General features: G+C 51.7%; 60 protein-coding genes and 2 tRNA genes (2 of these 62 cut by a window edge). 38 read left to right on the plus strand and 24 right to left on the minus strand.

The window, feature by feature from the left end; translation table 11 throughout:
- Positions 1-1,387, plus strand: the 3' portion of a protein-coding gene (katG, locus tag IMCC13023_RS02915; protein ID WP_249859691.1) for a catalase/peroxidase HPI. 872 nt of this gene lie to the left of the window's left edge; the window shows 1,387 of its 2,259 coding nt (coding positions 873-2,259); its start codon lies beyond the left edge, outside the window; it ends in the stop codon at positions 1,385-1,387.
- Between the two features lie 222 nt (positions 1,388-1,609).
- Here the strand turns inward: katG and IMCC13023_RS02920 are convergent, their stop codons facing one another.
- The gene (locus IMCC13023_RS02920) at positions 1,610-2,101 is read right to left on the minus strand and encodes an SRPBCC family protein (protein ID WP_007541060.1); all 492 of its coding nucleotides are present in this window, start codon (positions 2,099-2,101) and stop codon (positions 1,610-1,612) included.
- Positions 2,102-2,232: 131 nt separating this feature from the next.
- Here IMCC13023_RS02920 and IMCC13023_RS06995 point away from each other — a divergent pair, with 131 nt between their 5' ends.
- From IMCC13023_RS06995 to IMCC13023_RS02940, 4 genes are all read left to right on the plus strand, one after another.
- The gene (locus IMCC13023_RS06995) at positions 2,233-2,829 is read left to right on the plus strand and encodes a TetR/AcrR family transcriptional regulator (protein WP_007541062.1); all 597 of its coding nucleotides are present in this window, start codon (positions 2,233-2,235) and stop codon (positions 2,827-2,829) included.
- 104 nt (positions 2,830-2,933) lie between these two features.
- Positions 2,934-3,701 (plus strand): GNAT family N-acetyltransferase, encoded by a 768-nt coding sequence (locus tag IMCC13023_RS02930; protein WP_007541065.1) that lies wholly within the window; start codon positions 2,934-2,936, stop codon positions 3,699-3,701.
- A 207-nt stretch (positions 3,702-3,908) separates the two neighbouring features.
- Positions 3,909-4,415: a hypothetical protein gene (locus IMCC13023_RS02935; protein ID WP_007541069.1), complete on the plus strand. Its 507-nt coding sequence runs from the start codon at positions 3,909-3,911 to the stop codon at positions 4,413-4,415.
- A gap of 21 nt (positions 4,416-4,436) precedes the next feature.
- Positions 4,437-5,048: a LysE family translocator gene (locus IMCC13023_RS02940; protein WP_007541071.1), complete on the plus strand. Its 612-nt coding sequence runs from the start codon at positions 4,437-4,439 to the stop codon at positions 5,046-5,048.
- On the opposite strand, the gene bcp is transcribed toward IMCC13023_RS02940, so the two are convergent.
- Entirely contained in the window at positions 5,045-5,506 is a 462-nt protein-coding gene (gene bcp / locus IMCC13023_RS02945; protein ID WP_040324857.1) for a thioredoxin-dependent thiol peroxidase, read from the minus strand. The two genes, IMCC13023_RS02940 and bcp, sit on opposite strands and share 4 nt — an antisense overlap.
- Positions 5,507-5,579: 73 nt before the next feature.
- Between bcp and IMCC13023_RS02950 the strand changes: the two genes are divergently transcribed.
- Genes IMCC13023_RS02950 through IMCC13023_RS02960 form a run of 3 tightly spaced genes read left to right on the plus strand, consistent with a single transcriptional unit; the run spans position 5,580 to position 7,820 of the window.
- Positions 5,580-6,179: a LysE/ArgO family amino acid transporter gene (locus IMCC13023_RS02950; protein WP_007541076.1), complete on the plus strand. Its 600-nt coding sequence runs from the start codon at positions 5,580-5,582 to the stop codon at positions 6,177-6,179.
- Between the two features lie 14 nt (positions 6,180-6,193).
- Positions 6,194-7,336 carry a MalY/PatB family protein gene (locus tag IMCC13023_RS02955; RefSeq protein WP_007541078.1) on the plus strand — a complete coding sequence of 381 codons (1,143 nt, stop codon included), beginning with the start codon at positions 6,194-6,196 and terminating at the stop codon, positions 7,334-7,336.
- A gap of 10 nt (positions 7,337-7,346) precedes the next feature.
- Complete coding sequence (locus IMCC13023_RS02960) at positions 7,347-7,820, plus strand: SprT-like domain-containing protein (protein ID WP_007541080.1); 474 nt, start codon at positions 7,347-7,349, stop codon at positions 7,818-7,820.
- Here IMCC13023_RS02960 and IMCC13023_RS02965 read toward each other — a convergent pair.
- The 5 genes from IMCC13023_RS02965 to IMCC13023_RS02985 are packed head-to-tail and all read right to left on the minus strand — an operon-like array spanning position 7,817 to position 11,745.
- A complete protein-coding gene (locus tag IMCC13023_RS02965) occupies positions 7,817-8,674 on the minus strand; it encodes a prenyltransferase (protein WP_007541082.1) in 858 nt (285 codons plus the stop codon). The genes IMCC13023_RS02960 and IMCC13023_RS02965 overlap by 4 nt on opposite strands.
- Entirely contained in the window at positions 8,671-8,958 is a 288-nt protein-coding gene (locus IMCC13023_RS02970) for a lycopene cyclase domain-containing protein (RefSeq protein ID WP_007541084.1), read from the minus strand. Before IMCC13023_RS02970 ends, IMCC13023_RS02965 begins: the two co-directional genes overlap by 4 nt.
- Positions 8,955-9,281 (minus strand): lycopene cyclase domain-containing protein, encoded by a 327-nt coding sequence (locus IMCC13023_RS02975; protein ID WP_007541086.1) that lies wholly within the window; start codon positions 9,279-9,281, stop codon positions 8,955-8,957. The genes IMCC13023_RS02970 and IMCC13023_RS02975 overlap by 4 nt, the downstream gene beginning before the upstream one ends.
- Positions 9,278-10,855: a phytoene desaturase family protein gene (gene crtI, locus IMCC13023_RS02980; protein WP_007541089.1), complete on the minus strand. Its 1,578-nt coding sequence runs from the start codon at positions 10,853-10,855 to the stop codon at positions 9,278-9,280. Before crtI ends, IMCC13023_RS02975 begins: the two co-directional genes overlap by 4 nt.
- Entirely contained in the window at positions 10,852-11,745 is an 894-nt protein-coding gene (locus tag IMCC13023_RS02985; RefSeq protein WP_007541091.1) for a phytoene/squalene synthase family protein, read from the minus strand. The genes crtI and IMCC13023_RS02985 overlap by 4 nt, the downstream gene beginning before the upstream one ends.
- Positions 11,746-11,784: 39 nt before the next feature.
- On the opposite strand from IMCC13023_RS02985, the gene ilvD reads away from it, so the two are divergent.
- The 6 genes from ilvD to serA all read left to right on the plus strand — a co-directional run bounded on the left by ilvD (position 11,785) and on the right by serA (position 18,725).
- Positions 11,785-13,476 (plus strand): dihydroxy-acid dehydratase, encoded by a 1,692-nt coding sequence (gene ilvD, locus IMCC13023_RS02990; protein ID WP_007541094.1) that lies wholly within the window; start codon positions 11,785-11,787, stop codon positions 13,474-13,476.
- A 22-nt stretch (positions 13,477-13,498) separates the two neighbouring features.
- The gene (locus IMCC13023_RS02995) at positions 13,499-15,253 is read left to right on the plus strand and encodes an acetolactate synthase large subunit (protein WP_007541096.1); all 1,755 of its coding nucleotides are present in this window, start codon (positions 13,499-13,501) and stop codon (positions 15,251-15,253) included.
- Complete coding sequence (gene ilvN / locus IMCC13023_RS03000; RefSeq protein WP_007541098.1) at positions 15,253-15,762, plus strand: acetolactate synthase small subunit; 510 nt, start codon at positions 15,253-15,255, stop codon at positions 15,760-15,762. Before IMCC13023_RS02995 ends, ilvN begins: the two co-directional genes overlap by 1 nt.
- 35 nt (positions 15,763-15,797) lie before the next feature.
- Positions 15,798-16,823 (plus strand): ketol-acid reductoisomerase, encoded by a 1,026-nt coding sequence (ilvC, locus tag IMCC13023_RS03005; RefSeq protein WP_007541101.1) that lies wholly within the window; start codon positions 15,798-15,800, stop codon positions 16,821-16,823.
- Between the two features lie 119 nt (positions 16,824-16,942).
- Positions 16,943-17,062, plus strand: coding sequence for a DUF8730 family Cys-rich protein (locus tag IMCC13023_RS07445; protein WP_502685260.1), 120 nt, complete (start codon positions 16,943-16,945; stop codon positions 17,060-17,062).
- Positions 17,063-17,129: 67 nt separating this feature from the next.
- Positions 17,130-18,725 (plus strand): phosphoglycerate dehydrogenase, encoded by a 1,596-nt coding sequence (gene serA, locus IMCC13023_RS03010; protein ID WP_007541104.1) that lies wholly within the window; start codon positions 17,130-17,132, stop codon positions 18,723-18,725.
- Here serA and IMCC13023_RS03015 read toward each other — a convergent pair.
- The 4 genes from IMCC13023_RS03015 to IMCC13023_RS03030 are packed head-to-tail and all read right to left on the minus strand — an operon-like array spanning position 18,722 to position 21,299.
- The gene (locus IMCC13023_RS03015) at positions 18,722-20,368 is read right to left on the minus strand and encodes an FAD-dependent oxidoreductase (protein ID WP_007541107.1); all 1,647 of its coding nucleotides are present in this window, start codon (positions 20,366-20,368) and stop codon (positions 18,722-18,724) included. The genes serA and IMCC13023_RS03015 overlap by 4 nt on opposite strands.
- The gene (locus IMCC13023_RS03020) at positions 20,368-20,700 is read right to left on the minus strand and encodes a rhodanese-like domain-containing protein (protein WP_007541109.1); all 333 of its coding nucleotides are present in this window, start codon (positions 20,698-20,700) and stop codon (positions 20,368-20,370) included. Before IMCC13023_RS03020 ends, IMCC13023_RS03015 begins: the two co-directional genes overlap by 1 nt.
- Positions 20,700-21,017 (minus strand): rhodanese-like domain-containing protein, encoded by a 318-nt coding sequence (locus tag IMCC13023_RS03025; RefSeq protein ID WP_007541111.1) that lies wholly within the window; start codon positions 21,015-21,017, stop codon positions 20,700-20,702. Before IMCC13023_RS03025 ends, IMCC13023_RS03020 begins: the two co-directional genes overlap by 1 nt.
- 24 nt (positions 21,018-21,041) lie before the next feature.
- The gene (locus tag IMCC13023_RS03030; RefSeq protein WP_007541113.1) at positions 21,042-21,299 is read right to left on the minus strand and encodes a metal-sensitive transcriptional regulator; all 258 of its coding nucleotides are present in this window, start codon (positions 21,297-21,299) and stop codon (positions 21,042-21,044) included.
- A gap of 89 nt (positions 21,300-21,388) precedes the next feature.
- Here IMCC13023_RS03030 and IMCC13023_RS03035 point away from each other — a divergent pair, with 89 nt between their 5' ends.
- The 7 genes from IMCC13023_RS03035 (at position 21,389) to IMCC13023_RS03065 (ending at position 26,731) form a co-directional block, all read left to right on the plus strand.
- On the plus strand, positions 21,389-21,757 hold the full coding sequence (locus tag IMCC13023_RS03035; protein ID WP_007541115.1) for a rhodanese-like domain-containing protein: 369 nt from the start codon (positions 21,389-21,391) through the stop codon (positions 21,755-21,757).
- A 60-nt stretch (positions 21,758-21,817) separates the two neighbouring features.
- The gene (locus IMCC13023_RS03040; RefSeq protein ID WP_007541117.1) at positions 21,818-22,846 is read left to right on the plus strand and encodes a 3-isopropylmalate dehydrogenase; all 1,029 of its coding nucleotides are present in this window, start codon (positions 21,818-21,820) and stop codon (positions 22,844-22,846) included.
- Between the two features lie 12 nt (positions 22,847-22,858).
- Positions 22,859-23,944, plus strand: coding sequence for a branched-chain amino acid aminotransferase (locus IMCC13023_RS03045; RefSeq protein WP_007541119.1), 1,086 nt, complete (start codon positions 22,859-22,861; stop codon positions 23,942-23,944).
- A gap of 4 nt (positions 23,945-23,948) precedes the next feature.
- On the plus strand, positions 23,949-24,701 hold the full coding sequence (locus IMCC13023_RS03050; protein ID WP_040324861.1) for a fumarylacetoacetate hydrolase family protein: 753 nt from the start codon (positions 23,949-23,951) through the stop codon (positions 24,699-24,701).
- 16 nt (positions 24,702-24,717) lie between these two features.
- On the plus strand, positions 24,718-26,223 hold the full coding sequence (gene gltX, locus IMCC13023_RS03055) for a glutamate--tRNA ligase (RefSeq protein WP_007541123.1): 1,506 nt from the start codon (positions 24,718-24,720) through the stop codon (positions 26,221-26,223).
- A gap of 30 nt (positions 26,224-26,253) precedes the next feature.
- A tRNA-Gln gene (locus IMCC13023_RS03060) sits at positions 26,254-26,328 on the plus strand.
- 19 nt (positions 26,329-26,347) lie between these two features.
- Positions 26,348-26,731 carry a hypothetical protein gene (locus tag IMCC13023_RS03065; RefSeq protein ID WP_007541125.1) on the plus strand — a complete coding sequence of 128 codons (384 nt, stop codon included), beginning with the start codon at positions 26,348-26,350 and terminating at the stop codon, positions 26,729-26,731.
- A gap of 8 nt (positions 26,732-26,739) precedes the next feature.
- Here the strand turns inward: IMCC13023_RS03065 and IMCC13023_RS03070 are convergent, their stop codons facing one another.
- A complete protein-coding gene (locus tag IMCC13023_RS03070; protein ID WP_007541127.1) occupies positions 26,740-27,381 on the minus strand; it encodes an MBL fold metallo-hydrolase in 642 nt (213 codons plus the stop codon).
- A 54-nt stretch (positions 27,382-27,435) separates the two neighbouring features.
- Between IMCC13023_RS03070 and IMCC13023_RS03075 the strand changes: the two genes are divergently transcribed.
- Together IMCC13023_RS03075 and IMCC13023_RS03080 are read left to right on the plus strand one after the other, a co-directional pair.
- On the plus strand, positions 27,436-28,329 hold the full coding sequence (locus IMCC13023_RS03075; protein WP_007541130.1) for a diacylglycerol/lipid kinase family protein: 894 nt from the start codon (positions 27,436-27,438) through the stop codon (positions 28,327-28,329).
- 45 nt (positions 28,330-28,374) lie between these two features.
- A tRNA-Glu gene (locus IMCC13023_RS03080) sits at positions 28,375-28,447 on the plus strand.
- A gap of 48 nt (positions 28,448-28,495) precedes the next feature.
- Here IMCC13023_RS03080 and IMCC13023_RS03085 read toward each other — a convergent pair.
- Positions 28,496-29,734: an MFS transporter gene (locus IMCC13023_RS03085; RefSeq protein ID WP_007541132.1), complete on the minus strand. Its 1,239-nt coding sequence runs from the start codon at positions 29,732-29,734 to the stop codon at positions 28,496-28,498.
- A 56-nt stretch (positions 29,735-29,790) separates the two neighbouring features.
- Between IMCC13023_RS03085 and leuC the strand changes: the two genes are divergently transcribed.
- From leuC to IMCC13023_RS03115, 6 genes are read left to right on the plus strand one after another with little or no spacing between them, the layout of a single operon-like run.
- Entirely contained in the window at positions 29,791-31,206 is a 1,416-nt protein-coding gene (gene leuC / locus IMCC13023_RS03090; protein WP_007541134.1) for a 3-isopropylmalate dehydratase large subunit, read from the plus strand.
- Positions 31,206-31,808, plus strand: a complete 603-nt coding sequence (gene leuD, locus IMCC13023_RS03095) for a 3-isopropylmalate dehydratase small subunit (protein ID WP_007541137.1) — start codon at positions 31,206-31,208, stop codon at positions 31,806-31,808. Before leuC ends, leuD begins: the two co-directional genes overlap by 1 nt.
- The gene (murA, locus tag IMCC13023_RS03100) at positions 31,809-33,125 is read left to right on the plus strand and encodes a UDP-N-acetylglucosamine 1-carboxyvinyltransferase (protein ID WP_007541139.1); all 1,317 of its coding nucleotides are present in this window, start codon (positions 31,809-31,811) and stop codon (positions 33,123-33,125) included. It abuts the gene before it with no gap.
- 5 nt (positions 33,126-33,130) lie between these two features.
- Complete coding sequence (locus IMCC13023_RS03105; protein WP_007541141.1) at positions 33,131-33,898, plus strand: lysophospholipid acyltransferase family protein; 768 nt, start codon at positions 33,131-33,133, stop codon at positions 33,896-33,898.
- Positions 33,895-34,893 carry an NAD(P)H-dependent glycerol-3-phosphate dehydrogenase gene (locus tag IMCC13023_RS03110; RefSeq protein ID WP_007541143.1) on the plus strand — a complete coding sequence of 333 codons (999 nt, stop codon included), beginning with the start codon at positions 33,895-33,897 and terminating at the stop codon, positions 34,891-34,893. Before IMCC13023_RS03105 ends, IMCC13023_RS03110 begins: the two co-directional genes overlap by 4 nt.
- Positions 34,893-35,969 carry a D-alanine--D-alanine ligase family protein gene (locus IMCC13023_RS03115; protein WP_050816717.1) on the plus strand — a complete coding sequence of 359 codons (1,077 nt, stop codon included), beginning with the start codon at positions 34,893-34,895 and terminating at the stop codon, positions 35,967-35,969. Before IMCC13023_RS03110 ends, IMCC13023_RS03115 begins: the two co-directional genes overlap by 1 nt.
- Here the strand turns inward: IMCC13023_RS03115 and IMCC13023_RS03120 are convergent.
- Positions 35,966-36,412: a DUF3515 family protein gene (locus IMCC13023_RS03120; protein ID WP_040324863.1), complete on the minus strand. Its 447-nt coding sequence runs from the start codon at positions 36,410-36,412 to the stop codon at positions 35,966-35,968. The genes IMCC13023_RS03115 and IMCC13023_RS03120 overlap by 4 nt on opposite strands.
- Positions 36,413-36,435: 23 nt before the next feature.
- Between IMCC13023_RS03120 and thiL the strand changes: the two genes are divergently transcribed.
- The gene (gene thiL, locus IMCC13023_RS03125) at positions 36,436-37,437 is read left to right on the plus strand and encodes a thiamine-phosphate kinase (RefSeq protein ID WP_007541149.1); all 1,002 of its coding nucleotides are present in this window, start codon (positions 36,436-36,438) and stop codon (positions 37,435-37,437) included.
- A 3-nt stretch (positions 37,438-37,440) separates the two neighbouring features.
- Here the strand turns inward: thiL and dapD are convergent, their stop codons facing one another.
- The gene (gene dapD, locus IMCC13023_RS03130; RefSeq protein ID WP_007541151.1) at positions 37,441-38,391 is read right to left on the minus strand and encodes a 2,3,4,5-tetrahydropyridine-2,6-dicarboxylate N-succinyltransferase; all 951 of its coding nucleotides are present in this window, start codon (positions 38,389-38,391) and stop codon (positions 37,441-37,443) included.
- Between the two features lie 30 nt (positions 38,392-38,421).
- Between dapD and dapE the strand changes: the two genes are divergently transcribed.
- Together dapE and IMCC13023_RS07200 are read left to right on the plus strand one after the other, a co-directional pair.
- Complete coding sequence (dapE, locus tag IMCC13023_RS03135; RefSeq protein WP_007541154.1) at positions 38,422-39,495, plus strand: succinyl-diaminopimelate desuccinylase; 1,074 nt, start codon at positions 38,422-38,424, stop codon at positions 39,493-39,495.
- 71 nt (positions 39,496-39,566) lie between these two features.
- A complete protein-coding gene (locus IMCC13023_RS07200; RefSeq protein ID WP_081478834.1) occupies positions 39,567-39,740 on the plus strand; it encodes a DUF3117 domain-containing protein in 174 nt (57 codons plus the stop codon).
- Here the strand turns inward: IMCC13023_RS07200 and IMCC13023_RS03140 are convergent.
- On the minus strand, positions 39,730-40,371 hold the full coding sequence (locus IMCC13023_RS03140) for an O-methyltransferase (protein WP_007541159.1): 642 nt from the start codon (positions 40,369-40,371) through the stop codon (positions 39,730-39,732). The genes IMCC13023_RS07200 and IMCC13023_RS03140 overlap by 11 nt on opposite strands.
- Before the next feature lie 23 nt (positions 40,372-40,394).
- Between IMCC13023_RS03140 and IMCC13023_RS03145 the strand changes: the two genes are divergently transcribed.
- Entirely contained in the window at positions 40,395-40,793 is a 399-nt protein-coding gene (locus IMCC13023_RS03145; protein ID WP_249859693.1) for a sec-independent translocase, read from the plus strand.
- Here IMCC13023_RS03145 and IMCC13023_RS03150 read toward each other — a convergent pair.
- The 4 genes from IMCC13023_RS03150 to IMCC13023_RS03165 are packed head-to-tail and all read right to left on the minus strand — an operon-like array spanning position 40,790 to position 45,130.
- A complete protein-coding gene (locus IMCC13023_RS03150; RefSeq protein ID WP_007541164.1) occupies positions 40,790-42,265 on the minus strand; it encodes a succinic semialdehyde dehydrogenase in 1,476 nt (491 codons plus the stop codon). The two genes, IMCC13023_RS03145 and IMCC13023_RS03150, sit on opposite strands and share 4 nt — an antisense overlap.
- Positions 42,266-42,273: 8 nt before the next feature.
- Positions 42,274-43,377, minus strand: a complete 1,104-nt coding sequence (locus IMCC13023_RS03155) for an Mrp/NBP35 family ATP-binding protein (protein WP_007541166.1) — start codon at positions 43,375-43,377, stop codon at positions 42,274-42,276.
- Complete coding sequence (locus tag IMCC13023_RS03160) at positions 43,374-43,889, minus strand: DUF1003 domain-containing protein (protein WP_040324865.1); 516 nt, start codon at positions 43,887-43,889, stop codon at positions 43,374-43,376. The genes IMCC13023_RS03155 and IMCC13023_RS03160 overlap by 4 nt, the downstream gene beginning before the upstream one ends.
- Complete coding sequence (locus IMCC13023_RS03165) at positions 43,889-45,130, minus strand: magnesium transporter MgtE N-terminal domain-containing protein (protein WP_007541171.1); 1,242 nt, start codon at positions 45,128-45,130, stop codon at positions 43,889-43,891. Before IMCC13023_RS03165 ends, IMCC13023_RS03160 begins: the two co-directional genes overlap by 1 nt.
- Before the next feature lie 46 nt (positions 45,131-45,176).
- On the opposite strand from IMCC13023_RS03165, the gene IMCC13023_RS03170 reads away from it, so the two are divergent.
- A complete protein-coding gene (locus IMCC13023_RS03170) occupies positions 45,177-45,692 on the plus strand; it encodes a YflT domain-containing protein (RefSeq protein ID WP_007541172.1) in 516 nt (171 codons plus the stop codon).
- Here the strand turns inward: IMCC13023_RS03170 and IMCC13023_RS03175 are convergent, their stop codons facing one another.
- Positions 45,693-47,078: an aminopeptidase P family protein gene (locus IMCC13023_RS03175; RefSeq protein WP_040324866.1), complete on the minus strand. Its 1,386-nt coding sequence runs from the start codon at positions 47,076-47,078 to the stop codon at positions 45,693-45,695.
- A 44-nt stretch (positions 47,079-47,122) separates the two neighbouring features.
- On the opposite strand from IMCC13023_RS03175, the gene IMCC13023_RS03180 reads away from it, so the two are divergent.
- On the plus strand, positions 47,123-47,965 hold the full coding sequence (locus IMCC13023_RS03180) for a PHP domain-containing protein (protein ID WP_007541177.1): 843 nt from the start codon (positions 47,123-47,125) through the stop codon (positions 47,963-47,965).
- On the opposite strand, the gene IMCC13023_RS03185 is transcribed toward IMCC13023_RS03180, so the two are convergent.
- Positions 47,935-49,254: a DEAD/DEAH box helicase gene (locus IMCC13023_RS03185; RefSeq protein ID WP_007541179.1), complete on the minus strand. Its 1,320-nt coding sequence runs from the start codon at positions 49,252-49,254 to the stop codon at positions 47,935-47,937. The genes IMCC13023_RS03180 and IMCC13023_RS03185 overlap by 31 nt on opposite strands.
- A 65-nt stretch (positions 49,255-49,319) precedes the next feature.
- On the opposite strand from IMCC13023_RS03185, the gene IMCC13023_RS07000 reads away from it, so the two are divergent.
- Positions 49,320-50,078, plus strand: a complete 759-nt coding sequence (locus IMCC13023_RS07000; RefSeq protein WP_081478835.1) for a ferritin-like fold-containing protein — start codon at positions 49,320-49,322, stop codon at positions 50,076-50,078.
- Here the strand turns inward: IMCC13023_RS07000 and IMCC13023_RS03195 are convergent.
- Both IMCC13023_RS03195 and IMCC13023_RS03200 read right to left on the minus strand, forming a co-directional pair.
- Positions 50,058-50,360 carry a hypothetical protein gene (locus tag IMCC13023_RS03195; protein ID WP_007541184.1) on the minus strand — a complete coding sequence of 101 codons (303 nt, stop codon included), beginning with the start codon at positions 50,358-50,360 and terminating at the stop codon, positions 50,058-50,060. The two genes, IMCC13023_RS07000 and IMCC13023_RS03195, sit on opposite strands and share 21 nt — an antisense overlap.
- Complete coding sequence (locus IMCC13023_RS03200) at positions 50,360-50,584, minus strand: DUF3107 domain-containing protein (protein WP_007541187.1); 225 nt, start codon at positions 50,582-50,584, stop codon at positions 50,360-50,362. The genes IMCC13023_RS03195 and IMCC13023_RS03200 overlap by 1 nt, the downstream gene beginning before the upstream one ends.
- Before the next feature lie 66 nt (positions 50,585-50,650).
- Here IMCC13023_RS03200 and IMCC13023_RS03205 point away from each other — a divergent pair, with 66 nt between their 5' ends.
- Positions 50,651-53,557 carry an ATP-dependent DNA helicase gene (locus IMCC13023_RS03205; protein ID WP_040324868.1) on the plus strand — a complete coding sequence of 969 codons (2,907 nt, stop codon included), beginning with the start codon at positions 50,651-50,653 and terminating at the stop codon, positions 53,555-53,557.
- Positions 53,550-55,519: the 5' portion of an ATP-dependent helicase gene (locus IMCC13023_RS03210; RefSeq protein WP_007541192.1), read on the plus strand. It continues 1,099 nt past the right edge of the window; only the first 1,970 of its 3,069 coding nucleotides appear in the window; its start codon is at positions 53,550-53,552; its stop codon lies beyond the right edge, outside the window. The genes IMCC13023_RS03205 and IMCC13023_RS03210 overlap by 8 nt, the downstream gene beginning before the upstream one ends.

The following is a 55,519-nucleotide window of genomic DNA, read 5'->3' on the forward strand; positions in this document are numbered from 1 at the left end:
CGCAGGTGGTCACACCGTTGGCAAGATGCATGGAGCTGGTAGGGCCGAAAACTTAGAGGCAACTCCAGAGGCTGCTGGTCTTCACGAGGCCGGTCTTGGATGGATGAACCACACCACTCGTGGTGTCGGCAACCAAACAGTGTCTTCCGGTCTTGAGGGTGCTTGGACCACAAATCCAACCAGATGGGACAACGAGTACTTCTATCTTCTGTTCACCTACGAGTGGGAAAACGTAAAGAGCCCGGCCGGTGCTAAGCAGTGGGAGCCGATCAACATCAAGGAGGAAGACAGGCCAGTTGATGTTGAGGATCCAACGATTCGCCACAACCCGGTTATGACCGATGCCGATATGGCAATGATCAAGGATCCGATCTACCGCGAAATTTCCAAGAATTTCTATGAGAACCCCGACCAGCTGTCAGAGGTGTTTTCGAGGGCATGGTTCAAGCTCACTCACCGTGACATGGGACCAAAGGGTCGCTACTTCGGGCCCGATGTTCCAGCCGAAGACCTTATCTGGCAGGATCCAGTTCCTGCCGGAAACATGGATTACGACGTAAAGGCACTCAAGGCAAAGATTGCAGCTGCCGGCTTATCGGCAGAAGACATGGTTGCAACCGCCTGGGATTCTGCGAGAACTTTTCGTGGAAGTGACATGCGCGGTGGTGCGAACGGAGCAAGAATCCGACTCGAGCCGCAGCGCACTTGGGAAGGAAACGAGCCAGAGCGGCTAGAGCGCGTGCTGTCAGTTCTTGAGCCAATCGCAGAATCTAGCAACGCGAGCGTTGCCGACGTGATTGTTTTGGCAGGTAACTTAGGCGTTGAGATGGCAGCTAAGGCTGCCGGTCACGACGTTGAAGTTCCGTTCGCCCCCGGTCGTGGAGACGCGACACCGGAGTGGACCGACGCAGAATCATTTGCTCCCCTTGAGCCAATTCATGACGCTTTTAGAAACTGGGTCAAGAAGGACTACACCGTGAGTCCTGAAGAGCTGATGCTAGACAGGGCCCAGCTGATGAGGTTGACGGCTCCGGAAATGACCGCTCTGGTTGGTGGCTTGCGAGCGATTGGTGCAAACCACGCCGGCACTAAGCACGGTGTTCTGACCCAGCGCGAGGGACAGCTAACAACTGACTTCTTCGTGAACCTAACTGACATGACCTACGTTTGGGAGCCAAGCGGTTACAACTCATACAACATGCGTGACCGCAATAACGGTCAGGTGAAGTTCACCGCCAGCAGGGTTGATTTGGTCTTTGGTTCCAACTCAGTACTGCGTGCGTATGCCGAGGTCTATGCCCAGGACGATTCGACTGAGAGATTTGTCGCAGACTTCGTGGCGGCATGGGTAAAGGTGATGAATGCAGATCGGGTTGATCTGCACTAAGCGAAACCTCAGACCAACTGCACTCAAATCAGATCAACCGGCGCTACCCAAACGCTGATAAACCCCCATGGATTCACATGGGGGTTTATCTTTTTGGCTCAATTTTTCTTCACCCGTGAATCACATCCGATAAGAACCGAACGGACCACGTGTTTGGGACGCAGGCTAATCAGGACCTCGAGAACATCAGGAGTCACTGAGTAGCCGGCACTAGACCACGATTCAGTTCTTGCCAAACTCCGGGTTGGCCTCAACGTATGTTTTTAGAGCCACCATCGCCGCGGCAATCTGACCAAACATCCCGTTGATGGCCTTTGAGATGTTCTCACTTTCCGGGGCCGACGAGGCGATCGTTATATCAATTGTGGAGGAAACAGTGCAGGCACCGTCCATTACAGCAGTAACAACCCAAGTGTTTTGAATTTTTTCCATGAACGGGGGCACGTTCTGGGCTGCAAGTGTGTAGCTCAGCATTTTCGTAGGAGCGTCGAAGTCCACGATACGGACGTCTGCCTGACCGAGCCCTTCAATTTCGCTCACGCGACCTCCAAACCGGCTTCCGTTGACACCGTCAGGAGTTGCGGGATTTTGAGCGGATGAAATAACTCCGGGTGCCCAGGCCGCGTTTTCAAGGAAGTCGTCGGCCAGCAGTCTCCAGACTGAGTCTGCGGATGCCTCGATCGTTACCGTGGTGGTGTCTGTTTGCGGTTCCATTTGAATACTCCTTAATTCTGCAACATCTGTTGCATAAATAAACACTAACCCTTCTTTACATTTATTGCAACTAGTGTTGTAAAATCGAAATTCGGGTGTTCTCAGCCCTGAAATCGGAGGGATGGATAAAGATGGCGCGACCAAGGTCGTTCGATGAGCAAGACCTTCTTGAAACAGTGATGGAAGCATTCTGGCGCCGCGGTTACAGTGCGACCACGTATCGAGGCATTGAATTAATCACTGGGGTTGGGATAAGGAGCCTGGCGAACACCTTCGGCGAGAAAGATGAACTCTTTCTTACAGTCTTAGCTAGTTACCGGGGTCGTGTCTCAAGAAACTTGGACAAGATGTTCGCATCACCATCGATTGACTCAATCGTGCGTTTTTTCGAGCGCATTTCTTCGCCTTCTGATGAGGAGGATCCTCGCCGCAACGGCTGCTTAATGGTGAACACAGTCTTCGAAATCGACAAACCGACAGCGGCTGTGAACAGGGAGATCGCTCAGTATCGCGATCTGTTTCGCAGCGTGTTTATCGAGTCGCTCGAGTCGGACCAGATCCTAGATCCTGAGATCAGAGCTGATTTCCTGATTGGTGCCCTCTGGGGTGCGTTTAGTCAAATACGACTAGCCCGCGATCCCACTTCGGCAAAGTCAATTAGTACCGTCGTGGTCGAAGTGCTTGACGGTTGGAGAAGCCCAGTCCCACCAAAGCACTCGGTCACATAACTTTGCCGGAGCGGATTTCTGCAGGCTTTTCTCCAGTTTCGCTAGGTTACTCATTTTCAAGCATCGTGCGCAAAAGCGGGCCCCCAGGTCCGTAGTCTTAGCTAGTGCTTCTAAATTCAATGCCGCATGCCAACGGCGCTCCGATTGGCATTGAGGTGGGTCAAGCGGCTAAGCCCGCGCTGCCAGACACAGGCATCGCGCTTTCCGGATCCCTCTGCAGACTCGAGACACTAAGCGCTGAGTCTCACGCCCAAGATCTCTTTGAAGCATTTAGCCTCGATGTATCCGACTCGCTCTGGACCTACTTGCCCCAGGGCCCCTTCCAGTCCGCGGATGAATTTTTGTCCTGGGTGCAGCATGTGCAAGGACAGCAAGACCCAGCTTTTTACGCAATCATCGACGAGCAGACCAACAAGGCAGTTGGTGTTTCTGCCTACCTTCGTATTGACCAAAGGGCGTCCTCAATCGAGATTGGCTGGCTAACTTTCTCGCCCTTGATGCAGAAAAAGCCCATTGCCACCGAGGCGATGTACTTGATGATGAAAAACACATTTGATCTTGGCTACCGACGCCTCGAGTGGAAGTGCAACGCGCTAAACGCACCATCGATTAGAGCTGCTGCGAGATTAGGCATGTCATTTGAGGGTGTGTTCAGGCAAGCCGCGATTGTGAAGGGCCACAGCCGTGACACGGCATGGTTTTCAATTTTGGATAGCGAATGGCCCCAAGTTAGGTCCGCAATTGAGGCCTGGTTAGCGGAGGATAATTTCTATGAGGCGGGCAACCAAAGGCTTCGCTTGAGTGAAGTCACTCTCACTTTGCTAGCAGATTCTTGGCCGCAAGTCACTGTAAGGGTCAGCGAACAAAATTAGGTCGGGGCCTTTGTCTTTCTAGTGACTGTGCGCCCCAAGAGCTTTGCTGTTCGCGTTTATTCTCGCCTTGAGTACTGCCGAAGCATTTTGGCAAATATGGGAATTGGTAGGCCGGTATGCGTGTTCTTTTTATAAGTCGCCGGCCAAAGACGCTTGGCATCAAATCCACTCACAAATCAGCAAGTTCGAGCGTCTATAGGAAGCCAAATGATTATCAAAGAGTTCGTCACAAAGTTAGAAGCCCAGTTCGATAAATACATGATCCGGTTTTCTACCAAGATTGGCGTTCCGTTTCTCAGGTATGCCATCGGAATCATCTTCATCTGGTTTGGTGCTCTAAAGATGATCGGTGAATTATCCCCTGCCTATGACTTGGTTGCGGCAACCATTTACTGGTTGACACCGGAGATTATTGTTCCGCTGCTTGGATTATGGGAAGTTGCAATCGGAGTTGCTTTCTTGGTTCCAGCGCTAACACGAGCCGGCATAGTTCTTCTTGCGTTTCAGATGCCTGGAACCTTCTTGCCACTTGTGCTACTTCCCGAAGTCTGCTTCACGGTTGTTCCTTTCGGCCTGACCCTCGAGGGTCAGTACATTGTGAAGAACTTGGTAATTATTGGGTCTGCTCTTGTGATTGTGGCGGGTATGTCCACCAGGAAACCCGACAAGCTCGCTGTGTCCGTTTCGAAGAAAAATGAAGCGTTAATTAGCTAGCTTTACTGGCACTATTTACACATGACGTGGCAAACCTGGTCTCTTTACACTCTTGCGGCAATCGGGCTATCGCTTACTCCTGGGCCAAACGGTCTTTTGGCCCTGACTCACGGAGCGCTACACGGGACCAAAAAGACTCTTGCGACAATCGCCGGAGGGTCTCTCGGGTTCGGGTTGGTCATCGGGCTTTCGATGTTCGGCATCGGAGCACTGTTGGCGACCTGGGCGGGCCTGCTGGTGATGATGAAGTGGCTCGGTGGGGCGTATTTGGTGTGGCTGGGTCTTCAGCTAATCAGATCCGAGCCGATCAATATTTCACGGTCCAAGAACGCTGGCAATGGAAAGCTTAGAACGCTGTTCAGTCAAGGTTTGATTTCAGCCGTGAGCAACCCAAAGGGCATCCTGTTCTTCGTTGCGTTTCTGCCGCAGTTTGTGAACCCGCGAGAATCACTTTTCACGCAGTTTTTGCTGATGGCAATGACGTTTATCGTGATCGAATTTATTTATGAATTCACCGTGGCTTCGTTGGCAGACCGAATCAAGCCGCTTTTAGTTCGAGCTGGCAAAAATTTCAATCGCGTCTTCGGCGGCATTTTTATTGCCATCGGAGTTTTGCTTCCACTTCGTGGCTAGAGGCCGAGCTGCTCTTTCAGGAAGGCAACGTGTCCTGCTGTTTTGACCTTGTAGAAAGCGTGACTAATCTTGCCGGCCGGGTCAACCACAAAAGTTGACCGAATCGTGCCCATGTATTCCTTGCCATACATTTGCTTCGCGCCATAGGCGCCATATGTCTTTTGAACCTGGCTATCCTCATCGGAAAGAAGATCGAAGTTCAAGCTTTGTTTTTCTTGAAATGTTTTTAGCTTGCTCTGCTTGTCAGGAGAAACCCCTAGGACCACGTAGCCGAGTGCTTTAAGTGAGTTTATGTTGTCCCTAAAATCGCAGGCTTGAACCGTGCAGCCAGGTGTCGAGGCTGCGGGATAGAAATAGACAATCACGTTTTTACCCGCGTGATCAGCAAGAGAGACGCTATGTCCATCCTGATTCACAAGGGTAAATTCTGGGGCTGTAGTTCCAGTTTCTAGAGTCATGCTTTTTTTCAATAGGCTTTGACAAGAATTTATTTCCAATTTTCTGTCAAGGCTAATTCTTAGTTAGGGTCCCGTGCTAGCAGTCACTACCGGTTTCGCCAGCGGCTTGGCTTTGATTATTGCCATCGGAGCGCAGAACGCTTTTGTTCTGAGGCAGGGACTGAAGCGCCAAAACATCTTCGCCGTAGTCCTTTTCTGCGCGGTTGCTGATGCGGTTTTGATAGGTGCTGGCATCTTGGGCCTCGGGGCAGTCATCGAATCTGTTCCTTGGTTATTGGTAGTTCTGCGCTTTGGTGGAGCTGCCTATCTGGTGTGGTTTGGAATCAGTTCAATTCGAAGGGCAATTAGACCCAGCACCCTGGAATCAGGCGGGCAAGCAAAATCGAACTTGGCAAAGGCAATCGGGACTGCGGCAGCGCTTACGTTTTTGAATCCTCACGTCTACATAGACACCGTTATTTTGCTTGGATCAATTGGCAATCAGTTTGTAAATGACAGATGGTGGTTTTGGTTAGGTGCGAGCATTGGAAGCTTTGTGTGGTTCTTTGGCCTGGGTTACTTCGCGAGACTCTTGGCGCCGCTCACATCATCGATGAAGTTCTGGCGCATTCTTGATTCGCTAATTGCCCTCGTGATGTTTTTCATCGCGGGCTACTTGCTGTTTGGCTTCTAGGGCATAATCGAAGCATGCAAGACCCAAATAATTTTACTAATTTTGCCAATCGATCAAGCTCTAAGTGGCGAAGGTTTCCAGAAGAAGTCCTGCCGATGCACGTGGCGGAGATGGACTTTGATGTCGCAAAGCCGATTCGAGATCGACTCAGTCAAATGGTTGCTAATTCTGACCTTGGCTATCAGGGCCCATTTCCTGAGATTGGTCCAGCCTTTGGGGGTTTTGCCCTAAACCGTTGGGGCTGGAAAGTAGAGCCCGGCGGCATAAAGCTGGCCAGCGATGTTGCCGCCGCTGCGGTCGAAATCCTTAAGGCTGTTACCACTCCGGGCGAAAAGGTTCTTATAAATTCTCCCGTGTATACGGCATTCTTTGGGTGGCTAAAAGAAGCCGAATGTGAACCTGTAGATGCGCCCCTGCAGTTAGACGGTGACACTTGGAAATTGGACTTAGCCGCTATTCGAGAGCAGTTTGAAAACGGCGTGAAGGTTTACCTGCTCTGCTCACCACAAAACCCCGTGGGTCGCATTCACTCGGCTCAGGAGCTAACTGAGATTGCTCTGATGGCTCAGGAGTTTGATGTACTGGTAATTTCTGATGAAATTCATGCACCGCTTAGCTGGGGTCCATTCACACCCTATTTGTCTCTCGGCCAGCACGCTATAGAAACAGGGGTGACCATTACCTCAAGTTCGAAGGGCTGGAATACAGCAGGACTAAAAGCGGGTTTTCTAATTACCCAGTCCGATCAGGTGAGAAACAAGCTTTCGAGGTTGCCAGATGCAATGCAGTGGCGGTCCTCTATCCTCGGTGCTCACGCGATGGTTGCCGCTTACGAATCCGGGACCCCCTGGCTCGATGAAACGGTAATCATCCTCCAGGAGAACCTCGAGCATCTTCGTCACGAGGTGGCCACCAGGCTGCCAAGGGCAAAGATGTTCCAGATGGAAGCAACTTATTTGGCGTGGATCGACCTTGAGGCTTATCGCATTTCTGATTTGGCAAAAACTATTTTGAGCGAGGCGAAGGTGTCAGTGATCGCAGGTCCCGATCACAGCCCGCAAGATGACTTCAAGGGTTTTATCCGGTTCAATTTCGCAAGTTCCAAACCAAGAATTACCGAGGCTGTCAGGCGCATCAGCGAGCTATGCGAGGGCTAACACTAAAAGCATGACCTCTCTAGAAAAAAGCGATTCCTCAGTCACCAATGCCCAGATTGAACAGATGGCACTTGAGCTATTCCAAGCTCACGGGGTCATTAACTACTCTTTTGGTTTCGATCGAGCGATCAGAAGAGCCGGTCAGTGTGACTACTCAAAGAAGCGAATCACTTTGAGCAAGCATTTTGTTGCGACGGCAGATCTGGATCAAATCCATCAGGTGTTGCTTCACGAGGTCGCTCACGCTTTGGTCGGGAGGTCTGTTGGTCACGGAAGGCTCTGGAAACAACAAGCTTCTCTGCTCGGGTATCGTCACGAAAAACTCGATGGTGGGGTGATCGCCGAATCCAGTGCAAAGTATTTGGGGGAGTGTACTGCGGGCCACAAGCACTACCGAATGCGCAGGCCTAGTTCTGTTCTTAGCTGCAAGCTATGTGCGCCGAGTTTCTCAAGATCGCATCTAATTAGCTGGAGGGCTATTTAGCTGGGGCCAATCAAGAGTGACGAGATAATCGCGCCCGCAAAAAAGTTCAGCCAGATAAATCTCTTCCAACCCCTGTTGGCAGTTTCACAGGTCTCATCAGTGATTCTGAACTCTCTTGCAGTGACAAACAAGTACGGGAGTGCGGCTAGGGCCGCAAACTGAAATCTACCCGGCAGCCCCAGCAGCATCAGAGCCGCCAGTAAATAGGCTCCAAAAGCTAGCTTTACCGACAAGCGGGCACCAAAAAAAGTGGCGATCGACGCGATGTTCGCTTCTTTATCGGCCCTAATGTCTTGAACCGCGCCAAAAGCGTGGGAGGCCATACCCCATAGGAAGAATGCGATTGTTGCCATCATCACAACTTCACCCATGAGACTTGTCCCGGCAAGTGCAAGCCCAAAGAGCATTGGACCAATAAAGTGCAGGGCGGAGGTGAAGGAGTCCAGAACCGGAATCTCTTTGAAGCGCAAATACTTGGCCGAGTAGGCAACGACCGAAAAAATGACTAAGAGCAAGAGCGCCCCGGAAAAAACACTGCCGACTGCAAGAAGATAAATCACAAACGGCGCCGCAAGGCTGGTTGAGATCCGGAGGGTGGCCGCGTGATATTTAGGTTCCAGAAGAGCTCCCTCTAGCCCGCCTTTTCTCGGGTTCGTGAGATCAGACTCATAGTCAAAAACATCGTTCACCCCGTACATCAGCAAGTTGTAGGGAATTAGGAAGAAAAAAGCGCCAACAACCAAGGTGACATCGATGTTTCCTGACCCGAGGAAATAGGCAACTGCGAACGGGAAGGCGGTGTTTACCCAGGAAATTGGCCTTGAAGAAACCACAAGCCTGGAAATTAGTTTCACAATTTAGTCCTGAAAAAATTGAACAGCGAGGGCACCAGGACGATCGCAAGCACCGTGTAGGCAAAGTCCTCGATGGGAGCGACGCCTATCATGATGCCGGAAATTTTCTCCTGGTCGTATGCGACGATACCCGTTTCGATTATCACGTTGTCAAAAATAGCAGTGAGTGTAAGCATTACAAAAGCAGTTCCCACCAGTGGCCTTGTGACCCACCAGTGGCGCATCAAGAATGCGTAAATAGCCACGAGGGCCATCACCGTTACAGTCAGCAAAAGGTAGGTCATTTTTTCAACCACCTTGCAAAACCTAGGTAGACAAGCAGTGAGTTATAGCTCAACAAAATAAGGAAAAACAGTTCCTCGAGAGGCAGTTCTGGTGCAAGCAGTAATCCGGAAAGCTGAGGGGCGTTACCGCGAAAAAATATCCCGAGGGCTATTCCGACTAAATCCCAAACCAGGAACAGAGCAACTGCAATTCCAATCGAGAGTGCTGCAGCCCTAGGGGATGAGGCGAATGCCAGCTTGTGACGCCGGTCAAGAAGGTAAAGCCCGGTTATCGATAAAACAAGTGCTGCCAGGTAAGCAAAAGGGGTTAGCGCATCAATCAACTAATGCCTTTCCACCTTTGAACCTCGGTTAGCTCTTTTTGAATGGGTCCAGAACTGCGGTCGTTTGTCAGATGTTTATAAACCAGCTCAGCACCGATTAGGCACATCGGCAAGCCGATGCCCGGAATGGTGTTGTGGCCGGTGTAGAACAGGTTCTTCAGTTTCTTGGAGTAGTTCTTCGGCCTAAAAAATGCGCTCTGGGTCAAAGTGTGAGCCATACCAAGTGCGGTACCGCTCCAGGCATTTAGTTCCGACTCGAAGTTACCTGGCCCCATGGTGCGCCTAACCACGATGCGCTCGTGAAGGTCGGGGATGTCACACCACTTCGCAATCTGATCGATTATCTTGTCGGCGGCAGCCTCGAAATCCTCATCACCACTTCGCTCAATGCCACCTCGGCCAATAACCGGGTCCGGAGCAATGGGTACTAGTACGAAAAGGTTCTCGTGCCCATCTGGGGCAACTGATGCATCTGACTTAGAAGGGTTACAGATGTATAGCGACGCCGGTGACGGTACGTGACTCTTTCCATCAGCCTTTCTAAACACCTCGGAGAAATTAGTGCTCCAGTCCTTGGTATACAAAAGCGTGTGGTGATCAAGCTGGTCTATCTTGCCTTTGACCCCTAAGTAGATCAGCATCGCCGAAGGGCCCGGGGTTTTCTTATCCCAGAATTTTTGCGGGTAAGTCTGGTGCTTTTTTTCAAGCAATTTAGTCTCGACGTGATGCAGGTCGGCGCTCGCGACAACGACATCGGCCAAATATTCCGAGGAACCGACTTGAAGGCCAACGGCCTTGTTGCCGTCGGTCAGGATCTTTGTGACCGGTGAACTGGTGTGAATCTCGACGCCGTATTGCTTTGCAAGCCGGGCGATAGCCTCAATGACACTGTGGAGTCCACCCTGAGGGTAGAACACTCCTTGGTTCATGTCGACGTGAGTCATTAGGTGATACATGCTTGGAGTGTCGTACGGGGAAGCACCTAAAAAGACGGCTGGAAAGTTCAGCATTTTCTTGAGGCGATCGTCTTTGACGTATTCCCCGGAAAATGAGTACAGCGGCTTGAGTAGTAACTTCATGAATCGGCCAAGTTTCGCAATTACCTCCGGCTGCACGAAGCTTCTGGCATCTTGGAAGTTTGTATACAAAAAGTGCTTAATCGAAAGGTCGTAGGCATCCTCTGCGCTGTCTAGATATCTCTGGAGACCTTCGCCTGCCCCAACTTCAATTGATTCAAACAGCTCTTTTATGCCCTCGACGTTATCCGGCATTAAGAGTGCATCACCCAGACCCTCGTTTCGAGTTTGGTAAGCCGGGTTTAGTCTCACTAGGTCGAGCTGTTCCTTGGCCGAGGTGCCCATTAGCTTGAAGAACTGCTCAAAGGCATCCGGCATCAAGTACCAGCTCGGGCCCATGTCAAAGCGGAAGCCGTCTTTCTCCCAGACATCGGCGCGACCGCCAAGGGTGGCGTTTGCCTCGAAAAGCTGAACTTTCATTCCTGCCTTGGCTAGAAGTGCTGCGCTTGCAAGACCGGCGATTCCTCCACCAACGACAACGGCAGTTTTATTACTCAAGGCTTTACTCCTAATAGGGCTTTGGCAAGCACGAATAGCTTCCGTAAGTTGTTAACAGAGATACGGGTCCGAATTAGTTCCTCGGCGGGGGTTTTAGATATTTTGTCGTTGAGTTCCTGAAACAAAAACTGAGCTGCCGTTACTGCTTTTCTCGCGGATGATTCCAGTAGTGGTAGCGACAAAGCGGAAATTCGCAAATCATTTTGGATATCTTCGACCAATCTATTTTTGGTCTTTTCGTCAAAGGTCTTTATGGCAACCCCTGGAAAGTAACTGCGTCCGAGCTTGTCAAAATCGGCAGCAAGATCTCTTAGGAAGTTCACCTTCTGAAACGCTGCGCCTAGCGCACGAGCGCCCTTGACCAAGAGCAGTTTTTGCTCTTCGGTGTAATCCCTGCCATGGACGAATGCAGCCAGGCACATCAAGCCGACAACCTCGGCGCTGCCATATACATAAACCTGGAAAGATTTTTGATCATGAATCGTTTCTGTCAAATCTTGCCGCATCGAGAAAAAGAAAGGCTCAATGATGTCTTTTTTGATTACAACTTCTCTAGCGGTTACAGCAAATGCATGTATTACTAGGTTTGTGCTGAAGCCGCGTTCCAGTGCCAAGTAGGTTTCGTTTTCAAATTCGGTTAGCAGCACGCCCGGGTCAAATCCGTCTGATGCCGCCGAGGCTTGAGCAGCACTGCCATCAACAATTTCATCGGCTACCCGAACCAGCGCGTAAATGTTCTCTATGTGGTGACGTAAGTCTTTGTTTAGGACCCTGGTTGCCATGCCAAAAGAAGTCGAATAGGAGTAGATAACTTCTTTGCTGGCTCGGTGGGCCGCGTGATTATAAAGCGCCAGACCGGTCGGCACCTTTGTTGTGTCTTGATTTTCCACACGACCAGAGTATCGCGATATAAATCGTAAGATTAACCCATGACCAATCACATGAAGCCAAGAAGCCATGATGTAACCGATGGAATTGAGCGCGCACCAGCCCGCGGAATGCTCCGAGCCGTGGGTATGGGTGACGACGACTGGGTTAAGCCACAAATTGGCGTTGCCTCTTCTTGGAATGAAGTTACTCCTTGCAACTTGTCTCTAGATCGTCTTGCAGATGCCGTAAAAGTTGGCGTCCGTCAGGCAAACGGCTGGCCAATGGAGTTTGGAACGATTTCAGTTTCGGACGGTATCTCAATGGGTCACGAGGGTATGCACTTTTCACTCGTGTCTCGAGAGGTAATCGCGGACTCTGTCGAGACCGTGATCCAGGCTGAACGAATGGACGGCTCAGTATTGCTTGCCGGCTGTGACAAATCACTGCCGGGAATGCTAATGGCAGCCGCAAGACTGGATCTTGCATCTGTATTTTTGTACGCGGGTACGATCGCTCCGGGTTGGGTGAAGCTAACCGATGGCACCGAGAAGCAGGTGACAATCATCGATGCTTTCGAAGCCGTTGGTGCCTGCAAGGCCGGCAAAATGAGCGAAGAGGACCTCGGTCGAATTGAACGCGCAATATGCCCGGGAGAGGGCGCTTGTGGCGGTATGTATACAGCCAACACCATGGCTTCCATCGGCGAGGCACTCGGCATGAGCCTTCCTGGTTCGGCTGCACCACCATCGGCTGATCGCAGACGAGACATTTGGGCTCACCGTTCTGGCGAGGCGGTAGTGAACTTGATAGACAAGGGCATCACTGCTCGTCAGATTATGACTAAGCCGGCTTTTGAAAATGCGATTGCGGTTTTGATGGCGTTCGGCGGTTCCACAAATGCTGTCCTCCACCTGTTGGCGATTGCCCGCGAGGCAGAAGTTGACCTTCAGCTTGCGGATTTCAACCGCATTGCTGACAAGGTTCCCCACTTGGGCGACCTGAAGCCTTTTGGGCAATATGTGATGAACGATGTTGATCGCGTCGGCGGCGTTCCAGTGCTTATGAAGGCACTTCTAGATGCTGGGCTAATGCACGGAGATGTAATGACCGTGACTGGCAAGACAATGGCCGAAAACTTAGCGGATATTTCACCACCGGACCCAGATGGAAAAATTATTCGCGCTATGAACAACCCGATGAGCAAGCGAGGCGGGATCAATGTGCTGCACGGTTCGATGGCGCCAGAAGGTGCTGTTGTAAAGACCGCAGGTTTTGAGTTGGCTACTTTCGAGGGGCCGGCAAGGGTCTTTGATCGCGAAGGGGCAGCTATAGATGCTCTCAATAATGGCGAGATCAAGTCTGGCGATGCAGTGGTGATTCGCTACGAAGGACCCAAGGGTGGACCAGGAATGCGTGAGATGCTTGCCTTCACTGCGGCTATCAAGGGTGCGGGATTGGGTAAAGATGTTCTACTATTAACGGACGGCAGATTCTCAGGCGGCACAACCGGACTGTGTATCGGCCACGTATCACCAGAGACCACCGACGGTGGGCCAATTTCTCTGGTTCGCGATGGAGACTTGATTCGAGTCGACATCGCAGCTCGCTCGCTTGATTTACTCGTCAGCGAAGAGGAGCTGGCTGATCGTCGTAAGGACTGGCAGCCATTGCCACCGCGATACAACCGCGGTGTGTTAGCGAAATATTCTAAGCTTGTGCACTCGGCTTCCGAGGGCGCGTACTGCGGCTAATAATTGAGTTGAAAAGGACATCATGGCAACCGAGACCCTAACCGGGGCGCAAGCACTAATCCGTTCGCTCGAGCTGCTCGGCGTCGACACGGTCTTTGGCTTGCCCGGTGGAGCAATTTTGCCCACATATGACCCGCTAATGGACTCAAAAAAGCTTCGCCACATCTTGGTTAGGCACGAGCAGGGTGCCGGTCACGCTGCCGAAGGATACGCGGCAGCAAGTGGAAGAGTTGGAGTTTGTATTGCTACAAGCGGTCCGGGTGCTACAAATCTGGTAACTGCAATCGCAGATGCTCACATGGACTCAGTTCCAATGCTTGCAATCACCGGTCAGGTGAATTCATTTGCAATTGGAACCGACGCCTTTCAAGAGGCGGACATTGTTGGAATAACAATGCCGATTACTAAGCACAGTTTCTTGGTTACTCGCGCCGAGGACATACCCGGCGTCGTTGCGGCCGCCTATGAAATAGCTACGACCGGACGACCAGGCCCGGTTTTGATTGACTTTGCCAAGGACGCCCAGAACGGAAAGTTCGAGTTCTCTTGGCCGCCGAAGATCGACCTTCCTGGCTTTAAGCCCATCACTGATCCTCATGGCAAGCAGGTGCAGGCAGCAGCTGAACTCATTCTTAAGTCCCATAAGCCAATTCTTTATGTTGGTGGTGGAGTTATTCGGGCCGAGGCAAGCAATGAACTTCTTGCATTGGCTGAATTGCTTCACGCTCCAGTCACCACGACCTTGATGGCCAGAGGTGCCTTCCCTGACTCGCATCCCCAGCACCTAGGTATGCCGGGAATGCACGGAACGGTTCCGGCTGTAACTGCTTTGCAGAAATCTGACCTGCTGATCACCCTTGGCGCCCGTTTTGATGATCGTGTAACGGGTGACATTAAGAGCTTTGCTAAGGGTGCAAAAGTCATCCACGTCGATATTGACCCTGCCGAAATCGGAAAGATTCGTCACGCCGATGTGCCGATAGTTGGTGACGCCAAGGTCGTGATCTTGATGTTGATTGCCGAGTTGAAGGCGCAGATGAAGAACTCAAAGCCTGATTACGAAGACTGGTGGGTTTTTCTAAACGGGCTCAAGGAGCGCTACCCTCTTGGCTACAGCGAGACGGAGGACGGAAAGCTTTCGCCTCAGTACGTCATTCAGCGCATTGGTGAGCTATCTGGCCCAGAGGCAATATTCGCTGCTGGAGTGGGCCAACACCAGATGTGGTCTGCACAGTTTATTAAGTATGAGCGACCTAATTCTTGGCTTAATTCCGGCGGACTGGGAACTATGGGCTACGCAGTTCCAGCCGCTATGGGCGCCAAAGTCGCTCAGCCAGACCGCTTAGTTTGGGCGATTGATGGCGACGGCTGCTTCCAGATGACAAATCAGGAGCTTGCGACCTGCACCATTAACAACATTCCAATCAAGGTCGCCATCATCAACAACTCTTCGCTTGGGATGGTCAGGCAGTGGCAGACCTTGTTCTACAACTCTCGCTACTCCAACACGGACTTGAATACTGGAACCGACACAATCATGGTTCCGGATTTCGTGAAGCTTGGAGAGGCCTATGGCTGCCTAGCAATCAGGGTCGAGAAGATCGAAGATGTTGATGCGGCTATCAAGCTTGCGATGGAAACCAACGATCGACCCGTCGTAATTGACTTTATAGTCGGCCGGGACGCTATGGTTTGGCCAATGGTGCCATCAGGAATCTCGAATGACGCGGTTCAATATGCCCGAGATGCAGCACCGATTTGGGATGGTGATGAGTAATGACGACTCAGCATGTGCTTTCGCTGTTGGTTGAAAACAAGCCAGGAATTCTTACCCGAGTCGCTGCCCTGTTTGCCAGGCGCGGCTACAACATCGAGTCACTAGCCGTTGGAACCACCGAAATTGAGGGCGTGTCCAGAATAACCGTTGTTGTCAGCTTGGATGGCCTGCCACTTGAGCAGGTAACAAAGCAGCTCAACAAGCTAATCAACGTTCTAAAAATTGTTGAACTCGAAGAAGAAACTTCGGTTGCCAGAGACCACATGTTGGTCAAGGTTCGAACCGACTCTTCGACTAGGTCGCAGGTTTTAGAGGCAGTCACTTTGTTCAGGGCTCGAGTTATCGATGTTGTTAGTGATGCCGTCGTAATCGAGGTCACCGGAAACACCGCTAAGTGCCAGGCCTTCTTGAAGGTCTTAGAGCCATTTGGCATAAAAGAATTGGTTCAGTCAGGCGCGATTGCTGTATCGCGAGGATCTAAGTCAATGAGCGAAAAAGTCCTTCGCTAGGGTTTACTAAATAACAATCAAGGAGAGCAAATAAATTGGCAGAGATTTTCTACGATAAAGACGCAGACATCAGCATCATTCAGGGTCGCAAGGTAGCTGTTCTGGGCTTCGGCTCTCAAGGGCATGCTCACGCGCTAAACCTGAAGGACTCCGGCGTTGACGTCGTAGTTGGACTTTTGGAGGGCTCTAAGTCAATCTCCAAGGCTACCGACCAGGGTCTAACGGTTCTTACTCCAGGTGATGCGGTCAAGTGGGCAAACGTTATCGTTGTGCTTGCTCCGGACCCAAAGCAGCGCGATCTATTCAAGACTGACATTGAGCCGAACCTAGAAGCGGGAGATGCTTTGGTGTTTGGTCACGGCTTCGCAATTCGCTACGGTCAGATCCAGCCGCCAGCAGACATCGACGTATTCCTTGTCGCACCTAAGGGCCCAGGGCACTTGGTGCGTCGCGAGTACGTCGCCGGAAAGGGTGTTCCTAACCTGATTGCGGTTGAGCAGGATGCGACTGGAAACGCGATGGCACTTGGTCTTTCTTATTCTTCTGCAATCGGTGGCACTCGCGCTGGAACCATCAAGACGACCTTCACCGAAGAGACCGAAACAGATCTATTCGGCGAGCAGGCAGTTCTTTGTGGTGGCGCATCCCAGCTTGTGATGTATGGCTTTGAGACTTTGGTTGAGGCTGGCTATCAGCCTGAGATTGCTTACTTCGAAGTTCTCCACGAGCTAAAGCTAATTGTTGACCTGATGTACGAAGGTGGCATTGCCAAGCAGCGTTGGAGTGTTTCTGACACTGCAGAATACGGCGACTACGTTTCTGGCCCAAGGGTTATCGACCCATCGGTCAAGGACAACATGAAGGCAGTGCTAACCGACATTCAAAACGGAGCCTTTGCCAAGCGCTACATTGACGACCAGGATGCTGGTGGACCAGAGTTCAAGGCACTTCGTGCCAAGGGCGAGGCCCACCCAATCGAGGCTACCGGTCGCGAACTGCGCAAGCTCTTCAGCTGGATCAAGAACGACGACGACTACCAAGACGGTAACGTCGCACGATAGTTCTATTGCAAAACCCCCTCGAGTAACTGGAGGGGGTTTTTGCATTTTGTCGCGGCGCTGATTCGATCGAAAACAGTGAGCTGTAGACTTTTTTTCTCAAGGGAATCGAAGGATAAAAAATGTGCTCAAAAGTTACCTGCAGTTCATGCTCAAAGCCAACCTGGGAGGGTTGCGGTGAGCATGTAGAGGAAGCGCTAGCTAGCGTTGCCGAGGCAGACCGCTGCCAGTGCGCACGATAGCCCCAGCTATTTTTCAAGGCTAGAATGGGCCTATCCCATCGCTGTCGATTTTTCGTTAGGTTAGCCATTGTCTAAGCCAATAGTTCTAATTGCTGAAGAGCTCTCACCTGCCACAGTTGAGGCCCTTGGCCCGGATTTTGAGATCCGCCACGTTGATGGTGCAGATCGTGCGGCGTTACTGCCTGCATTGAAAGACGCAAACGCAGTTTTGATTCGCTCTGCCACCAAAATGGACGAGGAAGCACTTAAGGCTGCGCCAGCCTTGAAGGTGATCGCCAGAGCTGGTGTCGGCCTTGACAATGTGGATATAAAAGCAGCCACGAACCAGGGCGTGATGGTTGTCAACGCTCCAACCTCCAACATCATTTCTGCTGCGGAATTGGCCATCGGTCACATCATGTCTCTTGCCAGAAACATCCCCGCTGCCAACTCTTCGATGCAGGCAGGCAAATGGCAGCGAAGCGCTTTTTCTGGCGTTGAACTTTATGAAAAGACCATTGGAATCATTGGCCTTGGTCGCATTGGAACCCTTGTTGCGCAGCGTCTTGCTGGCTTCGGTTCAACTCTGATTGGTTATGACCCTTATGTCACTCAAGCTAGAGCAGAGCAGCTGGGTGTCGAATTGGTCGACATGGATGACCTGATGAAGCGAAGCGATTTCATCACAATTCACATTCCAAAGCTTCCTGAAACCACTGGAATGATTTCCACCGAACAGTTTGCAATCGCTAAACCCAACCTGCGCATAGTGAACTGCTCGCGCGGCGGCATTATCGATGAAGAAGCCCTATACGAGGCTCTAGTGTCAGGCAAGATCGCTGGAGCGGGCCTCGATGTGTATGTGTCTGAGCCCCCAACTGGCTCTGCACTAATTGGCCTAGAGAACATCCAACTAACCCCTCACCTTGGCGCCTCTACCGAGGAGGCTCAGGAGAAGGCCGGTATCTCGGTCGCCAGGTCTGTTCGCCTAGCGCTGGCAGGCGACTTGGTTCCAGATGCTGTGAACGTGGCGGGCGGTGTAATTGATGAATCCGTGAGGCCAGGTATCGCACTTGCTGAGAAGCTGGGTCAAATTGTGGCCGGTCTTGCGCAGAGCTCAATTGTTTCGGTGGAGTTTGAAGCCAGGGGAGAGATCGCAGCGCACGATGTAACAGTGCTGAAGCTGGCCGCCCTCAAGGGTATTTTCCAGACCATGGTCTCAGAGCAGGTTTCCTACGTTAACGCGCCGCTTATGGCTGAGTCTCGAGGCATTGAGGTTCACCTGGTTCAGGACATTGTTAGCGACGAATATCGCAACGTAACAACCGTCAAGGCAGTTTTGTCTGACGGAAGCGTTGTCTCGGTTGGCGGAACCGTGATTGGTCCGAAGCACCATCAAAAAGTTGTTTCCATAAACGGCTATGACGTCGAGCTTTCAATGGCCGAGAACCTAGTTGTCATGGTCTACCAGGACCGCCCAGGAATCGTAGCAATCTACGGCAAGGCTTTTGCCGAGGCCAGCATAAACATCGCTGCAATGACTATTGCCAGGCAGCAGAAGGGCGGAAAAGCCCTTGCCGTCATCACAGTAGACTCCCCGGTTGATTCGGCCGTTCTTGAAGGTGTAAAAATAGAAATTGACGCAGATCTTATGCGCCCTATTTCAATTTTTGAACAGTACTAGCTCTTAGCGGCTCTATCTCTAGCGTCAATGCCTTGCTTCCAGGTCGTGTAACCACCGTCTAGGTTTTTGGCGTTTATGCCATGTCCTCTTAGGAGCTGGACGGCCGTATGGCCACGCTGACCAACGCCGCAGTGAACAATTATTTCTCTGCCGGCAAGCTGATTGAGGTTTTCTCGCAAAGTGTCGATCGGGATCAGCAAGGATCCTGGGATACTTCCACCAACATGCTCAGATTCTGACCTGACATCTACCAGCAAAGCGCCCTCAGACATCTTCTCAGCAAGATCCCCAAACTGAACGCTTTCAGTCTTGCCGGTGAAGATGTTATTGCCAACATAGCCGGCCTGGTTTACGGCGTCCTTGGCGGAACCAAAGGCAGGTGCGTAGCTGAGCTCTAAGTTCATTAGGTCATCAATTTTTAGGCCCGCGTAAATAGCAGTTGCAATAACGTCAATTCGCTTGTCAATTCCATCACGACCAATTCCCTGAGCACCCAAGAGTTTGCCGCTCTCAGGGTCAAATAGAACCTTCAGGCTGACAGCCTCGGCACCGGGGTAGTAGCCAGCGTGGCTGCTTGGGTGAAGGTGGATGACCTTGTGCGCAATGTTCATGCGCTTTGCTAGCGACTCGGTGAGACCGGTAAGGGCTGCTGCCATTCCGAAGGCACCAATTATTCCCGTGCCAATTGATGGCCTAGCAGCTACCGTTTCTCCAGCAATCACGTCGGCCACTAGCCTGCCGTGACGGTTAGCTAGGTTGGCAAGCCAGATCATTTGCTCCTGACCGGTGAGCGCACTTAGTTTCTGGGCAGCGTCTCCGACGGCAAAAATGTTTTCGTCGCTGGTTCGCATCTGGTCATCAACAACGATGCCACCGGCTGAACCGATTTCGAGCCCTGCGTCAACTGCCAGCTTGTGGTCGGCTACAACGCCAATTGCGGCAACTACCAAGTCGGCATCGATAACCCGCCCGTCTTTCAAGGTCAGAGTGGATTCGTGAACCGCTTCAGTCTCAGCAGAAAGAGCGAGCTCAATGCCATTTTCGATTAGCACCTTTTGCATCGGTTCGATCATCTCTGGGTCGAACTGAGGAAGGATGTTGTCACGGAATTCCACAATTGTGGTCTTGATCCCTCGGTGCCGAAGGTTCTCAGCCAGCTCAACGCCGATGAACCCTGCTCCAATAATTGCTGCCGATTTGATCTGCTTGGTATCAACCAAGGCCTTGATCTTGACCGCGTCTTGAACATCCCTTAGGACCAAGGCTCTTTCCAGGCCCGGAATCGGAACCATGCGTGGCTTTGCTCCGGTTGAAAGAACCAGCTGGTCATAACCTTCTTCGTATTCGGTGTTGTCTTTTAGGTTGGCAACTGTGACCTGCTTATTTTCGCGGTCAATCTTTGTGACCCTGTTGTTCACTCGAACATCCAGGTTGAATCTTGCGTGGAGTGATTCTGGGGTTTGAAGAAGCAAGCTTTCTTCTGCTTCAATCACCTCACCGATGTGATACGGAAGACCGCAGTTGGCATATGAAACATGAGGGCCCTGTTCAAAAACGATGATTTCAGCATCTTCTTTTAGCCGACGTAATCTAGTTGCTGCTGACATTCCGCCGGCAACCCCGCCAACAATTAATACCTTCATTAGCGAACAACCTTTAGGCCAGCTCGTTGCCAGGCAGCCATACCGCCAGTAACGTTCTTGACTTGGTATCCATTTTTACTAAGAATTCCAGCAGCTTGAGAACTACGCATGCCCGACTGGCAGACAACTAGTATTTCCTGTTCTATCGGGATCTCTTTGAGTCGTCGCTCTAGAGCGCCAAGCGAAATTAGCTTTGCTCCGGGAGCATGAGAGTTCTTAAATTCTTGACTCTCGCGAACATCAATTAGAATCGCCCCTTTTTCCTGCAGCAACTTGGCAGCGGCTGGAGAAACGGATTCAAATTTCTTTTTGAAAATATCAAACAGGCCCATTAGTTGGATGCCTCAATGGAAACATCCTTGCCCGCTTGGATCCAAGCGCCGGTCCCACCTGCAACAGAAACGACCTTATAGCCCTGTGCTTCGAGGAAGTTCGCAGCTGTCATAGATCTGCCGCCAGATTGGCAGATGATCCAGGTCTTACTCTCTTTGGAAAACTCATCCAGGTTCTCCGGGATGCTGTTTAGGGCAACATGCTTGGCAGTTGGCACGTGGCCGTCCGTGAACTCCCAGTCTTCTCTGACGTCCACGACTTTCTCGCCTGACGCAATCGCCTGCTCTAGTTCGTTGATTGATACTTCGTTCGCCATATTCTTTCCTCTCGAATCTTTTTTCTAGCTAAGGGCTAGAAAAGCTTTTTCTAGTTTTGCTAGATCTTGTTCACCGGCTTCGTCCTGGGTGCAGTTGGCAATGCCAGATGCGATCAGTGAAAATGCCGCTCGATTTATTGCTGATTGAGCCGCGGCCATTTGGGTTAGCACGTCGGTGCACTGTCTGCCTTCGTCAAGCATCCTGATGATGCCCCCAAGTTGCCCCTGTGCTCTAGCCAGACGCTTCTTGACGGAATCAATGTCAGTTTCTGGAATCTCCACGCTCGCTCCTTGATTTAATGTTCTAGTTCCTATACTGTAGCAGATACCCCCGGGGGTATACAAAATTTAGTTGAAATAGAGGAAGCATCATGAAGTTCATCAAGTTTTTAGTTGCCGCGATGATTGCTGTATTCGCGGTTAGCTCGCTTGCCGGTTGTGCAGCGGAGCCCAGAGCCGTCAGTGAGTTTGCTGCGGTAATCGATGTTCGAACCACTGATGAGTGGAACTCTGGTCACCTTGAGGGCGCGCTTCTAATCCCAATAGCCAGTGCGAACTTTGAGGCTCAGCTGGAAGAACTTGATAAAGCCGCCGACTACTTCATTTACTGCCGCTCCGGAAACAGGGCGGGACAGGCTATTGACAGGATGATCGATGCCGGATTTACCGGCGAACTTGTAAACGGAGGTTCGGTTTCAAATGCTTCTTCAATCTTGGGGCTAGAAGTCGTTACCGACTAAGTCATGCGCAAAAGCTGCTCGCAACGGATAAGGTTGTAGAAACCAACCTTGTGAGGCTTTTTGAACCAGATAAACCTTGCCGTAATACCCGGAGATGGCATTGGCCCGGAGGTAACTTCCGTTGCCCTGGAGTGCCTAACAAAAGCGCTTGGGGAAACCAAACTTGAGGCCACCACTTACCCGTTCGGGTCGGACCGGTATCTCTCTTCTGGCGAGGCTCTCACGAACGAAGATCTTGAGGCACTTGCTTGTCACGACGCGATCTTGCTTGGAGCAATCGGAGACCCACGCGTTCCATCTGGGGTTTTGGAGCGAGGGCTACTACTAAAGCTTCGATTCAGCTTTGACCATCACATAAATTTGCGCCCCTCGAAGCTGTTTCCCGGGGTGATATCTCCCTTGACTAAGGCCAAAGATTTGGATTTTGTTGTCGTGCGGGAGGGCACCGAAGGTCCCTACGTTGGAAACGGCGGGACTGTGCGCGAGGGTACCGAGCACGAAGTTGCCAATGAGGTTTCGGTAAATACCGCCTTTGGCATTAGAAGAGCCGTTGAGTATGCCTTTGAGCTTGCTTCTAACCGCGAGGCCAAGAAATTGACACTGGTTCATAAAACGAATGTGCTTGTTCACTCGGGAAAGATTTGGCTGCGGATGGTCGAAGAAGTTTCGGCTCATTATCCGGCAGTGACTCATGACTACATGCATATTGACGCTGCGACCATCTACATGGTTACCGACCCGAAGCGTTTTGACGTGATTGTCACTGACAACCTTTTTGGAGACATCATCACTGATCTTGCGGCGGCAATTTGCGGCGGTATCGGACTGGCCGCGTCCGCCAATCTAAATCCGACGGGCTTATTCCCATCCATGTTCGAACCGGTTCATGGTTCGGCACCAGACATAGCCGGAAAAAATCTGGCGGACCCAACTGCGGCCATCCTTTCCGCAGCTTTAATGGCTCATACTCTCGGTTACATCGAGGCAGCCGAAAAAATAGAAAAAGCCGTTAGCGCTGATTTGCTAGAACGCGGTGATGAACCGCGCTCCACTGATCAGGTAGCCAAGGCAATAATTGCGAGAATTTAGAAAAGGTCAACCATGGATTTCAAAGTAACCAAAAATCAAAGTCCAACGCCTGATTCCGAGCGCGAGGCAATAATTGCCAATCCCACCTTTGGAACGCACTTCTCGGACCACCAGGTAGTTATTGTCTGGGAAAAGAGCAAGGGTTGGCACTCGCCCGAGGTTTTGCCCTACGGGCCAATTTTGATGGACCCATCTTCTGCGGTGCTGCACTACGGGCAAGAAGTCTTTGAGGGCATCAAGGCATATCGGCATCAAGATGGTTCGATCTGGACTTTCCGCCCGGACAAAAATGCACTTCGCTTGCAGCGTTCGGCAAAGCGCATGGCGCTGCCGGAACTTCCTGCCGAGCTTTTTGTTGAGTCGCTACGGCAGCTGATTGCGGTGGATGGTGCTTGGGTGCCTCAGCCAACCGGCGAAAAAACCCTTTACTTTCGACCCTTTGAAATTGCTGCCGAAAACTTCCTCGGAGTCAGAGCTGCCGAGCGAGTTGAATTTCGCGTGATTGCTAGTCCAGTTGGGCCGTACTTTACCGGCGGCCTAAAGCCGGTATCCATCTGGATCGCTCTGGATAGCGCTAGGGCTGGAAAGCATGGAACCGGTGAGGCAAAGACCGGTGGAAACTATGCAGCGAGCCTCTTGGCTCAGCAGGAGGGCCAGGCCCAGGGTTGCTCCCAGGTTATGTATCTAGATGCAGAAACCTCTACCTACGTCGAAGAACTCGGTGGCATGAACCTGTTTTTTGTTTACAAGGACGGCTCAGTGGTCACGCCACCCTTGGACGGAACTATTCTCCACGGGATTACCAGAGACTCGATTGTCGCTCTTTTGAAAGACTCTGGCCACGAGGTTCAAGAGCGCAAGATCACCCTTGCTGAAGTCCGCGAGAGCATCCTGTCCGGGGACATCACAGAGGTCTTTGCCTGCGGTACCGCAGCGGTGGTTACACCGGTTGGGTTATTCAAATCACGAGAGGAACAAATTCTAATCGGGAACAACGAACCGGGTGCTTTGACTATCGCTATGAGAGAAGAGTTGACCGGCATTCAGTACGGAACCGTCAAAGATCGCCACAACTGGATGCATAAGCTGGCAGACTAAGTACGTGCAAATTGTTAGAGCGTTACACAATGGAGAAACCCGCCACGGAATGATGTCCGAGGGCCAGGTTGTTTTTTATCTTGGCGACCCAATCTTGGGAGCAGAACTTGGAACAGAATCAGCCCCACTTTCATCCGTGAGGCTACTTGCCCCGGTCGCGCCCGGGAAAATCGTTTGCATCGGGATGAATTATCGAGCACACGCCGCAGAGATTTCAATCGATGTTCCAGACGAGCCACTTATCTTTTTTAAGCCAACAAGCGCGATCATTGGACCCGAGGATGCAATTGTCTTGCCACGACAGTCCGATCAGGTTGAGCTTGAGGTTGAGCTAGCAATTGTGATCGGCAAGCAGGCGAAAGAAGTCAGCTACGACGAGGCTAAAAATCACATCTTTGGATTCACTGTCGGGAACGACGTCACGGCAAGAGACTTGCAATTTTCCGATACTCAGTGGGCCAGGAGCAAAGGTTTCGATACATTCTGTCCTCTAGGGCCTTGGATCGAGACCGAGCTGGACACTAGTTCCTTGAAGCTTGAATCTCGAATCAACGGGCACTCGAGGCAGCGCTCGAAGAGTTCCGACATGATCACCGATGTTTACGAAATAGTTTCCTATGTCAGCAAAAACCTGACCTTATTTCCGGGGGATGTAATTCTTACTGGCTCACCCGCCGGGCTAGCTCGCATTGAAACTGGTGACCAGGTCGAATGTGAAATCACCGGAATCGGTGTCTTGCACAACCCAGTCTCCTAAAGGTAGTTCGAAAAACATGACGCTAATAACTGCTCCAACCACCACCGCCACCGGCTCAGACATTAGAGTCCGGTTTTGTCCGAGCCCTACGGGAACTCCACACGTTGGCCTGATTCGAACGGCCCTATTCAACTGGGCTTACGCCAGAAGAACCGGTGGAAAATTCATTTTTCGCATCGAAGACACTGATGCATCTCGGGATTCCGAGGAAAGCTATGGGCAGCTGGTTGAAGGTTTGCGGTGGCTTGGTATCGACTGGGACGAAGGAATTGACACCGGAGGTCCAAACGAGCCTTATCGACAGTCGGAACGCGGGCATATCTATCAAGAGGTAATCGAGAAGCTGAAGTCTTCCGGTCACCTTTACGAGAGTTTCTTGACCGGCGAGGAAATTGAGCAGCGAAACATCGCCAATTCCAGAGCGGTTCAGCTTGGCTATGACAACTCGGAGCGGGACCTATCAGAGGAAAATCGCCAGGCTTATCTCAGTGAAGGACGTAAGCCAGCGCTTCGGTTGAGAGTGCCAGACCAGGACATAACTTTCGTGGACCTAGTTCGCGGCGAAATTACCTTTCCCGCTGGGTCTTTCCCTGACTTTGTCTTGGTGCGACCGGGTGGTGCCCCTCTTTACACGTTGGTGAACCCTGTTGACGATGCCCTGATGGGTGTCACTCACGTGCTTCGTGGCGAAGACCTTCTATCCTCAACGCCCAGGCAGATAGCTCTATACAACGCGCTTGTCGAAGCTGGCGTCGCAACTTTCATACCGCGATTTGGTCATTTGCCGTTTGTTATGGGGGAGGGAAATAAGAAACTTTCCAAGAGAAACCCAGAGAGCAACTTGTTTTTACATCGCGATCGAGGGTTCATACCAGAGGGACTGCTGAACTACCTGGCCCTACTCGGATGGTCAATATCTGCGGATCGCGATATCTTCAGCCTTGACGAGCTTTGCGAAAACTTCGAAATCGAAAATGTAAACCCGAACCCTGCGCGGTTTGATCAAAAAAAGGCGGATGCAATTAATGCCGCCCACATAAGGCTTCTGACCGATGAAGATTTCGTAGGACGAATTTTGCCGTATTTGCAGTCGGCCGGAGTAATTCAGGGAGAACCAACTGCCAGGCAGCTTGAGATATTGAGCGCTGCTGCTCCACTAACCAAAGAGCGAGTAATCGTGCTGGGCGAAGTGCCGGCGATGATTGAATTCCTTTTTATTGATGTGGCCGACTTGAAAATTGACGAAGATGCTTCGAAGCAGCTGCCTGAAAATGCAGCAGAAATAGTGGCGGCGGCAAAAGCTTCACTTGAAAGCATTGAGGATTTCACCACCGAAGCTATCCATCAGGCATTGAGTGACGCTCTGGTCGACGGCTTAGGCGAGAAGCCCAGAAATGCTTTTGGGCCCGTTAGAACAGCAATCAGCGGCAGGAGGGTAACCCCGCCTCTTTTTGAGTGCATGGAGATTCTCGGGAAAGAGCAAAGCCTTGCTCGACTAGAGGCATTCGCCCAATCCCGCTAAGATAGGGCATCGGGCCTTGGGTTCGACCCTTGGGGTATGGTGTAATTGGCAACACGGATGATTCTGGTTCATTTGTTCTTGGTTCGAGTCCAGGTACCCCAGCCAGTAACTACTGGAGGAAAAAATGCTTGATGCGTTTTCCTCCAGTTTTTTGGTTCTTGCCTATCTCGCAGCAGCTTTATTCCATTTCGCAATTGCCCTTGGCGCGCCACTGGCGGAATATGTTCAGGGTGAAAGTCCAAATGGCGAGCTGCGCTTTTCACGCCGAGCACTGAGCCTTGGGCTCTTTTTTGTTTTCATGGCGATTGTCGGCCACTACTTGGCGCAGTTGGGTTTGTTCATGCCCATCCTGGATGTTGCCGGAAATGCGGTGGTGAATTGGGTTCTGGTTGCCATCGCCACAGCGCAAGCCTTAATTGCAAATACTGCTAAAAACCTAAAGCAAAAGAAGCTCTGGTCTGGACCGACGGTCGCAATGTTGCTGGCTGCAATAATTGTCGCCTTCTAGCTAGGGTCCTAGACTTCTACTTCCAGGCTTTGACCCGGCTTGAGAAAAACGAAGTTACCGCCGTTTTTCTTGGTAACCTCGCCGATCCTGTGATTGTAAAGCTCGTGGCCATTGTCGCTAAGTAGCTCATTGTGAGTGGGGAACAGTGTTTCTGGCTTCACTGCGGAAATAAAGTCCATGACGTCAGCAATTTTGATCCAAGGAGCGCTGGTCGGACAGGCTAAAACTTTAACTTTGTTCTCCGGGATCGTATAGCTGTCTCCCGGGTAGTAGAGAGTCCTGTTCACCGTGACACCGGTGTTTTGAATCAAAGGGATGCTTCGGTGAATCTGTTCGTGTAAGTCTCCGGAAAAATCAAGTTCAAAGCCCGAAACCTCGAAGTGGTCGCCGTGGTAAACGACCTGGACCGGCAGATCGGCTAGTTTTTGGGCGACCTCAGCGGGACCAAAAATTTGAGCGTCTGGGTTTTCAAGCATGATTTTTTCAACGTGGGGCAGGTAACTGTGGTCTTCGTGAATGTGGGTGAGGCAAATTGCGACCACATTCTTGAACCCTGGAAGCTCGCTTGAATAGTTGCCCGGGTCGACAACAACGATTTTCGAATCGATTTCTATCGACAAAAGTGCATGGTCAAACTTGGTAATTTTCATCTCGACTCCTTGGCTTCAGTCTATGTTTATGTAATTGAAAGTTAGGAAGTGTCGATGAAGCCACTCGGAATTATTGTGAACCCTAAAGCCAATCGTGGGGGAGCAGAGATTATTGGCGAGCAAGTATTTGAGGCATTCGCAAAAGCCGGTATTGCTGTAATCAATCTTTCTGCCGCCACAGCCTTGGAAGCGAAGAAGAAGGCCGAGGAGTTAATTCGGTCTCAAGAGATATCCGCATTAGTTGCGGTCGGCGGGGACGGAACCACCCAGCTCTGCGCTGGAATAGCCGTGCCAAATCAAATACCACTGGGCATAATCCCAGCAGGGTCTGGGAACGATCAAGCTCGTGAGCTGAACATTGACCTGACCAACATTCCGGCAGCGGTCAAGAACATCTTGGATTCGCTTGACGCCCCAAAAAGAGTCGACGCGATGAAGGTCAGCGTTTCCGGAAAAGAAATTTGGTCGATCGGCTCAATTTCAGCTGGCTTTGATGCGCTATGCGCCACACGGGCCAATTCGCTTCGTTGGCCAAAGGGCCCTAATAGCTACATCGCGGCACTATTGCTTGAACTTCCGTCTTTCAAGGCCATTGAATACCACCTGGATGTCGATGGTGAGAAGCGCGTGATTGAGGCGATGCTGTGCGGAGTTGCGAATGTGAAAAACTTTGGCGGCGGCATGATGATCTCACCGAACTCGAACATCACCGATGGTGAGCTGGAAGTTTTTATTCTGCACAAGGTTTCAAGAGCGCGCCTACTTCGTATATTTCCCACTGTCTACAAGGGCAATCACCTAAGGTTTCCCGAGGTTGAAATCTTCAAGGCGAAGTCAATAAAAATTAGCAATGAAAACTACCCTGTGACCTGTGATGGAGAGCTTGTGGGCAATGCCCCGTTCTCCACAGAGGTCCACCCTGGAGCACTTCGGCTACTCACCAGATAGATTGCCAATAGGGGGTATTTATGGCAGACTTCTCAAGTTGCAAACGGCTCCATCGTTTAGCGGCCTAGGACGCTGCCCTCTCACGGCAGTAGCGCGGGTTCGAATCCCGCTGGAGTCACAAATTCTCGCTTCCAAGGGTTATTAATCTTGGGAGCGAGTTTTTTTGTTAGCGCCACTTCTTTGAGTAGCTGGTGGCCAGAGTGATAAACACCACTGGCACTAGTGCAGCAGCGTTCAGGCCCCCGAAGGTAAACATCGTCAAGATGATGCCTGATATTGCTCCACCAAAGGCCCCCGAGAGGTTCATCAGCGAGTCGCTAAACCCCTGAACCTTGCTGCGCTGTCCGGTAGCAAGAGTTTCGCTTAGCAGTGCGCTAGCTGCAACGGTGGAGGCCGACCAGCCAACACCCAACAAGAAAAGCCCTAAAACTACGGCGTAAAACTCTGACTGCCAAAATCCTGAAACGGCCAGCGAAGTCAAAGAAATAAACTGCCCGGTGATCACAATTCTGATTGCACCGAATTTGTCGGTCAGCCAGCCAAAAACTGGCGCCAATGAATACATACCGGCGACGTGCAGCGATATTGTGAAGCCAACGTCCGCTAGCGAGTGACCCTCGGCGTTTAGATGAGCCGGGGTCATCGACATCACTGAAACCATAACCATGTGGCTAAGCGCAATTGTCAGCACCGCATAGCCGGCAAGCGGGAATTCTCGAACAACTTCCAGGGCATCTTTTAAACTTGCGTTTTTTTGCTTCGGGTCGAGCCCAGCGATGTCTCGGGCAACAATCAGAGGGTCTGGGCGCAGTCCGAACCAGAAAACCAGAGTTGAGCTCAATTGAGCCGCGATGGTAAACAAGAAGGGGCCTGCCAAATGCGGCATTCCGAGCCAAAGGCCAAGTGTTTCGCCGGGTGCGATCAGGTTTGGTCCTATCACCGCACCCAAAGTTGTGGCCCAAACCACCAGTGATAAGTCTCTGCCCTTCGGTTTGCCGGTCGGAATATCTGCCGCCGCGAAACGCGCCTGCAGTGACACCGCCGAACCGGCACCCAAAAACAGCAGCGCAACAATTTCGACCGGGAAAGACTGTGTGTAGGTTGCCAAAATCATCATTGCAGCGCCCAGAATGGCCAAAAAGGCCCCAAAGGCCAAGGAGACTCGGCGACCGCGCTTGAAAGCAAGGTTTGCAAGTGGGATTGCCACTGCCGCGGAACCCAAAGTGCTTAGGGTTGCAGCCGCTCCAGACCAGGCGGTGGTTCCGGAAAGTTCAACTGCCAGAAGAGCGCCAACCGACAGCGTCGCTCCAAGACCAAAACCACCCAGAGCTTGGCCGAGCGAAAGAACCTTTACGGTTCTTTTCTGGAGGGAGATAAGTTGCTCTTTGCTAAAGTCCTGCACCATCAAAGATTAGCCCTTTGCGATAAACTAAGTGCCTACGCAATCGCGAGGTGATTTAGGTGTCTAGTAAGCCATTGACTTTGGCAGAGAAACTGTGGCGAGACCACTTGGTTTTGAAGGGTGAAAACGGTGCTCCGGATCTTTTATATATCGATCTGCATTTGATCCATGAAGTAACTAGCCCCCAGGCTTTTGATGGGCTTCGGCTAGCCGGACGAGATGTCAGGCGCAGAGACCTGACAATCGCTACTGAAGATCACAACACCCCGACACAGGACATTCACCTGCCAATTGTGGATCCAACCTCTAGGGCGCAGGTTCAGGCCTTGAGGGATAACACTCGAGATTTCGATATTCGTATTCACTCGCTCGGCGATAAAAACCAGGGCATAGTTCACGTTGTTGGTCCGCAGTTGGGGCTAACAATGCCGGGACTGACCGTTGTTTGTGGCGATTCGCACACTTCAACTCACGGCGCCTTCGGGGCACTGGCGATGGGCATTGGAACAAGCGAAGTTGAGCACGTTTTGGCAACCCAAACTTTGCCGCTGCAGCGATTTAAGACTATGGCTATCAATGTCGAGGGCACACTCCGAAAGGGCGTTAGCGCCAAGGACATTATTCTGGCTGTCATTTCTAAAATCTCAACCGGTGGTGGCCAAGGTTACGTTCTTGAGTATCGCGGAAGTGCGATTAGGTCATTGTCCATGGAGGGTCGCATGACCATCTGCAACATGTCGATTGAGGCAGGCGCTAGAGCTGGAATAATCGCGCCAGATCAAGTTACTTTTGACTACCTCAAGGACAAGCCTCACGCTCCTCAAGGTACAGATTGGGATCAGGCGCTCAAGGACTGGAGCGAACTTACAACTGACCCCGATGCGGTTTTCGATGCTGAGGTCTTTATTGATGCGGATACCTTGGATCCTTTTGTCACCTGGGGCACGAATCCCGGTCAGGGCGTCTCACTCATGGACAGCATTCCAGACCCGGACAGCTTCGATGATCCGAGCCAAAAGGCTGCCGCAATAAAGGCTCTGGCCTACATGGACCTGAAGGCCGGAACGAAGATGAAAGACATTGCGGTTGACACGGTCTTTTTGGGTTCCTGCACGAACGCAAGAATTGAAGACCTTCGGGCAGCAGCAGACATTATTCGCGGCCAGGTGATGGCACCGGGGATTCGCATGATGGTGGTTCCCGGTTCTCAAAAGGTGAGACTTCAGGCTGAAGAAGAGGGCCTAGACAAAGTTTTCGTTGACTTTGGCGCAGACTGGCGATTTGCCGGTTGTTCAATGTGCTTGGGTATGAACCCGGATCAGCTTGCTCCGGGGGAGCGCGCAGCTTCCACTTCGAACCGAAACTTTGAAGGCCGGCAAGGCAAAGGCGCAAGAACCCACTTGGTTTCCCCGATGGTAGCTGCGGCAACCGCAATCAGAGGGACACTTTCTTCCCCTGCAGACTTGGAGCAGTAATGGAAAAAGTTACTCAGTTCACCGGCACCGGCATGCCGCTAAAGATAAGCAACGTCGATACTGATCAGATCATCCCCGCGGTTTTCTTGAAGCGAATAACCAAGACTGGATTTGAGGACGGGCTATTTGCTAACTGGCGCCAGAACCCTGATTTTGTTCTAAATAACCCTAGTTACCAAGGCGCTGAAGTTCTTGTGGCCGGATCTGACTTTGGAACCGGCTCTTCAAGAGAGCACGCAGTTTGGGCCCTCAGGGACTACGGATTCAAGGCAGTATTTAGTTCCAAATTCGCAGACATATTTCTTGGAAACTCCGGCAAGCAGGGCTTAATCGCCGGGGTCATCACCGACGCCGACACCGAAACTCTCTGGGGGCACATCGAGGCAAATCCCGCTGCCAAAATAACCGTCGACCTTCCAAGCCAAGAAATTCGAGTCAACGAAGTCGTGATTCGATTTGAGATTGATGAATATACTAAGTGGCGTCTGACTGAGGGACTTGACGATATCGGAATAACCCTCCAGAGTGAAGATGCGATAGCGGCCTACGAGGCCAAAAGAGAGTCCTGGAAACCCAAGACTCTGCCAGCCAAGGGAGTTTGATTGAGCCTGATTAGGATCGAGGGCGGCAAGCCTCTAAAAGGCAGGGTCGACCTAAAGGGCGCCAAGAACTTGGTCACCAAGGCCATGGTCGCAGCGCTTTTAGGCGAAACCCCTTCGACACTTTTAGATGTCCCTCATATTTCCGACGTAGAAGTTGTTGAGAGACTTCTCAACCTTCACGGCGTAACAATCACTCATGATCCCAAAACCGGTGACATGACACTGGACCCCTCCAATGTTGAGCAGGCAAGAATCGTTGACATTGACGCCCACGCCGGCTCGTCTAGAATTCCAATTCTGTTTTGTGGTCCGCTGCTCCATCGCCTAGGAGAAGCCTTTATACCGGGTCTTGGGGGCTGCGAAATCGGTGACCGACCAGTTGATTTTCACTTTGATGTTCTTAGACAGTTCGGCGCTGTAATTGAGAAGCTTCCCACTGGAACTCGACTCAGCGCTCCAGACGGGTTAATCGCCGCAAAAATAGACCTCCCATACCCATCGGTTGGTGCTACCGAGCAGGTTCTTCTTTCAGCCACAACTGCCAAGGGCCTGACAGAACTTCGCGGTGCAGCCATTGAACCCGAGATCATTGACCTGATTGCAATCCTGCAAAAGATGGGTGCAATTATCTCGGTTGATACCGATCGCGTTATAAGGATCGAGGGCGTAAAACAGCTCAAGGGCTACACCCACAAAGCATTATTCGACCGGAACGAGGCTGCTTCTTGGGCTGCCGCAGCTCTTGCCACCAAGGGAGATATCTTCGTTGGTGGTGCAAAGCAAATAGAAATGATGACATTTCTAAACACCTACCGAAAAGTAGGCGGTGAGTTTGAGATTGAACCTGCCGGAATTCGCTTTTATCACCCCGGCTCAGAACTGCAGCCGGTCGTAATCGAAACAGATGTTCATCCGGGGTTCATGACTGACTGGCAACAGCCTCTGGTTGTGGCCCTCACACAGGCTCAGGGCCTGTCGATTGTGCACGAGACGGTTTATGAAAACCGGTTTGGCTTCACCGAAGCACTTGTCAAAATGGGTGCCCAAATACAGATTTATCGGGAGTGCCTGGGCGGTAACCCCTGCCGTTTTGGTCAGCGAAACTTCAACCACTCTGCGGTTATCTCTGGTCCGACTCCGTTGCGCGGCGCAGACATTCGGGTCCCTGACTTACGCGGTGGCTTCTCTCACGTCGTTGCCGCTCTTGCTGCCGAAGGAACTTCAAATGTTTCGAACGTTCAATTGATTTCAAGGGGCTACGAGCGCTTTATCGACAAACTTCAAGATCTCGGGGCCGACTTTCAGATTGAAGGTTGAAACAAATGACTTCATCATCGGCATCGAAAAAGTTTGAAGACCAGAGAAACTGGCAGTTCAGGCTGGTAGCCGGTCTCATGGCTCCCGTGCTTCGTTTGTTTTTCAATATAAAAACCTCAGGCATGGAGAACTTGCCAAAGGGTGGCTACATTTTGGTTGGGAACCACGTCAGCTACTTGGATCCATTTGCATTTGCCTACTCTGTCTACATCCACATGAAGCGAGTTCCGCATTACCTAGCCAAAGAGTCGTTATTTAGGATCCCAGTAGTGGGAAAAATTCTGCCAAAAGTCGGTCAGATCCCCGTTTATCGTGGAGGTAAGTCCAATGAGGAGCCGCTTCGAGTAGCCAAGGAGTATTTGGCAGCCGGGCAGGTCGTCATAGTGTTCCCGGAGGGAACGCTGACCAGGGATCCGGACCTATGGCCAATGCGCGGTAAGAGCGGTGCAATTAGGCTCGCGCTTGAGCTTGGACTGCCGGTTGTGCCAGCTGCGCACTGGGGCGTCGAAAAAGTACTTGGCAACTATTCCAAGAAGTTTCGACCAAACCCCTTCCATACCGTTCGAGTCATAATAGGCAAGCCGATCTATTTTGAGAAGCCCAAAAAAGATGTCCTCACCGCAAAGGAACTGGGCGAGGCTACTGACAGAATTATGCGCGAAGTTGCAAAGCTTGTTGGTCAGATGCGAGGTAAAACTCCTCCTGAAAAACTGTGGGACCCAACCGATAAAGGCCAGACTCAAACTGGGAACTTTAGAAAAGACGTCAAATGAAAATCGCAGTGATGGGTGCTGGTAGCTGGGGCACAACCGTGGCCAAGGTCATTGCCGATGGTGGCAATGATGTCGTGCTTTGGTCGAGACGCCAGGACCTCGCCGATGAGATTAATGAAACTTCCAGAAACGGCGATTACCTCCCGGGCGTTGATTTACCAAAGGCGCTGACTGCGACCTCGGACCTAGAAACCGCGCTGTTAAATGCCACTCAGATCTACATAGCTATTCCATCTCAGTCACTTCGAGAAACCTTGGGTCAATGGAAAGAGCTGATCCCTGAGGGTGCAACTGTAATTAGCCTTATGAAGGGGCTGGAGCAGTCAACCGGTGCTCGCATGAGTGAAGTTATTCATCAGGCTACAAATGTTCCTGAATCGCAGATAGCGGTGCTTTCTGGTCCCAACCTAGCCCTTGAAATTGCCCGCAAAGATCCAGCGGCAGCTGTTTGCGCCTGTGAGAATCAAGATCGGGCGGTTGAGGTTGCAAGGGTTTGCTCGAACCAGTACTTCACAGTGTTTACCAATCAAGACCTAGTTGGCACCGAACTCGGTGGAGTTCTTAAGAATCTAATTGCTGTGGCCATAGGTATTGTTAGCGGCTTGGGATACGGTCAAAACACAAAGGCTTCAATTATGACCAGGGGTCTAAGCGAAATAACAAACTTCGCGATTGAGCGCGGCGCCAGGAGAAGAACCATGTTCGGCCTAGCTGGTCTCGGCGACCTGATTGCAACCAGTGAGTCCAATCTTTCCCGAAACTTCAGGGCAGGGGAGATGCTCGGTAAGGGCTATAGCAAGGCCGAAGTTCTCCGTCGCATGCAGCAAACTGCCGAAGGCCTAAGTTCTGTGGAGCCAGTTTTGGAGATTGCCCAGAGACTGGGTATAGACATGCCAATAGTGCAGCAGGTCAGCGACGTACTAAACGGGGTTATGAAGCCGACCGATTTTGGTCAGCAGCTAAACCTTGCCGACGAAATTGAGATGGAGTTCTAATGCAACGGATAGCCCTAATCTATGGAGGAGAGTCAAGCGAGCATTCAGTCTCCTGTGTGACTGCACTGGGTGTATTCACCGCCATCGATGATACAAAGTACGAGATTATCCCGGTTGGTATTACCAAAACTGGACGTTTTGTCCTGGAGCCGGTCAACCCCGAATGGAAACTGGAAGACTTTCCTGAAGTCAGCGAAGATTCACCGGAATTATTGCTACCACTTGGCGGAGGCGAGCTTCGAATGGCCTCAGGTATTTCTCTTGGAAAAATTCACCTGGCATTTCCGGTTTTGCATGGTCCAAATGGAGAGGATGGCTCAATCCAGGGCCTGCTCCAGCTTTGTAAGATTCCATACGTGGGCAATGGCGTGATGGCCTCAGCGCTGGCGATGGACAAGGTGCAGGCGAAGGCCCTGTTTCGCGATGTCGGATTAGCAGTTGCCTCGGAAGAGGTAATTACGAAGCAGCAGTGGGCAGAGTCAAAAGGCGCCTGTTTGACTCGCGCTAAAAAAATTATGAAGCCAGATGCCTTTGTTAAGCCCTCCAGGTCAGGTTCGTCGGTTGGCGTAAGCCTTGTTCTGAAAGAAAAAGAGCTTGAGGCTGCTATTGAGCTTGCATTGAGCCACGATCAAACCGCCATGGTGGAAAGACGCGTCTTAGGCCGAGAAATCGAGTGTTCAGTTCTAGAAATGCCAAACGGCGATCTTCAGGTTTCGAAGGCCGGCGAGATTCTTGTCACCGGAAGGCCTTTTTATGATTACGACGCCAAATACCTCGGCGCCGGTGCAGAACTTGTAATCCCAGTAAAACTAACGGCCAAGGACGCATCAGCGTTGGCGAAGGCTGCGAAGGCGGCATTTCGAGCTCTTGGTTGCAAGGGGCTCGCGAGGACTGATTTCTTCCTAACCAAAAAAGGCTGGGTCATTACCGAGGTAAACACCATGCCGGGGTTCACTCCAATTTCTATGTATCCGGCGTTATTTGAGGCAAGTGGAATCGATTATCAAGAATTGGTTGAGATTCTGATTCAAGATGGCTTTGGCGAACAGGAACAAGCTCAAGAAGAAGCCAATTAGTTAGCCAGCGCGGTGCAGACCTTTGTTCTTGGCAGGACGCTCATTGCTTGAGACAGACCCTCGAGGGTGGTTATTCCGCTGGCAACCTCAGAATCGACTATAACTTCTACCGCCGGAATAGTGGCGTAGGAAATAAATCTATATTTGGGGGCTTCGCTTTCATCGACCAACCAGTCCGTTGTACCTGCGGTTACGCAAGGTAGCGCCGAGACTTCGACCGTCTCCAAACCGCAGCGAAGCAGAATAGCCGCGGGATTTCCCCAGGCGGCCGTGGCTTGAGCATTGGTGTAGCGGAGTTGATTTTCTCCGAGCATATCCGGCAGCCTCACGCTTACATCAGCGCAATTTGGGTTATTTGAATCTTCCGCGGCCTCAAGATTTACCGCTTGTGTGCAACCGGACAGCAAAACCAACAAAAACATCGAGATAGTAAATATGCGCATTGAAATAAGGCTAGCGTTGCTGTGTGAATAATGACGGCCAAAAGATTATTGAGATCGGTGAAACCGAGGCTCTTAGAAGGGCACTGAGCGTTTTCAAACCGGTTGCCACCACGCTTGTTGGCCCAGGAGATGATGCTGCGGTTATAAGCGTTAGTGATTCTCGAGTGGTTATTACCACTGACACGATGGTGCAAGATCATGATTTTAGGCTTGACTGGTCTACTGGCTTTGACATCGGCTACAAGGCGGTCACGAGCAACATTGCAGATCTAGTGGCAATGGGAGCGGCACCAAGAGCCCTTACTGTCGCACTGGTTGTAACCAAACAAACACCTCAGGCCTGGCTTGAGGATTTTGCTTCCGGACTGCAATCGGCATGCGACCGGCATGCCCCGGAATGTCAGATTGTCGGGGGAGACCTGGCATCTGGGGAGCAAATAGTCATTGCGATAGCCGCCCACGGAGACCTTGATTCCAGACAGCCGATACTTCGCTCGACAGCTGAAGTGGGCGACCTAATAGTGATTGCTGGAACGCTAGGGAAGGCCGCATGTGGGCTCGCTCTACTTAGCTCCAACGATGAAAGCCTGTCGGCTAGCTATCCGGATATTGTGAGTATTCAGCTTCGACCAGTGCCGGATTTCGCGCTCGGTTTGGAGTTGGCAGCGGTGGCATCCTCGATGCTAGATGTCTCAGACGGATTATCTCTAGATGCTGGAAGACTCGCTTCTAGTTCAAATGTCAGCATGAACATAAAAAAAGAGCTACTTGAGGGCTACGCGGCAATTCTCGAGCAAGCGGCGCAATCTATTAATTCTCGAGATTCCGAAGCCGCACCGGTTTCCGAGTGGGACTGGATTCTTCACGGAGGTGAAGACCACTGCTTCTTGGCCACGGTTTCGCCGACGGCCGCCTTACCTCGGGGCACAAAAGTCATTGGCGAGGTAATTGCCAGGGGTGACAGCGACGTTTATCTAAGCGGTCAACCGCTTGGTCCAAAGGGCTGGGATTCCGTTACCGGATAGCGCTCAGGCGTGCAGCTCTGAATTGAGAGAGACCCCAACGCCTTGACGAGCAATAGCCTCCACCGCACCTGTTAGTGAGTTTCTTCTAAACAGCAAGCCAGCCAAGCCGCTTAGCTCAGCGGCCTTAACGGTTTCGGTTTTACCCTCAACTATCAAGATGACTTTCGTCCCTGCCGTCACATAAAGCCCAGCCTCCACGATGGAGTCATCTCCAATAGAGATTCCGATTCCGGAATTTGCCCCAAGCAGTGCTCGCTCACCGATGGAAATTCGGTGGCTACCACCACCGGACAAAGTGCCCATAATCGACGCTCCGCCGCCAACATCGGAGCCATCGCCAACAACTACGCCCTGCGAAATTCGACCCTCAACCATGGAAGCACCAAGAGTTCCCGCGTTGAAGTTCACGAATCCCTCGTGCATCACGGTGGTGCCCGGAGCTAAATGAGCGCCGAGCCTAACTCTGTTCGCATCCGCTATTCGAACCTTTTTGGGAACCACGTAGTCGACCAGGCGCGGAAACTTATCGATCGAGTGAGCAATAACTCCGTGGCGTCTTAGTTCCAGCGTTCTTGCTTCAAAGTCTGCTAACTCCATGACACCAAAATTAGTGAAGGCTACGATCGGCAAGTTTGGTATTAGCCCATCTAGGTTGATTGAGTTGGGCTTCACCAAGAGCTTGGACAAGAGGTGCAAGCGCAGATAGGCATCGGCGGTTGATTCAACCGGGTTGGTTAGATCTATCTCAACTCGAATAACCTCAAGGGTCAGATTGCGGAGCTCATCCGGACCGGCTTTGAGGTCTAAATCCTTTGGTGGAAACCACTGCAGGTCTGACATCGGTGCTTCACCGAGGCAAGGCTCCGGGAACCAGACGTCAAGCACGGTTCCGCTTGGGGATTTAGAGGCCAGACCGTGTCCCCAGGCCTTTTGGTTACTTTGCGCATCACTCATTGGAACCAGAATACAGGTACCCTTAACGACATGTCAGCCTTAGACCCTACTCAGACGCTCGTCGAACTCACCATGGCGATTTGCGATATCGAGTCAGTCTCATCGAATGAAGCAAAGCTTGCCGATGAGATCGAGCAGGTTTTGGCCACGGCTTCGCATCTATCGCTTACTCGCGATGGCAACGCGATAGTGGCAAGGACCAATCTGAACCTTGACACTCGAGTCATCATTGCCGGGCATATCGACACCGTCCCCGTGGCGGAAAACCTACCCACAAGGCTTCATCACTTTGAGCGGGAGCAAGTGATTTTTGGCCGTGGAACAGTGGACATGAAGGGCGGCATCGCAGTTATGTTGAAGCTTGCGGTGGCGATCCAGCAGCCTAAGTTTGACATCACTTGGGTTTTTTATGACAACGAAGAAGTGGCTGCCGACCTAAATGGACTTGGGAGACTTGCTAGCAGCCATCCGGAACTATTGACCGGAGAGTTCGCGGTTTTGTGCGAACCTACCAGCGCGATGATTGAGGGCGGATGTAACGGCACGGTTCGGGTTGAAGTTAGAACCGTGGGCATCAAGGCCCACTCCGCACGACCCTGGATGGGTAAAAACGCCATCCACGCACTCGCGCACTCACTGAATATTTTGAACGACTACCAACCAGCAACGATTACCGTCGATGGGCTTGATTACAAAGAAAGCTTGAGTGCGGTTTTAGTAAGCGGTGGCATCGCAACAAACGTGATTCCCGATGCCGCGGTGCTAACCGTGAACTATCGCTTCGCGCCCGATAAGTCAGCCGCCCAAGCCATCTTGCACCTTGAAACTTTGTTTAACGGCTTTGAGGTTGTTGTTACGGATCAGGCCGAAGGAGCCAGGCCCGGCTTGAATTTGCCAGCAGCAGTTGATTTCATCGCCGCCATCGGCACTGAGGTCAGGCCGAAGTATGGCTGGACCGATGTTGCCAGGTTTTCCGCGATGGGAATACCGGCAGTGAACTACGGCCCAGGGGATCCTTCACTGGCTCACGCCGACAACGAAAATGTGCCGGTTGGGCATCTTATTGACGTAGAGGCTGGACTTAGGGCCTGGCTCAGCCTGTAGATAAGTTGGCGCTTCGGTGCGAAGTCTGGGATAATTATGTTTTCCAAGACGAATCCAAGGAGTCTAACCTCATGGCAGCAATGAAGCCTCGCACCGGTGATGGACCTATGGAAGCCGAACGCGAAACAAGGGGACTAATTGTCCTGAGGGTTCCACTAGAAGGCGGCGGCCGCCTAGTTGTTTCGGTAAACGACACCGAAGCCAAAGAGCTTTTTAAAGTCCTTGAGGGCGTAGTTAAGAAATAACTTCTGGTTTTCTAACTGCAACCAGCAAGCCATCCCCAAGCATTGAGATGCTCGAGATAAATTCTTCAGACTCTTCAAAGACTCTAACTACCGAGCGCATTGCCGATGTCTCATCGTCCCTTAGCGCTGGGTTTGGGACCCTGTCACGCCATAGCGCATGAGAGATTACAATCGCACCCGAAGGCCTCACGAGCCCAATGGCTTGAGGCAAAAGCTGCTCTAGGTCAAACGGCTCAATGTCCAAAAACACCAGGTCGTAAGCGGCCTCTGTCATGTTTGCCATGACGGCCGCAGCCCTTCCGGTTATAACCCGTGCTCTACTCGCAGGGATATTCGCTAATTGAAAGTTGGTTCGAGCCTGATTTTGATACTCGGGCTCATCATCGATGGTGGTTAGGGTGCTGGTTTCTGAGGCACTTAATAACCACAGTGCAGAAACGCCAGCACCGGTTCCAGCCTCTACTATATTTTTTGCCTCGAGCATCGCTGCAATTGATGCGAGTCCAGCTCCGGTTGCGGGAGTTACTGACTCAACTCCAAGCTGCTCGGCACTGTTGCGGGCAACAGTAATGTGATCCGGTTCGCGGTTGAAATTCTCTGCGTATTTCCAGCTTGAAATCTTGTCTATCATCTTGACCCTAAGCATAGGAGCCCTTGTGTGAAAAGCATGGATTGGTTAGTTGTAAACTCAATTTCATGTTTGGTCTTAGTGCTGAGAAGCTGCTGCTGCTGGCTCTGCTTGCGGTCCTAATCTTGGGACCTGAGCGCCTGCCCTACTATGCCAAGCAGCTGGGTGAGTGGGCTCGTAAGGGCAAGCGAATGGTTGACAATGCCCAAGTCCAAATGAAATCTGAGTTGGGCGAAGGTTTCGAAGACATGGACTGGAAAAAGCTAGACCCAAGGCAATATGATCCAAGGCGTATTGTCCGAGAAGCACTGATGGACGAGAAAAAGAGACCGGCTAACGCTGCCGAATCACTCAACCGGGCCAAACCACCACAAAAGCCACTCGAACTGGGAGAATCTCCACCGTTCGATCAGGAATCTACCTAGAGCTTCCCAATCCACCTGACCATCTTGGTCATGATCGGAGCTAGTCGCAGATACTGCCTCGCTCTGGTCGGCAGTTTTATTGGGAAGTTATTGCTGACTCCAATTGTCCGGGTTTCCGTGAATCTCAATAGTCCCTGGGGTCCAGAGCGACGTCCCAAGCCAGATTGCTTCATTCCGCCCATCGGGGCTGCCATAGAGGCCATCGTGGCTCGATAGCCCTCGTTTATGTTCACGGAACCCGCCATGAGCTTAGAGGCGACGCCAAGCGCTTGTTTGCGATTCCCGACCACCGAAGCGTTCAGGCCATATTCACTGTCGTTTGCAAGCTCAATTGCCTGATCCAGGGCTTCATAGCCGACAAGCGCAATTACCGGACCGAAAACTTCCTTGTGGAGGATCTCAGCACCCTGTGGAATCTGGGTGATGACAGTTGGGGCATAGAAATTCGGCCCGAGGTCCAAAAGAGCGTGTCCGCCGGTCAGTACGACTGCTCCTTCTTGTTTGGCTCGATCCACGAAGCCAGAAACCCTCTCGAGCTGAGCAGAGGATGTGAGCGCACCTAGGTCAAAGTCGAATTTATTTGAGCTACCCAATTTCAAAGACTCGACCCGGCGCTTCAGAATTAGCTCGAACTCTTGAAGATCGTGATGTGAAACGTACAGCCGCTCAATCGCTACGCAGAGCTGACCGCTATTTCCAAAAGCCCCACCAATTGCGGTTTCTGCAGCTTTTTCCAAGTCGGCACCGGGAAGAACAATCATTGGGTTTTTACCCCCGAGTTCAAGGGCGTAGCCCACAAGTCTGGAAGCGGCTCTTGCTGCAACTAATTTTCCGGTTGCGGTGGATCCGGTGAAGGCTACGAAGTCGGCACTGTCAGTGACAGCATTCCCGACCTCGGTTGCGTCACCGTGGACCACTTGCCAGATCTCCTCTGGTATTCCTGCTTCGACGCTCAAGTCTCTTGCCAACTGGACGGTTTTTGCGGTCTGATTGTCGGCCTTTTGAACAACTGCGTTACCAGCCATAAGCGCTGGGATAACATCCATCATGGTCAGGGCAAGTGGGTAGTTCCAGGGCGTAATGATCCCAACCACACCCACAGGCGATGGTTCCACAAAAGCGCTAATCATGAACGGCACTCCGGCACGGACGCGCTTGCGACGCATGAGACGGGGAGCGGTTTTCGCGTAGTAAGCCACAGCACCAAGTGCGCCGGTAAGCTCCTCGAACGCATGAGCCTTTGCCTTACCGGTTTCTTTTTGAAGTAGGTCAAGAATTTGTTCTTCACGCGCCACCAGCAGCCCGGCAATTTTGTTTGCAATACGAGCGCGTTCCTTGGCGGGTCGATTCGCCCATGCAACCTGAGCGTCCCTGCCTGCTTGAAACTTCAGGCCCACTTCTACTTTTGAGTGTGAGGTTATTTCGTGGAGCTTGTTACCCGTAAGGGGATCGATAACGCTAAAGGTTTTCATGCCAATACCTAACTCGGAGTTATCTTCAAAGATTTCCCAGCAAGTCCGCGCGGGGAATCCATTAGCAATTTAGCAATTCTTGTTATCTCTATGGCTGCAGGATCTGCCGGGTCAGAAACCACAATAGGCACTTGGTCATCGGCGGATATCCTAAGGTCTTGACTAATGGGAATTTTGCCCATCAGCTGTACTTTTTTCCCGCTTATTTCTGTAAGCCTGGCGGCGACGGCATCGCCTCCTCCGGATCCGAAAATCTCGATCGGTCCGTTCTCCGAGGGAAGATAGCTCATATTCTCAATGACGCCCAAGATCTCCTGACCGGTTTGCAGTCCGATTGCACCGGATCTTTCAGCAACTATCGCTGCTGTGTGCTGGGGGGTTGTGATGACAAGCGTTTTGGCTTTTGCGAGCAATTGCCCAAGGCTAATTGCAACGTCCCCTGTGCCAGGGGGTAGGTCCACCAGCAAGAAATCGAGGTCTCCCCAAAACACATCGGTTAAGAATTGTTCGACTGCTCGGTGGAGCATGGGTCCGCGCCACGCGACCGGTTGATTGTCTTTAACAAAAAAGCCAATCGAAATAACCTTCACGTCATGCGCTATCGGAGGCAGCATCAGGTTTTCGACCTGGGTGGGGCTTTGGTTTACTCCAATCAACTGCGGCACCGAATAGCCAAAAATATCGGCGTCAAGCAGGCCCACTTTTTGACCGAGGGCGGCAAGTGCAACCGCAAGGTTCACCGTCAAAGTTGACTTACCAACTCCGCCCTTGCCGCTCGAGACGAATATCACGCGAGTGAGATTGTCCTTATCTGCAAAAGGATTGAACTTCGCTGGCTTGTCTCCGCGCAGTTTTAGCGTCAGGGCCTTGCGCTCGTCGTTTGTCATTGTGGTCATTTCGACCTCGACTTTTTTGAAAACCGCTGCTAGAGCCTGATTGACGTCACGCTCGATAGATTGTGCGGCCGGACAGCCAACAATTGTTAGCTTAATCTGAACCGAAACTGAATCTTCGGTCTCCTGAATCGGCCCCACCATTCCGAGCTCGGTAATTGGCTGGCGTAGCTCTGGGTCGATGACTCCAGCCAGCGCCGATAAAGCGCGCTGGCTCATTTAGATTTCTTGCTAGGTTTTTTGTCTTCGCGCAATTGCTCGAGCAGATCCTTCATTGCGTCTCGGATCTCGTCTCTGACAAAGTCTTTGGTTGCTACTTCGTCAAGCGAGAGCGCTAGGGCCGCTACCTCGCGGGTCAAGTATTCGGTGTCGGCCAGTGTCCGCTCGGCACGCTGACGGTCTTGCTCGAATTTGACCCGGTCCCTGTCGTCCTGTCGGTTCTGGGCCAGCAGGATCAAAGGTGCTGCGTAGGAGGCCTGCAGCGACAAAATCAAGGTTAGGAGAGTGAAGTTCAGTGCCCGCGGGTCGAACTGAGCGCCTTGAGACGCCAAAGTATTCCAGCTCAGCCAAAGCGCAACGAAGACCGTCATGAAAATCAGGAACGCGCCGGTTCCCATGGCGCGCGCGAGTCTTTCGGAAACGCGTCCAACCGTCTCTTGCGAAATGTTGGGCACCCTGAAGCGGGTTCGACGAGTCATTGGCTTTTCTAGCAATGATCTATTTCTAGCCATTAGCGCTCCTCCTCACTTCGCCAGTCGTCAGGAAGCAGGTGGTCCAAAACATCGTCTACTGTAACCACACCCACAAGGTGATTTTCATCGTCGGTGACCGGTAAAGCCACAAGATCGTAGCTAGCAAGATATCGGTGGATCTGGGCAATTGGGGTGTCTAGCGCCACCGGTTCTTGCTCGGTGTCCAAGATCGACCCGAGGCGCTCATGGGGCGGATATCTCAAAAGTTTCTGGAAGTGCACGACGCCCAAATAGCGTCCCGTCGGGGCTTCATAGGGTGGGAGGGTTACGAACACCTGAGCAGCCAAAACTGGCTCGACTTCTTTTCTTCTTACCAAAGCCATTGCCTGAGCAATTGTGGTGTCGGCGGCACAGATTATTGCCTCCGGCGTCATCATTCCACCCGCGGTATATGGCTCGTAGGTCAATAGCTGCCTAATATCATCGGCCTCCTCATCATCCATGAGGCTGAGAAGCATTTCTGCACGCTCGGGGGACAGGTTTGCCATTAGGTCGGCCGCATCATCGGGGCCCATCAGGTCAAGGACTTCGGCGGCTCGCTCATCATCAAGATCGTTGATGATTTCCAGCTGCTCTTCTTCGGGAAGCTCTTCTAGCAGGTCAGCCAAGCGCTCGTCATCTAGCTCATCGGCCAGGGCTAGCATTCGGTGTTCGGGTAAATCCAACACTGCGGTCGCAAGGTCAGCTGGGCGAAGGTCGGCTACTGTCGACAGCAGCTGTCGAGCATCTTGGTCGGCCGGGTTCTCTCGGTTTTCTGCCACTTCTTGCCACTGAGCAAACATCGTAGGACCCTTGGCAAAAGGGATAGCAGAATTCTTTTTTTGCTTTCTTACAAACAATTCAGACAAAACCCAATCGCCGCGTTTGCCTTTTTCGATTGAAAAGTCTTCGATGCTTGCTAGGCCCGCTCCATCTAGCAAAGTGACTTTTCGGCCAAGCATTTCGGCAATGGCTCTAACCTCTTGACCACGCATTGTGAACCGGCGAAGGTCAATCAGGCCGTTGGTAATCAGCTGACCTGGAGCGATTGCGGTAACCCTGGCAATTGGAAGAAAAACCCTTCGTCTACCAGAAATTTCTATGATGAAGCCGGTGGCTCGTGGTGGGAGGGTGGTTCGATATGCCATCAGCACGTCGATTACCTTGCCAACTCGGTCCCCCTGAGGGTCAAAAACGCCACAACCAACCAATCTGGCTACGAAGACTCTGGTTGCGCTCATAGAGATAACCTTATTCGGACATACCTAATCCTGAAAGGCTTCTTGAATGTCCGATGCTAGAAGCAGCTCCAAAAAAAACAATGCGGCCCTCTCGATACCCCGCGGTCACAGCCTGGGTGAATTTCGAACACACACCGAGGCGACCGAATTTGTAAACAGGCTGGTAGCGGGAGATTTCAAGGCGAATAAAGTGACGATTCTCGGCCATGATTTGGTCATGGTTGAGAAGGTTAGATCAAGGCTTGGTTACGGTCGCGTAGCGGCTTCAGGGGCGATAACCGGCTTTTGGCTGGGCTTGATTTTCGCCCTTCTCATTGGCGCAGGTTTCGATGTTGGTGCCGACGGAGAGATTAACTACGTGCCTCAAGAATTCTTAGCCGTTGTTGTGATTGCTGCCGGTGTCGGCATGCTCGTGAACATCCTTCGATTTCTGGCATCCAAGAACAAGCGCGGTTTTCTAAGCTCACAAATGCCAGTTGCCGCAAGGTATGAAGTAATCGTGCCCGAAGAAGATGCAGCAAAGGCCATGCAAATCATCAACATGGCCCGCGAGCTTGGCTAATTAGGAAATTTGCTCGGCAAACCAATTCTCGACGTCGCTAGCGGTTCTCGGCAATGCTGAGCTTAGGTTTTCGTAACCTGACTCAGTGACCAAGACGTCGTCCTCAATTCTTACTCCTATGCCGCGGTACTCGGGTGGCAGATTCAGGTCACTTTTGTGGAAGTAGAGGCCCGGTTCTATTGTAAAAATCATTCCTTTTTCTAAAATCCCGTCCTGATACATTTCCCGCCTCGCCTGTGCACAGTCATGTACATCAAGCCCCAGGTGGTGACTGGTTCCGTGGACCATGTAGCGGCGATGATGTTGGTTATCTTTTTCCAGGGCCTCTTCTGCGGTCACTGGAATAACTCCGAGCTCTGCTACTCGCCTGGCAATCACCTCAATCGCTGCGTTATGAACTTCGCGGAACCTGATCCCCGGTTTCACTACCGCAAAGGCTGCGTCGGCGGCCTCTAAAACCGTGTTGTAGACCCAGAGCTGCTCCTTTGAGAATTTGCCATTAACTGGAATTGTCCTTGTGACATCGGCTGTGTATAACGAGTCAAGTTCTGCACCGGCATCGACCAGTATTAAGTCGCCATGTTTGACTTCGCCATCGTTTTTTGTCCAGTGAAGTATGCAAGCGTTTGGCCCGCTGGCAGCGATTGTTTCATAGCCGAGCTCAAAACCGTTTTGCCTTGCCACACTATAAAAAGCAGTCTCAACAACTCGTTCTCCTCTGGCCTGTTTCGTGGCCTGCGGGATAGATCTGGCAACCTCTGCAAAACCGTCAACTGTGATTCTGACCGCCTCACGCATTTGGGCAATCTCAAATTGATCTTTTACAAATCTCAGGGTGGAGGCGGCCTCGGCAAGTTCTGGATCTTCCATATCCACAACTGCCCCAATCGATGCAAGGTCCGCGTCAAGTTTCGTTAGGTCTTTGGTTATGATTCCAAGCTGCAGTGACACTTGGGTCAGGGTTGGTCTTGGGCCAACCCAGAATTCTCCGATTGCGGGGTTGGCAAAAAACTCATCGGAGTCTCTTCCTGCAGTTGGCATCAGGTACAAAGTTGATACGGAAACATTTTTGCGGCCATCAATCACCAAAACCGATCCAGGAACAGTTGCCGAACCCCATCCGGTGAGGTGGGTGAACGCAGTAGCAGGGCGATACCGATAGTCGGTGTCATTGGCTCTCACCCTTGGCTCGGTGGCTTCAATCACTAGCACTTTGCCCGGAAACTTTGCCGAGAGGGCTTCTCTCCGCTTGAGGCTGTGGTCAGCAACCTCCCAGCGAGTGACAGGAGGCGAGTCAATTTCTGCCCAGTTTGAGGAAATGAAATTCATGAACCGTTCCGACTGTGGCACGCGAGACCGGTTAGTCGGGTGAGGATTTTGCGTCATGCGACTATTCTGCTCCTGTGATAGACCTACATGCACACTCAAACATGAGTGACGGCTTAGATAGCCCAACCGAACTTGTCCAAAACGCGGCTAAAGCAGGTGTCACCACACTGGCAATTACGGACCATGACACCACTCTTGGGTGGGACGAGGCAATAATTGCTGGCCGTCAGAACCAGGTGCGCATAATTCCTGGAATCGAAGTTTCCACAAGGCAGCTGATCGGGGATAACCGCTCGATTAGCGTCCACATTCTGGCGTATTTGCCAGACCCAAAAAATTTAGCATTAGTTCAGGAGCTAGAAAAGACCAGGCTCTCAAGAATTGAGAGAGCAAAGAAGATGGTTGCGCTACTGGCTGAGGACTACCCAATCACTTGGGAAATGGTGCAGGCCCAGCTGCCAGAGGGCTCTACGGTCGGGCGACCAGCTTTGGCAGATACTTTGGTGTCTATGGGGGTAGTTCCAACGCGTTCCGATGCGTTCACGTCAATTCTTCATTCGCACTCGCGCTACTACGTTTCGGATTACTCGGTAGACACCACGGATGCCATAGCTCTGATTCGGGGTGCGGGTGGGGTATCAGTGATTGCCCACCCACTAATCGACTTTCCTGCCGGAGCGTCGATGACAGATTTACCGGCCGAGTTTTTCAAGATTCTTATAGGTGCAGGCCTGAATGGCATCGAAATTGAGCATCGGTCTGTTCCAAAGCAAGCGAAGCAGTGGCTGAAGAATTTAGCGGTGAAGCATAATTTGATAACTACTGGTTCCAGCGATTATCACGGTATTGACGGCAAAGACAACCGGCTCGGTGAAAACCGAACTGAGCCCGCAATGCTTCAGCGAATTTTAGATCAAGCCTCTGGCTTTGAAGTGCCCTTATAGTTGCGGTTCCGGTTTCGATTGCGACTCTGTTGAGGAGCAGACTTGCTCGGCGCGCTTGACCTTGGAGGCTGGCTCGAGGCAGGAGCTTTTTTTACGGCCGCTGCAGCTCTTCCGATTCGACCCTTTGTGCCAGGTTCGATACCGAGCTCTTCAAATAGATGAGGCGAGTTCGAGTAGGTTTCAGTGGGCTCTGGAACGCCAAGGTCTAGTTCGCGGTTGATGTGAACCCAGCGAGCCAAGTCGTTCCAATCAACGAAAGTAACCGCTACCCCAAGCTTGCCGGCTCTTCCGGTTCGTCCGGTGCGATGTAGGTAGGCCTTTTCATCCTCTGGGACCGAGTAGTTGATGACGTGTGTGACATCGTCTACGTCTATACCGCGGGCCGCGACTTCGGTCGCAACGAGAATCTCTTTCTTGCCCTCTCTAAAAGAAGCCATAGAGCGCTCTCTGGCATCCTGTGACATGTCTCCGTGCAAGGGAGCAGCATTGAAGCCTCTGTCGATTAGCTCTTCGGCCAATTTGGCTGACTGCCTCTTGGTCCGGACGAAAATAATTGTCTTGCCTCGGCCCTCGGCCTGCAGGATTCTGCCCACTACTTCGTCTTTATCAAGGGCGTGTGCTCGATAGACGTACTGCTTGATGTCAGCCTTGGTCTTACCTTCATCCGGGTCGCTGACACGAATGTGGATCGGGCGGTTTTGGTAGCGACGAGCAAGGCTCAAGATTGCTGCCGGCATGGTTGCCGAGAACAGCATGGTCTGACGCTGAGGGGGTGTTAGTGAAAACAGTTTTTCAACATCTGGCAAGAAGCCAAGGTCCAGCATCTCGTCAGCTTCGTCCAAGACCATAAAAGTCACGTTGGACAGGTTCATAAGTTTTTGCTTTGCAAGATCAAGCAGGCGTCCCGGTGTTCCGACCACGATCTGCGCCCCGCCCTCCAGGGCAGCAACTTGGCCCTCGTAGGCTTTTCCGCCGTAAATGGCAACGACGGTGGTCGGGCGGTTAGTTGTTGCAAGGATTAAGTCCTCAGAAACCTGAAGTGCCAATTCTCTGGTTGGAACAACCACCAGTGCTTGCACGCCAGGAGCTGGGTTCTCACCCAGGGCCTGAATAAGTGGAAGGCCAAACCCAAGAGTTTTACCAGTTCCGGTTTTTGCCTGGCCGATTACATCGGTGCCAGATAACGCAACTGGAATAGCTTGTTCTTGAATTGGGAATGGACTGGTGATGCCTTTGGACTCTAGGGCTTCGCAGATATCTGCATCTATGCCTAGTGATTTGAAACTCAAGTAATTCTCCGTATGTTTTTGGCTCTCGGTTTTCTACTCCTCGAGCTGAGCTATAAGCTTGCAAGGTGTTGGATTGGTTACGCAAGATACGTAAGGTTTCGCAGAAGCTAACGCTTCCTTCGCGAGACGCAACTGCTGGTCGCAGTCAAATCCAACTCAACCCTGCCAAGCTTACTCCTTCGTCGGAAATCTATCTGTCTTCTTTGTCTCAGCTGCATCTTGTGATCTCCGATCTTCTGCAGCAAGACTCCCTCAAAGCGCCCGATGCGAGTCAGAGCGAGGCTCAAGGCGTTTTAGCCGAAGCCTACAAAGATCGCTCTAAGCAGCTCGGCGGTCTGTTGATTCGACTTGGCGCCAGTCAGATGGAATTGCAATCGGATATTCGCGAGCGTCTTGAGCAGCTGGTTATGCGCACCGAAGGTGCTGACTGGTTCGAAGACCTGATGAGGATTTATGTCGTTTTTGGAATACTTCAAGACGGCGCGTCTCAGGTTTCCAAGGGCCTACCGGCTGCAAAAAAGCTAAAAGTAGACCAGCTTCTAGATTCAAAGAAGTTGGAAAAATTCTGCCACCGCGAGTTGGCTGCGGGAATTTCCGCCGACCCAGCTCTGGGCCCAAGGCTTGCGATGTTTGGACGCATGGTTGTAGCCGACGCGCTGCTAGAAATTAGAGATTCTGTCGATCTGTCTAAAGTTTTGCCAAATCCAGTCGAGGACGATGCGGTCGCGCTTGCCAGGGAGCAGTTCAAAACACTTGAACCATTTACTTCGGTGCTCATTGCTAAGCACACAGTGAGAATGGACCTACTGGGCCTTACCGCGTAGGCGGATGCTGGCAAGCTGGCTAGACTCTTCTGATTCTCGTTTTGCAACCAGAAAATTCGTACCGAACCAACCGGCTGCCGGCATGGAAAGCATGACAATGAACCAAATCCAAGCGCTGGAATAGCTAAAGCCAGCCCAAGTCAAAATTAGCCACATGGCGCTTCCAGCGGACAATGCAATACTCACCGGAACTAATTTTCCGTAGTGGTCGGATTTTGCAAGAACGAAAGGCCCAACCATCGCAAGAATAGCTGCATAGACAATGATTATTAGGATCTCCATCAGGCTAGGAACCCAACGCGCCTTGTCTCCTCCGCGCCTATTTCAACGTATGCAATTGAAGATGTTGGAATCAGGATGATGCTGCCCTTTTCGTCACTAAGTTCAAGCACGGGCTCTGAGGCTTCAATCGCCTTTTTTACCGTAGCCATCAGATCTTTGGCGCTCAGGCCTGATTCGAAGCTGATGTCTCTTGCGTTGTCTCTGATGCCGATTCTGACGTCCATAATTCTCCTTAGTCAAAATAAGGTTACGGCAAGAAAAAAGTCTGCATAGCCAAATAGATTGATGACGTGAGAAATTCTTCTGAGTCGCCCGGGTCATCCGAGGCAGAACTCCCAGCTGAATTAGCCGGGGTTATGACCGGCCTGGACGCACTGGTGCTTGGATCGCCGGGATCCGGAAAAACCAACCTCATAAAAAATTTAGTCACCAAATTTGAAACCGATGGTTTGGATCCAAGTGAAGTTCTTGTAATAACACCGCAGCGCGCCGCCGCAACAAGACTTCGAGACCAACTGGCAGTTAACTCAAAAAAAGTGGCCCTATTGCCAAGGTCGCGATCAATTACCTCTTTGGCTTTTGAAATTTTGCAGGCCGAACTTCCAGGCGTGAAGTTGGTATCGGGCGCCAAGCAGCAGTCACTTATCGCCGGACTCGTGTCCGACGCGGTCGCAAACGGTGCCGCCAAGAGTTGGGGCTTTGATGCTGCGAGCCTTGCTTTATCAGGATTCCATAACGAACTTCGCGATTTATTTGCGGTGTTGATTGAGAACCAAATAGATAAGGACAAGCTCTTAGCGCTGCAAGAGAGTTGGCCCAAGTCAAACTTCCGAGCTGCAATTGACCTACTGCCTGTTTACGTCGACGCCTTGCAAAAAACTAGTCAAGTAGACCCTTCACAGTTGATTGTGATGGCAACCAAATTCGCCGCAGGAGCAAAGGGCGCAAAGGTTGTTTTAGTCGATGACGCGCAGGATCTCTCGCTAGCTGGAGTTGAATTCATCCTGCAGCTTTCGAGCACTTGTCAGTTGATTGCTTGTGGTGATCCGGATACTGCCTCTCTTGGATTTCGCGCTGCAGCCGGGGGCTTCGTGGCTGGGCTCAGAAAAAGTAGAAATAACCTTCTAGAGATTTCCCTAACCGGGCATACCAGTCAGCCAACCAGCGTGAATGACCTCATGGGCAGGCTTGCTGAACGCATACCGACCTCCGAAGCTTTTCGGCATCGCCCTAAGTCCAACGCAGAATCCAGCATCGATGAATTTTCGCTCTTTGATAACCAGATATCGGAAACCGATTATCTTGCAAGCGAGCTTCGCAGATTGAGAGTCACAGAAGGTTTGGACTGGGGCCAAATGTGCGTTGTGGCAAGAACCAGAGTTCAGCTTGATCAGCTATCCAGTGACTTAGCCGCAAGATCGATACCGGTCAGAATCCTCGGAGTGCAGAAGGCGCTGCGGGATCAACCGGCAGCTCGATCGGTGCTTGATTTCGGTCAGCTGGTATTTTCCGAGCCAAAACACTATCTAGTGACTGAGCTTCTGGGGTCCAACCTGGTTGGTCTTTCAGTTATCCAACAGCGTCGACTATTTAGGCAACTCGCTTATCTCGAGCAGTTCGAAAGCCTTACTCGCATTCAAATGCTCGAGTCGATCTTTGAGGCCGAGATTGACTTTGATTCAAATGAAGTCGCCAGGCTAAATCGGGCAATTAAAGTGCTTGGGAGCCTCAAAAATAACATCGAGATGGGCGCCTATCAATTCGTCAGCGCCATTTGGAACCTTGCCCCTGCGGGGAAGCTTGCGGAGCTAGCGAGGGGCGAATCCGAGGTGGCTTTGGCTGCGAACCGTGACCTAGATGCAATTTTGGAGTTATTTGCGGCTGCAAATAGATTTGATGAGCAGCGGGGGACCGGTGCGCAGGCATTCATAGCTGAGCAGCTTGACACGGCCGTGCCCGAGGATTCACTGGCACAGGTAGGTTTGCGGGACTTGGTGGTTCTTGCCACAGCGTCTCAACTATCTGGACTGGAATTTGAAGTTCTGGCAATCCCTCGCCTGCAAGAGGGTATTTGGCCAAACCTTAGGCCCAGGAACTCACTGTTGGGGGCCAGTGGGTTGCAGGCATTTTTGACTGGAAGATCTGACGATCCTGGCAAGGCAGCCAGATCAGAGTTGGCCGATGAGCTTCGACTGTTTTATAAGAGCTTGGGCGCGGTTCGGTCAAAGTTGATGCTGAGCGCAATGCAAAGTGCAGACGAACAGCCCTCGCAGTTTTTCCAAATGTTAGGGCTGTCCCCGGTCGCCAAGCAGGTAAATATTGAATTTGATCCTCGCCGTTTGGTGGGCAGACTCAGGGCCGAGTTGGCTGCTGGAGACGTGTCGGCGGCCCCGATGCTGGCGGCTTTGGCACTGACAGGAGCGAGCGGTGCTCACCCCAGCAACTGGCAGGGCCTGCTTTCGATTTCAACTACTGACCCGGTAGTCACGGCGGACGAACAGCTGCGACTGAGCGCATCAAGGTTGGACGCATTTGAGAAATGTCCACTGCATTGGTTTATTAATAATTTTGGTGGCGACGGGCAGTCTTTTGAGGCATCTATTGGAACACTGCTCCATGCTGCAATGGAGCTTTCGACAGACGGCGACTCGGTCGGGCAGTACGTTGAATCAAACTGGCACACTTTGAAGTTTGAAACCGAGTGGCTTGCCATGGCTGCAAAGCGCCGTGCACTAAAAATGGCCGGCTACATGTCTTCCTACCTAGCAGAATTTAATCAGCTGGTAGCCAGTGAACAGGGCTTTGAAATAGATCTCGGCCGGCTTGTTGTCGCCGGAAAAATAGATCGAGTGGAACGAACCGGAGACGGCTTGATAGCCGCGGATCTGAAGACCGGTAAGTCAATAAGCGCCAAAGATGCAGCTGAACATCGGCAACTCGCTCTCTACCAGCTTGGACTTCGCCAAAGTTACGACGAACCTGTTGCCGGCGGCCGAATTATCTCGGTGGGTTCTGGATCATTGAAGGTCTTGGAGCAGCCGGCTCTTGCCGGTGACTTCCAGGAAAGCATCATGGAGCTTTTATCCAGGGCCGAGAGCCAGATCGGTCAGGCCAGTTTTGTGGCAAATATTTCTGAGCACTGTACCGGGGATTCCAAATGTCAATTGCTTATGGCCAAGGCGGTGACTCATGACTAAGTACTCGGCCCAGGAGATTTTTTCTGTTGTTTCAAAGCACAAACTCACCGATGAGCAGGAGGCTGCGATCTCGTCCGCAAGCACAACGGGTCCAAGCCTCATTATCGCCGGTGCTGGAAGTGGAAAAACTGAGTTGATGTCAGTCAGGACCCTCTACTTAGTGGCCAATGAGCTGGCAAAACCGAGTGAAATTCTTGGCTTGACATTCACCCGGAAAGCCGCGAGTGAGCTGGCGACAAGAGTCCAATCTGGATTAGTAAAGCTGAGGGAGTCAAGCTACTGGCCAAAAGAGCTAGGGGATGATTTTGATCCGCCCAAAATAACTACTTATAACTCTTTTGGAAATGAGATTTTTAGATCACTTTCCCTGCAGGTTGGCTTCGAGGCAGACGCGGTCCTGCTCACAGAAGCCGGGGCAATATCGCTTGCTAGGGAGGTGGTGGCAAACGCTCGAATTTCGGAATTTTCAGAGCTATTGAACTGGGATAAGACGCTTGATTACCTGACGGAAAAAGTCCTAAGTGCAAGCGGCTCTCTGACTGACAACCAGCAGTCGGCCGATGAGGCAATTTCCTACCTGCAAGACTTTGCCCAACAGATTGCAGCCCTGCCGCAGTCGGACAAGGGTGGCGAGGGTGTCTACGCCTACCACCAGACGCTTCTGGATACGATGCACTCCTCAACATTGGTTTTTGAGCTTGCAAGGCAGTATCAGAGCCAAAAAAAGACTAGGGGGCTGGTCGATTTTTCAGACCAAGTGGCTCTCGCGCTCAGGGCTCTTGAGAAGCAAGACCTGGAGCTATCTCATAAATTTGTACTTTTGGATGAGTACCAAGACACCTCTGGCATCCAGACCATGCTGCTGTCAAGGCTATTCGACGGAAAGCCAGTTATGGCTGTCGGGGATCCCAACCAGGCAATCTATGGTTGGCGCGGCGCGAGCAGCGCGAACCTGAGTGGTTTTGCAGGTGATTTTGGTGCCGCTGAGCAGTTCTCACTTAGCACGAGCTGGAGGTCTGGCCAGGCAATTGTGGACGCGGCTAATTTAGTAAGCGAGCCGCTGCAAGATGATTCGTTCGTCAGTCCAGTAAGCCTGACTGCAGGGCTTGATCGAGAAGGCACGGTTTCGGCGATAGTGTGCCAAGACGATGCAGCCGAAAGCACCAGAGTGGCCTCGTGGCTCTCAGAAAGGATGAACGAAGAAACCAGTGCCGCGGTTTTGTTCCGTTCAAAACAGGCCATGCGGCTATTTGCCGACGCTCTTGAGAACAAGGGGCTTGAGGTCGAAATAACCGGGCTTTCCGGATTGCTCGAGCAGCCCGAGGTGCTGGATCTGCTAGCTGCTTTGCGGGTCATCGCAGATCCAGAAGCCGGTGCCGAGCTGATGCGTATTTTGTCGGGCCCTAAATTCAGAATTGCACCAAGAGACATTGCTCAGCTCCATAAATTCGCAAGAAAACTTACTCGCATGCGAAAAGAAGTCACTGCGGAGATTCCACTCACATTGGTTGAGGCCCTAGACGAAATTCGTAAACCCAGCTCCCGGCAGTTTGCTGAGATTTCTGACGCCGGACTCGAGAGAATGGTTCAGGCTAGCGAGCTATTTCACCTGATGAGAACGCAACTCTCTCTTGGCGTCAGTGAATTTTCATGGGCGGTCGCGAGAGAGCTGGAATTAGACATTGAGCTTTATGCACACGCCCGCACTAAGACGCCGCTGGCAAACCTAGAGGGTTTTATCGCCCGCATTTCAGACTACGAAGTCAGCGCGCTGCGTCCATCGGTTGTTGGATTATTGGGCTGGCTCGATTATGCGGTCAACAGTGAACGATTTGAAATGCCAAAGACCGGCGCTAAAGCCGGAGTTGTGCAGCTAATGAGCGTTCACGCGGCAAAGGGTCTTGAGTGGGACTTTGTAGCGGTTGCAGGTTTGGTTCAAGGATCTTTTCCGGTCGACTCTCG

This window comes from Candidatus Aquiluna sp. IMCC13023 (genome assembly GCF_000257665.1).
GTDB lineage: Bacteria > Actinomycetota > Actinomycetes > Actinomycetales > Microbacteriaceae > Aquiluna.

Coding starts and splice junctions, on each gene's coding strand:
- IMCC13023_RS02920 (WP_007541060.1), bottom strand. CDS start 2,101: ATGGAACCGCAAACAGACACCACCACGGTAACGATCGAGGCATCCGCA.
- IMCC13023_RS06995 (WP_007541062.1), top strand. CDS start 2,233: ATGGCGCGACCAAGGTCGTTCGATGAGCAAGACCTTCTTGAAACAGTG.
- IMCC13023_RS02935 (WP_007541069.1), top strand. CDS start 3,909: ATGATTATCAAAGAGTTCGTCACAAAGTTAGAAGCCCAGTTCGATAAA.
- IMCC13023_RS02940 (WP_007541071.1), top strand. CDS start 4,437: ATGACGTGGCAAACCTGGTCTCTTTACACTCTTGCGGCAATCGGGCTA.
- bcp (WP_040324857.1), bottom strand. CDS start 5,506: ATGACTCTAGAAACTGGAACTACAGCCCCAGAATTTACCCTTGTGAAT.
- IMCC13023_RS02955 (WP_007541078.1), top strand. CDS start 6,194: ATGCAAGACCCAAATAATTTTACTAATTTTGCCAATCGATCAAGCTCT.
- IMCC13023_RS02960 (WP_007541080.1), top strand. CDS start 7,347: ATGACCTCTCTAGAAAAAAGCGATTCCTCAGTCACCAATGCCCAGATT.
- IMCC13023_RS02970 (WP_007541084.1), bottom strand. CDS start 8,958: ATGACCTACCTTTTGCTGACTGTAACGGTGATGGCCCTCGTGGCTATT.
- ilvD (WP_007541094.1), top strand. CDS start 11,785: ATGACCAATCACATGAAGCCAAGAAGCCATGATGTAACCGATGGAATT.
- IMCC13023_RS02995 (WP_007541096.1), top strand. CDS start 13,499: ATGGCAACCGAGACCCTAACCGGGGCGCAAGCACTAATCCGTTCGCTC.
- ilvN (WP_007541098.1), top strand. CDS start 15,253: ATGACGACTCAGCATGTGCTTTCGCTGTTGGTTGAAAACAAGCCAGGA.
- IMCC13023_RS07445 (WP_502685260.1), top strand. CDS start 16,943: ATGTGCTCAAAAGTTACCTGCAGTTCATGCTCAAAGCCAACCTGGGAG.
- IMCC13023_RS03015 (WP_007541107.1), bottom strand. CDS start 20,368: ATGAAGGTATTAATTGTTGGCGGGGTTGCCGGCGGAATGTCAGCAGCA.
- IMCC13023_RS03020 (WP_007541109.1), bottom strand. CDS start 20,700: ATGGGCCTGTTTGATATTTTCAAAAAGAAATTTGAATCCGTTTCTCCA.
- IMCC13023_RS03025 (WP_007541111.1), bottom strand. CDS start 21,017: ATGGCGAACGAAGTATCAATCAACGAACTAGAGCAGGCGATTGCGTCA.
- IMCC13023_RS03035 (WP_007541115.1), top strand. CDS start 21,389: ATGAAGTTCATCAAGTTTTTAGTTGCCGCGATGATTGCTGTATTCGCG.
- IMCC13023_RS03045 (WP_007541119.1), top strand. CDS start 22,859: ATGGATTTCAAAGTAACCAAAAATCAAAGTCCAACGCCTGATTCCGAG.
- gltX (WP_007541123.1), top strand. CDS start 24,718: ATGACGCTAATAACTGCTCCAACCACCACCGCCACCGGCTCAGACATT.
- IMCC13023_RS03065 (WP_007541125.1), top strand. CDS start 26,348: ATGCTTGATGCGTTTTCCTCCAGTTTTTTGGTTCTTGCCTATCTCGCA.
- IMCC13023_RS03070 (WP_007541127.1), bottom strand. CDS start 27,381: ATGAAAATTACCAAGTTTGACCATGCACTTTTGTCGATAGAAATCGAT.
- IMCC13023_RS03075 (WP_007541130.1), top strand. CDS start 27,436: ATGAAGCCACTCGGAATTATTGTGAACCCTAAAGCCAATCGTGGGGGA.
- IMCC13023_RS03085 (WP_007541132.1), bottom strand. CDS start 29,734: ATGGTGCAGGACTTTAGCAAAGAGCAACTTATCTCCCTCCAGAAAAGA.
- leuD (WP_007541137.1), top strand. CDS start 31,206: ATGGAAAAAGTTACTCAGTTCACCGGCACCGGCATGCCGCTAAAGATA.
- IMCC13023_RS03105 (WP_007541141.1), top strand. CDS start 33,131: ATGACTTCATCATCGGCATCGAAAAAGTTTGAAGACCAGAGAAACTGG.
- IMCC13023_RS03110 (WP_007541143.1), top strand. CDS start 33,895: ATGAAAATCGCAGTGATGGGTGCTGGTAGCTGGGGCACAACCGTGGCC.
- IMCC13023_RS03115 (WP_050816717.1), top strand. CDS start 34,893: ATGCAACGGATAGCCCTAATCTATGGAGGAGAGTCAAGCGAGCATTCA.
- IMCC13023_RS03120 (WP_040324863.1), bottom strand. CDS start 36,412: ATGCGCATATTTACTATCTCGATGTTTTTGTTGGTTTTGCTGTCCGGT.
- dapD (WP_007541151.1), bottom strand. CDS start 38,391: ATGAGTGATGCGCAAAGTAACCAAAAGGCCTGGGGACACGGTCTGGCC.
- dapE (WP_007541154.1), top strand. CDS start 38,422: ATGTCAGCCTTAGACCCTACTCAGACGCTCGTCGAACTCACCATGGCG.
- IMCC13023_RS07200 (WP_081478834.1), top strand. CDS start 39,567: ATGGCAGCAATGAAGCCTCGCACCGGTGATGGACCTATGGAAGCCGAA.
- IMCC13023_RS03140 (WP_007541159.1), bottom strand. CDS start 40,371: ATGATAGACAAGATTTCAAGCTGGAAATACGCAGAGAATTTCAACCGC.
- IMCC13023_RS03150 (WP_007541164.1), bottom strand. CDS start 42,265: ATGAAAACCTTTAGCGTTATCGATCCCCTTACGGGTAACAAGCTCCAC.
- IMCC13023_RS03155 (WP_007541166.1), bottom strand. CDS start 43,377: ATGAGCCAGCGCGCTTTATCGGCGCTGGCTGGAGTCATCGACCCAGAG.
- IMCC13023_RS03160 (WP_040324865.1), bottom strand. CDS start 43,889: ATGGCTAGAAATAGATCATTGCTAGAAAAGCCAATGACTCGTCGAACC.
- IMCC13023_RS03165 (WP_007541171.1), bottom strand. CDS start 45,130: ATGAGCGCAACCAGAGTCTTCGTAGCCAGATTGGTTGGTTGTGGCGTT.
- IMCC13023_RS03170 (WP_007541172.1), top strand. CDS start 45,177: ATGTCCGATGCTAGAAGCAGCTCCAAAAAAAACAATGCGGCCCTCTCG.
- IMCC13023_RS03175 (WP_040324866.1), bottom strand. CDS start 47,078: ATGACGCAAAATCCTCACCCGACTAACCGGTCTCGCGTGCCACAGTCG.
- IMCC13023_RS03180 (WP_007541177.1), top strand. CDS start 47,123: ATGAGTGACGGCTTAGATAGCCCAACCGAACTTGTCCAAAACGCGGCT.
- IMCC13023_RS03195 (WP_007541184.1), bottom strand. CDS start 50,360: ATGGAGATCCTAATAATCATTGTCTATGCAGCTATTCTTGCGATGGTT.
- IMCC13023_RS03200 (WP_007541187.1), bottom strand. CDS start 50,584: ATGGACGTCAGAATCGGCATCAGAGACAACGCAAGAGACATCAGCTTC.